This window comes from Patulibacter minatonensis DSM 18081, assembly GCF_000519325.1.
Lineage (GTDB): Bacteria > Actinomycetota > Thermoleophilia > Solirubrobacterales > Solirubrobacteraceae > Patulibacter > Patulibacter minatonensis.
On record NZ_KI912613.1, the window covers coordinates 91,279 to 144,402 of the forward strand.

Annotated in this window: 64 protein-coding genes (1 of these 64 only partly in view); 35 read left to right on the forward strand and 29 right to left on the reverse strand. The window is 74.7% G+C overall.

Going from position 1 to position 53,124, the window contains the following annotated elements; all coding sequences use genetic code 11:
* Positions 1–46 precede the first annotated feature (46 nt).
* On the reverse strand, positions 47–850 hold the full coding sequence (locus PATMI_RS0100460; protein WP_026909428.1) for a 4'-phosphopantetheinyl transferase family protein: 804 nt from the start codon (positions 848–850) through the stop codon (positions 47–49).
* 90 nt (positions 851–940) lie between these two features.
* Here PATMI_RS0100460 and PATMI_RS0100465 point away from each other — a divergent pair, with 90 nt between their 5' ends.
* Positions 941–2,062, forward strand: coding sequence for an AAA family ATPase (locus PATMI_RS0100465; RefSeq protein ID WP_026909429.1), 1,122 nt, complete (start codon positions 941–943; stop codon positions 2,060–2,062).
* 112 nt (positions 2,063–2,174) lie between these two features.
* Here the strand turns inward: PATMI_RS0100465 and PATMI_RS0100470 are convergent, their stop codons facing one another.
* The 3 genes from PATMI_RS0100470 to PATMI_RS0100480 form a co-directional block, all read right to left on the reverse strand.
* Positions 2,175–2,555 (reverse strand): VOC family protein, encoded by a 381-nt coding sequence (locus tag PATMI_RS0100470; protein ID WP_036725043.1) that lies wholly within the window; start codon positions 2,553–2,555, stop codon positions 2,175–2,177.
* Positions 2,556–2,595: 40 nt separating this feature from the next.
* Positions 2,596–4,305, reverse strand: coding sequence for an FAD-binding dehydrogenase (locus PATMI_RS0100475; RefSeq protein ID WP_026909431.1), 1,710 nt, complete (start codon positions 4,303–4,305; stop codon positions 2,596–2,598).
* 121 nt (positions 4,306–4,426) lie between these two features.
* Positions 4,427–5,071: an FMN-dependent NADH-azoreductase gene (locus PATMI_RS0100480; RefSeq protein WP_026909432.1), complete on the reverse strand. Its 645-nt coding sequence runs from the start codon at positions 5,069–5,071 to the stop codon at positions 4,427–4,429.
* Between the two features lie 196 nt (positions 5,072–5,267).
* Between PATMI_RS0100480 and PATMI_RS38745 the strand changes: the two genes are divergently transcribed.
* On the forward strand, positions 5,268–5,843 hold the full coding sequence (locus PATMI_RS38745) for a MarR family winged helix-turn-helix transcriptional regulator (protein ID WP_245604040.1): 576 nt from the start codon (positions 5,268–5,270) through the stop codon (positions 5,841–5,843).
* 184 nt (positions 5,844–6,027) lie between these two features.
* On the opposite strand, the gene ilvB is transcribed toward PATMI_RS38745, so the two are convergent.
* Positions 6,028–7,866, reverse strand: a complete 1,839-nt coding sequence (gene ilvB, locus PATMI_RS0100490) for a biosynthetic-type acetolactate synthase large subunit (protein ID WP_084269418.1) — start codon at positions 7,864–7,866, stop codon at positions 6,028–6,030.
* Entirely contained in the window at positions 7,863–8,108 is a 246-nt protein-coding gene (locus PATMI_RS0100495; protein WP_157260536.1) for a hypothetical protein, read from the reverse strand. Before PATMI_RS0100495 ends, ilvB begins: the two co-directional genes overlap by 4 nt.
* Before the next feature lie 399 nt (positions 8,109–8,507).
* Here PATMI_RS0100495 and PATMI_RS26215 point away from each other — a divergent pair, with 399 nt between their 5' ends.
* Positions 8,508–9,383 carry an alpha/beta fold hydrolase gene (locus tag PATMI_RS26215; RefSeq protein WP_051470888.1) on the forward strand — a complete coding sequence of 292 codons (876 nt, stop codon included), beginning with the start codon at positions 8,508–8,510 and terminating at the stop codon, positions 9,381–9,383.
* 376 nt (positions 9,384–9,759) lie between these two features.
* On the forward strand, positions 9,760–10,200 hold the full coding sequence (locus PATMI_RS0100505) for a hypothetical protein (RefSeq protein ID WP_211241673.1): 441 nt from the start codon (positions 9,760–9,762) through the stop codon (positions 10,198–10,200).
* Between the two features lie 133 nt (positions 10,201–10,333).
* Here the strand turns inward: PATMI_RS0100505 and PATMI_RS26220 are convergent, their stop codons facing one another.
* Positions 10,334–10,648 (reverse strand): putative quinol monooxygenase, encoded by a 315-nt coding sequence (locus PATMI_RS26220; RefSeq protein ID WP_051470889.1) that lies wholly within the window; start codon positions 10,646–10,648, stop codon positions 10,334–10,336.
* An 88-nt stretch (positions 10,649–10,736) separates the two neighbouring features.
* Here PATMI_RS26220 and PATMI_RS0100520 point away from each other — a divergent pair, with 88 nt between their 5' ends.
* Positions 10,737–10,967 carry a hypothetical protein gene (locus PATMI_RS0100520; protein ID WP_026909436.1) on the forward strand — a complete coding sequence of 77 codons (231 nt, stop codon included), beginning with the start codon at positions 10,737–10,739 and terminating at the stop codon, positions 10,965–10,967.
* 2 nt (positions 10,968–10,969) lie between these two features.
* Positions 10,970–11,446 (forward strand): aminoacyl-tRNA deacylase, encoded by a 477-nt coding sequence (locus tag PATMI_RS0100525; RefSeq protein ID WP_026909437.1) that lies wholly within the window; start codon positions 10,970–10,972, stop codon positions 11,444–11,446.
* A 51-nt stretch (positions 11,447–11,497) separates the two neighbouring features.
* Here the strand turns inward: PATMI_RS0100525 and PATMI_RS36285 are convergent, their stop codons facing one another.
* The 3 genes from PATMI_RS36285 to PATMI_RS0100540 form a co-directional block, all read right to left on the reverse strand.
* Positions 11,498–11,644 carry a hypothetical protein gene (locus tag PATMI_RS36285; RefSeq protein WP_157260538.1) on the reverse strand — a complete coding sequence of 49 codons (147 nt, stop codon included), beginning with the start codon at positions 11,642–11,644 and terminating at the stop codon, positions 11,498–11,500.
* Positions 11,645–11,767: 123 nt separating this feature from the next.
* Positions 11,768–12,346, reverse strand: a complete 579-nt coding sequence (locus PATMI_RS33510; RefSeq protein ID WP_051470890.1) for a hypothetical protein — start codon at positions 12,344–12,346, stop codon at positions 11,768–11,770.
* Between the two features lie 54 nt (positions 12,347–12,400).
* On the reverse strand, positions 12,401–13,321 hold the full coding sequence (locus tag PATMI_RS0100540; RefSeq protein WP_026909438.1) for an NADP-dependent oxidoreductase: 921 nt from the start codon (positions 13,319–13,321) through the stop codon (positions 12,401–12,403).
* A 137-nt stretch (positions 13,322–13,458) separates the two neighbouring features.
* Between PATMI_RS0100540 and PATMI_RS26230 the strand changes: the two genes are divergently transcribed.
* From PATMI_RS26230 to PATMI_RS0100555, 3 genes are all read left to right on the forward strand, one after another.
* Complete coding sequence (locus tag PATMI_RS26230) at positions 13,459–14,778, forward strand: LuxR C-terminal-related transcriptional regulator (protein WP_036725047.1); 1,320 nt, start codon at positions 13,459–13,461, stop codon at positions 14,776–14,778.
* Positions 14,779–14,931: 153 nt separating this feature from the next.
* A complete protein-coding gene (locus tag PATMI_RS0100550; RefSeq protein ID WP_026909439.1) occupies positions 14,932–15,558 on the forward strand; it encodes a TetR/AcrR family transcriptional regulator in 627 nt (208 codons plus the stop codon).
* 101 nt (positions 15,559–15,659) lie between these two features.
* Complete coding sequence (locus tag PATMI_RS0100555; RefSeq protein WP_026909440.1) at positions 15,660–16,508, forward strand: aldo/keto reductase; 849 nt, start codon at positions 15,660–15,662, stop codon at positions 16,506–16,508.
* An 18-nt stretch (positions 16,509–16,526) separates the two neighbouring features.
* Here the strand turns inward: PATMI_RS0100555 and PATMI_RS0100560 are convergent, their stop codons facing one another.
* The 4 genes from PATMI_RS0100560 to PATMI_RS0100575 form a co-directional block, all read right to left on the reverse strand.
* Positions 16,527–16,730, reverse strand: a complete 204-nt coding sequence (locus PATMI_RS0100560) for a hypothetical protein (protein ID WP_026909441.1) — start codon at positions 16,728–16,730, stop codon at positions 16,527–16,529.
* 60 nt (positions 16,731–16,790) lie between these two features.
* Complete coding sequence (locus tag PATMI_RS0100565; RefSeq protein ID WP_026909442.1) at positions 16,791–17,969, reverse strand: BaiN/RdsA family NAD(P)/FAD-dependent oxidoreductase; 1,179 nt, start codon at positions 17,967–17,969, stop codon at positions 16,791–16,793.
* A gap of 66 nt (positions 17,970–18,035) precedes the next feature.
* Positions 18,036–18,854: a hypothetical protein gene (locus PATMI_RS0100570; protein WP_026909443.1), complete on the reverse strand. Its 819-nt coding sequence runs from the start codon at positions 18,852–18,854 to the stop codon at positions 18,036–18,038.
* 123 nt (positions 18,855–18,977) lie between these two features.
* Positions 18,978–19,661, reverse strand: a complete 684-nt coding sequence (locus PATMI_RS0100575) for a hypothetical protein (RefSeq protein WP_026909444.1) — start codon at positions 19,659–19,661, stop codon at positions 18,978–18,980.
* 208 nt (positions 19,662–19,869) lie between these two features.
* Here PATMI_RS0100575 and PATMI_RS33515 point away from each other — a divergent pair, with 208 nt between their 5' ends.
* The 3 genes from PATMI_RS33515 to PATMI_RS33525 all read left to right on the forward strand — a co-directional run bounded on the left by PATMI_RS33515 (position 19,870) and on the right by PATMI_RS33525 (position 21,730).
* Positions 19,870–20,286 (forward strand): limonene-1,2-epoxide hydrolase family protein, encoded by a 417-nt coding sequence (locus PATMI_RS33515; RefSeq protein ID WP_051470891.1) that lies wholly within the window; start codon positions 19,870–19,872, stop codon positions 20,284–20,286.
* Positions 20,287–20,375: 89 nt separating this feature from the next.
* The gene (locus tag PATMI_RS33520; RefSeq protein ID WP_157260539.1) at positions 20,376–20,900 is read left to right on the forward strand and encodes a hypothetical protein; all 525 of its coding nucleotides are present in this window, start codon (positions 20,376–20,378) and stop codon (positions 20,898–20,900) included.
* A 113-nt stretch (positions 20,901–21,013) separates the two neighbouring features.
* A complete protein-coding gene (locus PATMI_RS33525; protein ID WP_026909446.1) occupies positions 21,014–21,730 on the forward strand; it encodes a calcium-binding protein in 717 nt (238 codons plus the stop codon).
* A 27-nt stretch (positions 21,731–21,757) separates the two neighbouring features.
* Here PATMI_RS33525 and PATMI_RS0100595 read toward each other — a convergent pair whose 3' ends face one another.
* A complete protein-coding gene (locus PATMI_RS0100595; protein WP_026909447.1) occupies positions 21,758–22,537 on the reverse strand; it encodes an SDR family oxidoreductase in 780 nt (259 codons plus the stop codon).
* Positions 22,538–22,594: 57 nt separating this feature from the next.
* On the opposite strand from PATMI_RS0100595, the gene PATMI_RS0100600 reads away from it, so the two are divergent.
* From PATMI_RS0100600 to PATMI_RS0100625, 6 genes are all read left to right on the forward strand, one after another.
* Positions 22,595–23,185, forward strand: coding sequence for a TetR/AcrR family transcriptional regulator (locus PATMI_RS0100600; protein WP_026909448.1), 591 nt, complete (start codon positions 22,595–22,597; stop codon positions 23,183–23,185).
* A gap of 109 nt (positions 23,186–23,294) precedes the next feature.
* The gene (locus tag PATMI_RS26245; protein WP_051470892.1) at positions 23,295–24,173 is read left to right on the forward strand and encodes a glycoside hydrolase family protein; all 879 of its coding nucleotides are present in this window, start codon (positions 23,295–23,297) and stop codon (positions 24,171–24,173) included.
* Between the two features lie 123 nt (positions 24,174–24,296).
* Positions 24,297–25,154, forward strand: coding sequence for a hypothetical protein (locus tag PATMI_RS0100610; RefSeq protein WP_026909449.1), 858 nt, complete (start codon positions 24,297–24,299; stop codon positions 25,152–25,154).
* 6 nt (positions 25,155–25,160) lie between these two features.
* On the forward strand, positions 25,161–25,742 hold the full coding sequence (locus PATMI_RS0100615) for a hypothetical protein (protein ID WP_026909450.1): 582 nt from the start codon (positions 25,161–25,163) through the stop codon (positions 25,740–25,742).
* A 508-nt stretch (positions 25,743–26,250) separates the two neighbouring features.
* Positions 26,251–26,670, forward strand: a complete 420-nt coding sequence (locus tag PATMI_RS0100620; RefSeq protein WP_026909451.1) for a VOC family protein — start codon at positions 26,251–26,253, stop codon at positions 26,668–26,670.
* Between the two features lie 199 nt (positions 26,671–26,869).
* A complete protein-coding gene (locus tag PATMI_RS0100625) occupies positions 26,870–27,244 on the forward strand; it encodes a VOC family protein (protein WP_026909452.1) in 375 nt (124 codons plus the stop codon).
* A gap of 13 nt (positions 27,245–27,257) precedes the next feature.
* On the opposite strand, the gene PATMI_RS0100630 is transcribed toward PATMI_RS0100625, so the two are convergent.
* Positions 27,258–27,722 (reverse strand): MEKHLA domain-containing protein, encoded by a 465-nt coding sequence (locus PATMI_RS0100630; RefSeq protein ID WP_026909453.1) that lies wholly within the window; start codon positions 27,720–27,722, stop codon positions 27,258–27,260.
* A 143-nt stretch (positions 27,723–27,865) separates the two neighbouring features.
* Here PATMI_RS0100630 and PATMI_RS0100635 point away from each other — a divergent pair, with 143 nt between their 5' ends.
* Entirely contained in the window at positions 27,866–28,315 is a 450-nt protein-coding gene (locus PATMI_RS0100635; protein WP_026909454.1) for a hypothetical protein, read from the forward strand.
* 16 nt (positions 28,316–28,331) lie between these two features.
* Here PATMI_RS0100635 and PATMI_RS0100640 read toward each other — a convergent pair whose 3' ends face one another.
* Together PATMI_RS0100640 and PATMI_RS0100645 are read right to left on the reverse strand one after the other, a co-directional pair.
* Positions 28,332–29,192 carry an ABC transporter permease gene (locus PATMI_RS0100640; protein WP_157260540.1) on the reverse strand — a complete coding sequence of 287 codons (861 nt, stop codon included), beginning with the start codon at positions 29,190–29,192 and terminating at the stop codon, positions 28,332–28,334.
* The gene (locus PATMI_RS0100645; RefSeq protein WP_036725049.1) at positions 29,189–30,094 is read right to left on the reverse strand and encodes an ABC transporter ATP-binding protein; all 906 of its coding nucleotides are present in this window, start codon (positions 30,092–30,094) and stop codon (positions 29,189–29,191) included. The genes PATMI_RS0100640 and PATMI_RS0100645 overlap by 4 nt, the downstream gene beginning before the upstream one ends.
* Before the next feature lie 115 nt (positions 30,095–30,209).
* Between PATMI_RS0100645 and PATMI_RS26250 the strand changes: the two genes are divergently transcribed.
* The 5 genes from PATMI_RS26250 (at position 30,210) to PATMI_RS0100670 (ending at position 35,969) form a co-directional block, all read left to right on the forward strand.
* A complete protein-coding gene (locus PATMI_RS26250) occupies positions 30,210–31,472 on the forward strand; it encodes a sensor histidine kinase (protein ID WP_051470894.1) in 1,263 nt (420 codons plus the stop codon).
* Positions 31,469–32,071 carry a response regulator transcription factor gene (locus PATMI_RS0100655; RefSeq protein WP_026909457.1) on the forward strand — a complete coding sequence of 201 codons (603 nt, stop codon included), beginning with the start codon at positions 31,469–31,471 and terminating at the stop codon, positions 32,069–32,071. The genes PATMI_RS26250 and PATMI_RS0100655 overlap by 4 nt, the downstream gene beginning before the upstream one ends.
* A gap of 104 nt (positions 32,072–32,175) precedes the next feature.
* On the forward strand, positions 32,176–32,652 hold the full coding sequence (locus PATMI_RS0100660) for a hypothetical protein (RefSeq protein ID WP_026909458.1): 477 nt from the start codon (positions 32,176–32,178) through the stop codon (positions 32,650–32,652).
* A gap of 161 nt (positions 32,653–32,813) precedes the next feature.
* Positions 32,814–34,385, forward strand: coding sequence for a glycoside hydrolase family 5 protein (locus PATMI_RS0100665; RefSeq protein ID WP_026909459.1), 1,572 nt, complete (start codon positions 32,814–32,816; stop codon positions 34,383–34,385).
* Between the two features lie 108 nt (positions 34,386–34,493).
* Positions 34,494–35,969 (forward strand): glycoside hydrolase family 1 protein, encoded by a 1,476-nt coding sequence (locus PATMI_RS0100670; protein WP_026909460.1) that lies wholly within the window; start codon positions 34,494–34,496, stop codon positions 35,967–35,969.
* 129 nt (positions 35,970–36,098) lie between these two features.
* Here the strand turns inward: PATMI_RS0100670 and PATMI_RS36290 are convergent, their stop codons facing one another.
* Both PATMI_RS36290 and PATMI_RS0100680 read right to left on the reverse strand, forming a co-directional pair.
* Positions 36,099–36,296 carry a hypothetical protein gene (locus PATMI_RS36290; protein ID WP_157260541.1) on the reverse strand — a complete coding sequence of 66 codons (198 nt, stop codon included), beginning with the start codon at positions 36,294–36,296 and terminating at the stop codon, positions 36,099–36,101.
* Between the two features lie 115 nt (positions 36,297–36,411).
* Complete coding sequence (locus tag PATMI_RS0100680) at positions 36,412–36,735, reverse strand: hypothetical protein (RefSeq protein ID WP_026909461.1); 324 nt, start codon at positions 36,733–36,735, stop codon at positions 36,412–36,414.
* 112 nt (positions 36,736–36,847) lie between these two features.
* On the opposite strand from PATMI_RS0100680, the gene PATMI_RS36295 reads away from it, so the two are divergent.
* Together PATMI_RS36295 and PATMI_RS0100690 are read left to right on the forward strand one after the other, a co-directional pair.
* Positions 36,848–37,024 carry a hypothetical protein gene (locus PATMI_RS36295; protein ID WP_157260542.1) on the forward strand — a complete coding sequence of 59 codons (177 nt, stop codon included), beginning with the start codon at positions 36,848–36,850 and terminating at the stop codon, positions 37,022–37,024.
* A gap of 33 nt (positions 37,025–37,057) precedes the next feature.
* The gene (locus PATMI_RS0100690; protein ID WP_026909462.1) at positions 37,058–37,555 is read left to right on the forward strand and encodes a GNAT family N-acetyltransferase; all 498 of its coding nucleotides are present in this window, start codon (positions 37,058–37,060) and stop codon (positions 37,553–37,555) included.
* Positions 37,556–37,598: 43 nt separating this feature from the next.
* Here PATMI_RS0100690 and PATMI_RS36300 read toward each other — a convergent pair whose 3' ends face one another.
* The 6 genes from PATMI_RS36300 to PATMI_RS0100720 all read right to left on the reverse strand — a co-directional run bounded on the left by PATMI_RS36300 (position 37,599) and on the right by PATMI_RS0100720 (position 41,674).
* Positions 37,599–37,751, reverse strand: coding sequence for a hypothetical protein (locus PATMI_RS36300; RefSeq protein ID WP_157260543.1), 153 nt, complete (start codon positions 37,749–37,751; stop codon positions 37,599–37,601).
* A 241-nt stretch (positions 37,752–37,992) separates the two neighbouring features.
* Complete coding sequence (locus tag PATMI_RS0100700; RefSeq protein WP_157260544.1) at positions 37,993–38,508, reverse strand: hypothetical protein; 516 nt, start codon at positions 38,506–38,508, stop codon at positions 37,993–37,995.
* 146 nt (positions 38,509–38,654) lie between these two features.
* Positions 38,655–38,897 carry a hypothetical protein gene (locus PATMI_RS36305; RefSeq protein WP_157260545.1) on the reverse strand — a complete coding sequence of 81 codons (243 nt, stop codon included), beginning with the start codon at positions 38,895–38,897 and terminating at the stop codon, positions 38,655–38,657.
* Between the two features lie 977 nt (positions 38,898–39,874).
* Positions 39,875–40,408 (reverse strand): PaaI family thioesterase, encoded by a 534-nt coding sequence (locus PATMI_RS0100710; protein WP_026909465.1) that lies wholly within the window; start codon positions 40,406–40,408, stop codon positions 39,875–39,877.
* A 168-nt stretch (positions 40,409–40,576) separates the two neighbouring features.
* The gene (locus tag PATMI_RS26255; protein WP_036725053.1) at positions 40,577–41,074 is read right to left on the reverse strand and encodes a PPOX class F420-dependent oxidoreductase; all 498 of its coding nucleotides are present in this window, start codon (positions 41,072–41,074) and stop codon (positions 40,577–40,579) included.
* Positions 41,075–41,098: 24 nt separating this feature from the next.
* Entirely contained in the window at positions 41,099–41,674 is a 576-nt protein-coding gene (locus PATMI_RS0100720; RefSeq protein ID WP_026909466.1) for a TetR/AcrR family transcriptional regulator, read from the reverse strand.
* Positions 41,675–41,872: 198 nt separating this feature from the next.
* Here PATMI_RS0100720 and PATMI_RS0100725 point away from each other — a divergent pair, with 198 nt between their 5' ends.
* From PATMI_RS0100725 to PATMI_RS0100735, 3 genes are all read left to right on the forward strand, one after another.
* Positions 41,873–42,895: a hypothetical protein gene (locus PATMI_RS0100725; protein ID WP_026909467.1), complete on the forward strand. Its 1,023-nt coding sequence runs from the start codon at positions 41,873–41,875 to the stop codon at positions 42,893–42,895.
* Between the two features lie 118 nt (positions 42,896–43,013).
* Positions 43,014–45,359 carry a molybdopterin-dependent oxidoreductase gene (locus PATMI_RS26260; protein WP_051470895.1) on the forward strand — a complete coding sequence of 782 codons (2,346 nt, stop codon included), beginning with the start codon at positions 43,014–43,016 and terminating at the stop codon, positions 45,357–45,359.
* 151 nt (positions 45,360–45,510) lie between these two features.
* Entirely contained in the window at positions 45,511–46,107 is a 597-nt protein-coding gene (locus PATMI_RS0100735; RefSeq protein WP_026909468.1) for a hypothetical protein, read from the forward strand.
* A gap of 66 nt (positions 46,108–46,173) precedes the next feature.
* On the opposite strand, the gene PATMI_RS0100740 is transcribed toward PATMI_RS0100735, so the two are convergent.
* The gene (locus PATMI_RS0100740) at positions 46,174–47,112 is read right to left on the reverse strand and encodes an NADP-dependent oxidoreductase (RefSeq protein ID WP_026909469.1); all 939 of its coding nucleotides are present in this window, start codon (positions 47,110–47,112) and stop codon (positions 46,174–46,176) included.
* Positions 47,113–47,268: 156 nt separating this feature from the next.
* Here PATMI_RS0100740 and PATMI_RS0100745 point away from each other — a divergent pair, with 156 nt between their 5' ends.
* Together PATMI_RS0100745 and PATMI_RS0100750 are read left to right on the forward strand one after the other, a co-directional pair.
* The gene (locus PATMI_RS0100745; protein ID WP_026909470.1) at positions 47,269–47,643 is read left to right on the forward strand and encodes a DoxX family protein; all 375 of its coding nucleotides are present in this window, start codon (positions 47,269–47,271) and stop codon (positions 47,641–47,643) included.
* A 207-nt stretch (positions 47,644–47,850) separates the two neighbouring features.
* Entirely contained in the window at positions 47,851–48,252 is a 402-nt protein-coding gene (locus PATMI_RS0100750; RefSeq protein WP_026909471.1) for a hypothetical protein, read from the forward strand.
* On the opposite strand, the gene PATMI_RS26265 is transcribed toward PATMI_RS0100750, so the two are convergent.
* The gene (locus PATMI_RS26265) at positions 48,231–49,121 is read right to left on the reverse strand and encodes a helix-turn-helix transcriptional regulator (RefSeq protein ID WP_169738303.1); all 891 of its coding nucleotides are present in this window, start codon (positions 49,119–49,121) and stop codon (positions 48,231–48,233) included. The two genes, PATMI_RS0100750 and PATMI_RS26265, sit on opposite strands and share 22 nt — an antisense overlap.
* Before the next feature lie 49 nt (positions 49,122–49,170).
* On the opposite strand from PATMI_RS26265, the gene PATMI_RS0100760 reads away from it, so the two are divergent.
* The 3 genes from PATMI_RS0100760 (at position 49,171) to PATMI_RS0100770 (ending at position 51,879) form a co-directional block, all read left to right on the forward strand.
* Positions 49,171–50,061, forward strand: coding sequence for an oxidoreductase (locus PATMI_RS0100760; protein ID WP_026909472.1), 891 nt, complete (start codon positions 49,171–49,173; stop codon positions 50,059–50,061).
* Between the two features lie 193 nt (positions 50,062–50,254).
* Positions 50,255–51,184 carry a DMT family transporter gene (locus PATMI_RS26270; protein ID WP_051470897.1) on the forward strand — a complete coding sequence of 310 codons (930 nt, stop codon included), beginning with the start codon at positions 50,255–50,257 and terminating at the stop codon, positions 51,182–51,184.
* Between the two features lie 287 nt (positions 51,185–51,471).
* Positions 51,472–51,879, forward strand: a complete 408-nt coding sequence (locus PATMI_RS0100770) for a VOC family protein (RefSeq protein WP_026909473.1) — start codon at positions 51,472–51,474, stop codon at positions 51,877–51,879.
* Positions 51,880–51,922: 43 nt separating this feature from the next.
* On the opposite strand, the gene PATMI_RS0100775 is transcribed toward PATMI_RS0100770, so the two are convergent.
* Positions 51,923–52,516, reverse strand: coding sequence for a TetR/AcrR family transcriptional regulator (locus PATMI_RS0100775; protein WP_026909474.1), 594 nt, complete (start codon positions 52,514–52,516; stop codon positions 51,923–51,925).
* Between the two features lie 138 nt (positions 52,517–52,654).
* On the opposite strand from PATMI_RS0100775, the gene PATMI_RS26275 reads away from it, so the two are divergent.
* A protein-coding gene (locus tag PATMI_RS26275; protein ID WP_157260546.1) for an MFS transporter crosses the window boundary here: on the forward strand, positions 52,655–53,124 show its start. The gene runs 1,078 nt beyond the window's last position; only the first 470 of its 1,548 coding nucleotides appear in the window; it begins with the start codon at positions 52,655–52,657; the stop codon falls past the right edge of the window.

Genomic DNA, 53,124 nt, shown 5'->3' on the forward strand with positions numbered 1-53,124 from the left:
CCACCGGCGGACAGCCACCGGCGGACGGCGACCTGCACCCGGTCGGTCACCCTCGGGACGCCCGCCCGCCCGACCGCCCGACGACCGTGCCGGTGTCCGCGTCCCGCACCACGAGCGGGCCGTCCGTGACGGCCGCGACGGCGATCCGGAAGCCGTCCGGCGCGTCGACGTCCGCCAGCGCGATGCCGGCGGGCCCCGGCAGCCCCTCCGGGGTCGCCAGCACCTCGGGCGGCGGGCCGTCGCCCACCGCGAGCCCCTCCATGGGGACGACGAGGCCGAGCCGGACGGCCTTCAGCACCGCCTCCTTGCGCACCCAGTGCCGGAGGACCGCGTCGACCGTCGCCGGGGCGGGACGCCCCGCCGACGGCCAGTCGAGCGGCCCGACGGCCGCGCGCTCCTCGGGCGACGTGACGCTCCGCCACAGCTGCTCGTCGATCGTGCGGAGCACCCCCGGTCCGCCCTCGACGTCGACGCCGACCTCGACGCCGTCGGCGAGCACGACCACGACGACGTCCGCGGCGTGGGCGATCGAGACGTCCAGGGTGGTGTCGGGGACGCGCGGCTTCCAGCCCGGCCGCGGGACGGCGAGGTCGACGTCCTCGGGTGCGAGACCCAGCCGCCCTCCGAGCAGCGTCCGGGCCAGGGCGCGCCCGGTGACGAACCGCTCCGCGTCCTGCGGTCGGCGGAAGCGCGCGACCCGCTCACGCTCCGCGCCGTCGAGAACGGCGAGCGCGGCCGGTGAGAGCGGACCGGGAGCGGCACGGGACAGGACGACCTCGACGGGGACCGCTGCGCCCTGGCGGTCCGTCGGGAACCGGGGCGCATAGGTCGCGGGCGGCTCGGCGGACACGCCGCGACCCTATCCGGACGCCCGACCGCACGAGCACCCGCGTACAGCCCGAGGTGGACATGCGTGTATAGCTCGAACTATACTTTCTCGGTGGCCGACTATCCGTTCAAGCACGCCGGACCGGTCCCTTCGGCCCGGATGATCGACCGGGAGGACGAGCTCCGGCTGCTCGGGCGCGCCGCCGGGGAGCGGACCCCGATCCGCCTCGCGGCGCCACGACGGTACGGCAAGACGACGCTCCTGGCCGCCCATGCCGAGGCCGTCGGCCGGTCGGGCTGGCGGGCGGTCCGGGTCGACCTCGGCGGGATCAGCGACCTGGCCGGCCTGACCCGCGCGCTGCTCGTCGCGTGGGCGGGGCACCGCGAGGCCGGGCCCGTCCGGCGGGCCGAGCGCCTGGCCGGGCGCCTCGGGGCGGACGTCTCGCTGACCGGCCCGCGGATCACCCTGGCGCCCGCGCGTGCGGAGCCGTCCGACCACGGGCGTCTGCTGGAGGAGCTGCTCGCCCTGCCGGACGAGGTGGCGAAGAGCACCGGCGATCCCGTGCTCGTCGTGCTGGACGAGTTCCAGGACCTGCTCGTCGCCGGGCCGGGCCTCGACGCCCGCCTGCGCGCCGTGATCCAGCACCACCAGGACGTCGCGTACGTGTTCGCCGGCTCGGAGCCGTCGATGCTGGCCCGCATGTTCGAGCGGCACGAGGCGCCGTTCTTCGGGCAGGCCGAGCCGCTGACCCTGTCGCCGCTGCCGATCGAGTCGACGATCGACGAGGTCGAGCGGCGCTTCGCCGAGCTCGAGCTGTCGCCGGGCGACGCGGCGGCCGCCCTCGTCGAGCTGGGCGAGGGCCATCCGCAGCGCACGATGCTCCTCTGCCACCTGCTCGCGCGGCGGCTGACGGAGCCCGACGGCGGCGCGGGGACCGAGGGCGATGCCGACGCCCTGGTCGACCTGGTGCTGCAGGACGCCCTCGAGCAGACCGCGGAGATCCACGCCGCCGCGCTGGCCCCCCTGACCCGCAACCAGCGGATCGTCCTCGGCGAGGTCGCGCACGGCCGCGCGCCGACGTCCGCCGACCTCGCCGCCCGGCAGGGTGCGACGCGCGGGTCGTTCCACCAGGCGGCCGAGGCGCTGGTCACGGCGGGGCAGCTCCTCGCCCGCGACCCCGGCCCGCGCTGGCGGCTGATCGACCCGCTGCTGCGGCTGCGGCTGCGGCGCTGAGGCGGGCGCGGCGCGCGCCCCGAGGGCGCGATCGGCGGGAGGTCGGTGGTCCGTCGTCGCGTCCCGCGAGACCGATCGACACCCACCCGCGGCCGGCGGGACCGGTCCCCGATCAGTCCGCGGGCGCGTACCGGTGGTGCAGATCCAGCACGTTGCCGGCGGGGTCCCGGAACAGCGCCTGGTGACAGACACCGCTGTCGATCGTGTCGCCGAGGAAGCGCACGCCGCGCTCCTCCAGGGTCGCGCGGGCCTCCGCGACGTCGGGGACCTGGAGCGCCAGCGGCACCGCGTGGGCCCGGAACTCCTGCCCGAACGCGCCGGGCTCCATCAGCGCGATCGTCAGGTTGCCGGCCTGGAACTCGGCGCCGGGCATCGTCCCCCAGCGCTTCACGAACGGCAGCCCGAGGGTCTCGCCGTAGAACTCCATCGACGCGTCGAAGTCCTTCACGGGCAGCGTGACGAAGTCGACGCCGGTGATCTGCAGGGTGCTCATCGCTGCATCCTCTCGTGGATCGTGTCGTCGTCTGCGCGCGCTATCCCAGCGCCCGCGCCGCCGCCCGGCCGGCCGTCCGCCCGGAGAACAGGCAGCCGCCCAGGAACGTGCCCTCGAGCGCGCGGTAGCCGTGCATCCCGCCGCCGCCGAAGCCCGCGACCTCGCCGGCCGCGTAGAGACCCGGGACCGGCTCGCGGCGGCCCGCACCGGCCTCGCCGTGCGCGGTCGACGCGAGGCCGTCGACCTTGCGCAGCACCCGGCCGTCGAGGTCGGTGTGCAGGCCGCCGAGCGTCTTGCGGGTGAGGACGTGGAGCTTCACCGCGATCAGCGGACCGGCCTCGGGGTCGAGCAGGCGGTGCGGCTTCACGACGCGCGTGAGGCGGTCGACGAAGTACTTCCGCGCGCCGTGGATGGCGGTCAGCTGGAGGTCCTTCGTGTAGGGGTTCTCGACCTCGCGGTCGCGCTCGGTGATGATCTTCCGCAGGCCCTCGAGGTCGATCAGCGGCGTGTCGGTCTTCGCGTTCATGCCGCGGACGAGGGCCTCGAGATCCTTCTCGACGACGAAGTCGACGCCCTTGTCCATGAACGCCTGGACCGGGCCGGGAGGACCGGACGACAGCCGGGCCTTCAGGGTCTCGACGACGCTCTTGCCGGTGATGTCGGGGTTCTGCTCCGAGCCCGAGAGCGCGAACTCCTTCTCGATGATCCGCTCGGTCAGCACGAACCACGTGTGCTCGTGCCCCGTCCCCATGATGTGGTCGAGCGTGCCGAGCGTGTCGAAGCCCGGGAAGAGCGGGACGGGCAGGCGCTTGCCGGTCGCGTCGAGCCAGAGCGACGAGGGCCCGGGGATGATCCGGATGCCGTGCGCGGTCCAGATCGGGTCCCAGTTCTGGATCCCCTCGACGTAGTGCCACATGCGGTCGGGGTTGATCGTCTCGCCGCCCGCGTCCTGGGTGATCCGGATCATCCGGCCGTCGACGTGGTCGGGGACCCCGGAGATCATGTGCTTCGGCGCGGTGCCGAGGCGGGCGGGCCAGTTCTCGCGGACGAGGTCGTGGTTGGCGCCGATGCCGCCCGAGGTGACGATCACGGCCTGCGCACGGAGCTCGAACTCGCCGGTCTCCGTCCGCGAGCTCTTCGCGCCGCGCACGACGTCGGAGGGCTCGAGCGTCGCACCCCGCACGCCGACCACGGCGCCGGACTCGACGAGCAGCTCGTCGACGCGGTGGCGGAAGCGAAACCGGACCTTCCCGGTGACGACCGCGCGACGGACGCGCTCCTCGAACGGCGCCATCACGCCGGGGCCCGTCCCCCACGTCAGGTGGAAGCGCGGGACCGAGTTGCCGTGGCCGCCGGCGTCGTAGCCGCCGCGCTCGGCCCAGCCGACCTGCGGCATGAGCTTGATGCCCTGCCCGGTGATCCACTCGTGCTTCTCACCCGCGGCCCAGTCGACGTACGCCTCGGCCCACTTCCGCGGCCACTCGTCCTCGGGCCGGTCGAACGCCGCGGTCCCGAGCCAGTCCTGCCAGGCGAGGTCGCGCGAGTCCTTGATCCGCATCCGCCGCTGCTCGGGCGAGTCCACGAGGAACAGCCCACCGAGCGACCAGAACGCCTGCCCGCCCAGCGACTGCTCGGGCTCCTGGTCCACGAGCAGCACGGTCCGCCCGGCGTCGGCGAGCTCGGCGGTCGCCACCAACCCGGCGAGCCCTCCGCCCACGACGATGACGTCCGCCTGCTCCTGGGTGCTCATGGGACGCATCTTCGCGGGTCCGGGGGTCGGGCGGGGAAGTCCTACCGGCGGTAGGGGTGGTGACGACCGCCAGGCGGGAACGACGCTGCCGACCGCGCCGCGCGCGGGACCACCCCGCCGCTCAGGCGACCGCCGGCTCCCACGCCGCGTCGACCGCGCGCTCGGCCGCCGCGAGGCTCTCCTCGTGCAGCGGGATGAGCTCGGCGAGCGCCGGGTTCTTCGGGGCCATCGTCAGCTCGGCGATGACGATGCGCGGCTCGAGCCCGGTCATGGCGAGGCCGTGGGGCAGCCACGACTCGGCGTGGTCCCAGCCGGCCTTCGGGGTGCCGGGACCGAAGCCGCCGCCGCGGGAGACGACGACGAGCAGGTCGCGCCCGCCGAGCAGGCCGCTCATCGTCGCGTAGTCGACCGACAGCCCGGGCGCGACGAGGTGGTCCACCCAGGACTTCACGGAGCTCGGCGCGCCGAAGTTGTAGAGCGGCACGCCGAGGACGATCGCGTCGGCCTGCTGCACCTCGGCGACGACCTCCTCGGTCAGCGCCCACGACGCGGCCTGTGCCGGGGTCTGCTGGTCGGGCGGCACGAGCCGGGCCATCCCGCCCTCGGCGTCGAGGTGCGGGAGCGGGTGCGCGCCCAGGTCGCGGTAGGTCACCTCGCCGTCGGGGTGGGCGGCCTTCCACGCGTCGACCGCGCGGGCGGTCAGGCGCCGGGAGATCGAGCCCTCGGTCTGGATGCTCGAGTCGATGTGCAGCAGTCGGTGCGTCATGCGTTGCCTCTCGTAGATCGTTTGTTATACGCAAACGAGTTGTAGCACACGACTGATTGGCGTCCGGGCGTAGACTGTGGGCATCGCCTCGACGCCCCGCACCGACGCGGCTGCCCCGCCGACCACCGACGCTCCGCGGTCCGCCGCGCTCCTGTCGCACCTCGCGCGCCGCATGCGCGTGCGCTCGGAGTCGGCGATGGCGCCGCTCGGTCTGCGTCCGCGGCACCTCGTGACGCTCACCGTGCTGCGCGACCACGGCGGCAGCACCCAGCAGGCGCTGGCGGGCACGCTGCGGATCGACCGGACGAACCTCGTGGGCCTCCTGAACGAGCTCGAGGCCCAGGACCTCATCGCCCGCCGGCGCTCCGAGGAGGACCGCCGTCGGCACATCGTCGAGGTCACCGAGGCCGGCCTCGCGCGGCTGGCCGAGGCCGAGGACGCGCTCGGGGCGGCCGAGGACGAGGTCTTGGCCGGACTCGACGCCGAGCAACGCCGGACCCTGGCGGACCTGCTCGCCCGGGCCACGCGGGAGGAGTCGGCCGACTGCGTGAGCGAGGCCGTCGACCCGTGCGTGGCGCCGGGTGCAGGGACGGACGACTGCGTGGAGTCGGGCGGCGCGGCCGCGGACGACTGCGTGGAGGCGGGCGGCGCGGGCGGGGACGACTGCGTGGAGCCGGGCGGCGCGGGCGGGCCGACCGGGTCGGATCACGTCGTCGAGGAGTGCGTCGAGGCCGGCACGTCCCCGCAGCCGGGGACGCCGGCACGGGGTTGAGCCTGGCCGCACCGGCGGCGAGGGCCGGGTGGCGGACAGCCGGCCCGGCCGCTGCGGATTCCTGCCGCCCCGCGGCAGAAACCCGCATCACGCCCGGCTCTCGCCGCGATCGCGACGACGGGCCCGACAGCCGCGGACCCGCGCCTTGCGGCCCGGCTCGCGCCAGCCCTCGAGGCGCGGGGCCTCAGTCCCGCGGCACCGCCACCGTGCCGGCCGCGAACGCCGGGTCGCAGCCCTGGTCGACCGGGAGGCCGATCCGCAGGAGCGCCGGGCCGTCCGTCGCGAGCCACGTGGCCATCGCGTCGTCGAGGTCCGCAGGGTCGTCGACCGACCACGCCGGGACGCCGAAGCCGGCCCCGAGCGCGACCCAGTCCAGCCCGGGCAACGAGGAGGCCGCGCGGCGACCGGCGTAGTGCGTGTCCTGCTGCTGGCGGACCATGCCGAGCGACGCGTTGTCGAACAGGAGGACCTTCACCGGCACGTCCTCGGCGACGGCCGTGGCGAGTTCCTGCAGGTGCATGACCAAGGAGCCGTCGCCGGTGACGCAGACGACCGGCGGACGGTCGGCGGCGTCGGCCCGGGCGGTCCCGTCGCGGTCGTCGCCGCCCGTCCCCCGGGTCCCGTCGTCGCCCGCCGTCGCCAGCGCCGCGCCGATCGCCGCGGGCAGGCCGAAGCCCATCGTGCCCAGGCCGCCCGAGGTGACCCAGTTCCGCGGCGCCGCGAAGCGCAGGCGCTGGGCGGCCCACATCTGGTGCTGGCCGACGTCGGTGGTGACGATCGCCCGGTCGCCCGTCAGCTCGCGCAGGCGGTCGAGGGTCGCCTCGGCGCTGATCGCGTCGTCCGTGTGCTCGAGGCGACGGACCGGGTGCTCGGCGCGCCAGGCGGCGATCCGCTGCCACCAGGGGCGCAGCTCGGCGGCGACCTCGCCCTCCTCGGCGAGCGTCCGCAGCGCGTCGGCGATCCCGGCCAGCGCGGCCTTGGCGTCGCCGACGACCGGGACGTGCGCGGCGACGTTCTTGCCGATCTCGGACGCGTCCGCGTCGACGTGGACGACCCGGGCGCGCGGTGCGAACGCGTCGAGCCGGCCGGTCACGCGGTCGTCGAAGCGGGCGCCGACGGCGACGATCAGGTCGGCCTCGTGCAGCGCGCGGTTCGCCGGGGCCGCCCCGTACATGCCGGGCATCCCGAGCCAGCGGACGTCGCCCTGCGGGTAGGCGCCCAGCGCCATCAGCGTCGTGACGACGGGCAGGTCGTGGCGGCGGGCGAGCGCGGTCAGCTCGGCCTCGGCGCACGCGTGGACGACGCCGCCGCCGGCGTAGAGGACCGGCCGGCGCGCGACGGCGATCGCCTCGGCGGCGCGGCGCAACTGCCGGCCGTTCGGGGTCTCGCGCGGGCGGTAGCCGGGCAGGTCGACCCCGTCGCGGCCGCCGCGGGACTCCCGCGCGGGCGCCTTCAGGAGGTCGGACGGCACGTCGACGAGCACCGGACCCGGCCGGCCGCTGCCCGCGATCGCGAAGGCCTCGTGGATCGCGTCCGCGACGTCGTCGGCGCGTTCGACCGCGATGCCGTGCTTGACCACGGGCGCGGTCATCCCGATGACGTCGCACTCCTGGAACGCGTTGGAGCCCCGGAGCGTCGTCGGGACCTGCGCGGTGATGAAGACCGTCGGCAGCGAGTCGGCGTAGGCGTCGGCGATCGCGGTGACGAGGTTCGTGGCGCCGGGGCCGCTGGTGACGATCGCCACGCCGGTGCGGCCCGACGCGCGCGCCCAGCCCTCGGCGGCGTGGCCGGCGGCGGCCTCGTGGCGGACGAGGACGTGACGGATCGCGGACGCGTCGATCGCGTCGTGAAGCGCCAGCGACGCACCGCCCGGCAGCCCGAAGACCGTGTCGACGCCCTCGGCGACCAGGGCCTCCACCAGGCGGTCGGCGCCGCGGAGGGTCGTGTGGTCCCGGGGCGGCTCGGCGTCACCGGCGGCGGTCGCGGCCGCCGCCGGGTCGGCAGTGCGGTCGGTCGCGCTCATCGTGTGGCCTCGCTCGGGGTCGTCGTGTCGTCGTGGCCCGCCGTCGCACCCGTGGCATCCGCCCACGGGGCGCGGTCGGCCGCGGTGAACGACGCCTCCCCCATCCCGACGGCGACCGCGCGCTCGGCCACGACGCCGCGGTCGACGCCCGCGAGCGCGAGCTGCGGCGAGGCGACGAGGATCGAGCCGAGGCCGGTGGCCGGGATCGAGGTGCGGTGGGAGCGGGTCTGAGTGGGGAGCATGGTCGTGTCGGTCGTGGGAGCGCACACGAGCACGCTCCCGATGTTCGGGGCGGGCGGCGGACTCTGGAGGCTGAGACGCGGGTCCGGCGGGGCGCCGGTCGCGGTCTATGCCTGGGAGAGACCGGCCGTGAGGCCGGCTACTACGAGCACGCCGAGGCGGACGCCGGAGGCGCCCGCGGAGATACGCGGCGTGATGTGACGGGAAGTCACGCCCGACATGATGCACGACCTGCGCGCGGATCGCCACCCGGGGTCGCCCGACAGCCCTCCGTGTCGGGTTCGGTACCCGGGCGGTACACGATCCGACGCGCAGCACCTTCGCCTCCACCACCACGCCACGCCCCGCCCCACCTGCCGGCCGCACGCGCCCGCGGGCCCCGCGCGTGCAACGCTCACCCGGTGACCGCCGCCGCCCCACCCGTCGTCGACCGCACCGTGGACGCCGGGGACGTCGAGCTCGCCCTCGTGGAGCGGGGCGAGGGACCGCTCGTCGTCGTCCTGCACGGATTCCCGGACAGCGTGTGGAGCATGGTGCCGCTCGTCGAGACGCTCGCGGCGGCCGGCTTCCACGCCGTCGCCCCCGCGATGCGCGGCTACGCGCCGTCGTCGCTGCCGGCCGGCCGGCGGACCACCCCGGTCGACCTGGCGCGCGACGTGCTCGCGATCGCCGACGCGCTCGGCGAGGAGGAGCTGATGGTCGTGGGCCACGACTGGGGTGCCGTGACCGCGCACACCGTCGCGACGCTGGCGCCGCACCGGATCCGCCGGATCGTGATGGCCGCCGTGCCGCACACCCACACGGTGATCACGAAGCCGACGCTCCGGCAGCTGTGGCGCTCCCGCTACATGCTGCAGTTCCAGGTCCCCGACGTCCCCGAGCGGATCGTCGGCCGCGACGGGCTGCGGTGGATCGACGACCTCGTCCGCCGCTGGTCGCCCGGCTGGGACCCGACCGACGAGCAGCTCGCGAGGTTCCGCGCCGGGTTCGCGACCCGCGGCAACCTCTCCGCCGCGCTCGGCTACTACCGCGGGATCCCGCTGGCGATCACGCACGGCGACGACCGCCGGATCGTCTTCGGCCGCGTCCCCGTACCGACGCTCGTGATCCGCGGCGAGGGCGACGCCTGCATGGGGCCCGAGAAGTTCGACGACCTCGGCGACCGCTTCACCGGCGGGGTGCGCCTGGCGTCGATCCCGGGCGCCGGCCACCACATGCACGTCGAGGCGCCGGACGTCTTCGCCGACCACGTGCTCGCCCACCTGCAGAGCGCCTGAGGGCCCGGGCCGACGATGGCCCGGGTGGGGCGGGCCGAGGCCGACGTGCCGCGTGTCGGGTTCGGTACCTGGGCGGTACACGATCCGACACGGCCGCCCTCCGGGCGGGCGCCGACCGCCGCGTGTCGGGTTCGGTACCCGGGCGGTACAGGATCCGACACGACCGCCGTCCGGTCGCGGGGCCGACCGCTGCGTGTCGGGTTCGGTACCTCGGCGGTACACGATCCGACGAGGTCGTCCCCGGCCGGACCGTCGTCCACGGCCACCACCGGCCCGACCGCACCGCCCACCCGGATCGGGAACCCGTCACCGCCGTCGCCCCGGGAGGGGTAGTCTGCGCGCGCACGCCGTCCCGCCGATGCCCGGCGACGATCGCGTGCAGGACGGTGTTCCCCGCACCACCGGCGGTTCACGAGGTCACCACGGGAGCGACGTGTCGCAGTACGGCAGCACCACCACGATCGAGGGCGACGGTCCGGGCGGCCGACCATCCGCCTGGGTCCCCCGCCCCGCAGTGACGCAGCTGGTCGTGTCGGACGCCGCGGTCCAACCCGCGCACGCCCCGTCGGTCGCCGTCGCGCACCATGTCCCCGCGTTCGAGTCCGGCGTGGTGGTCCCGCGCCGAGCTCCGGCCTTCGAGCGCGACGCCGCACCGCGCACCGAGCCGGTCCCCGCCGACGCGGCCGACCCCGGAGCGCTCGCCTCCCCCTGGGACCACACCGATCCGCGGGTCTGGTTCCGCGCCCTGCTCGTCCCCGGCGTGCTGCTGCTCGTCGTGGTCGTCGTCGCGGTCGTCGCGATCACGTCGCCGGCGTAGGCGACGCCGCACGACCCCGACGCCGGTGGGCGGAGCGCCGGTCAGGCGGGCCGGCGGCGAGGCGCGGCGCCGGTGGGGCGCGACGCCCGCGGCCGGCGGGCCGATGCCCGTCACCGGCCGCGGGATCCGCCGGTCAGAGCTCGCCCTTGTCCCCGCCGATCGGGATGGCCCCGTAGGTGCGGATGTCCGGCGCCTGGTCGAGGAGCTCCTCCGCGCGGGCGAGGACCGCCTTCAGGTGGTCGGTCTCGAAGTGCCCGCCGAGCGCCTCGGGGCTCGCCCACTTCTCGATCGTCGTGAACTCCTGCGGGTCGTCGACGTTCTTCTGCAGGGAGTAGAAGAGGCAGCCCTCCTCGCCGTGGGTGGCGGCGACGAGCTCCGAGAGGGCGGCCTCGGTCTCGGCCTCCTTGCCCTCGCGGGCGTGGATGTGGGCGACGACGACGACGGTCATGGACCGACGCTATCCGCGGTCGTCGCGGCGCGGGGATCGTGCGGCGTACGCGGCTGCGGGAGGCCACCCCGCCTGCGACGATCGCCCGATGAGCGCGCGCGACCTGGTCCACGTCACCACCGCGCTCGGGCGCCTGGCCGGGGGCCGCGCCGGCGTCGGCGTGTCGGTCGACGCGATCGACGGCGAGATCGGCCGCGGGCACGGCGACATGCGCACGCCGCTGAACCTCGCCGACCTGGCCGCGCGCGGGCACGCCGAGGAGCAGCCGGACGGCACCTGGGCGCTGACCCCCGCGGGCGTCCAGCGCCTGGAGGCCTGAGCGTGGCGGGCCGCGAGACGCCCGCCACGCGGGCCGCCCGGTCCGCGGGCGTGGCGTTCCAGCTGCACGAGTACCCGCACGACCCCGCCGCAGACTCGTACGCGCTGGAGGCGACCGAGGCGCTCGGCCTCGACCCCGCGCGGGTGTTCAAGACCCTGGTGGTCGACCGCGACGGCGCGCTCGCGGTCTGCGTCGTCCCGGCGGACGCGACCCTCGACCTGCGGTCGCTGGGCAAGCGGACGACGATGGCCGACCCGGCGCGGGCGGAGCGCGCGACGGGCTACGTCACCGGCGGCATCAGCCCGCTGGGGCAGCGGCGGGCGCTGCCGACGCTCGTCGACGACAGCGCGACGGGGTCGGGCACGATCTTCGTCAGCGCCGGGCGCCGGGGCCTCGAGATCGAGCTGGCGCCCGAGGACCTCGTGGCACTGACGGGTGCGGAGGTCCGTCGGGTCCGACGGACCCCGTCGTCGACCTGACCGCGGGCCGGCGCTCGCGCCGGTCGACGGAGCCCGGACCTCGTCGTCGGCCTAGTGGTACGGGCGGTTCGCGAAGAACAGGACGATGCCCAGGAGCATCGCGAAGACGCCCATCCCGCAGGCGCCGATGAACATGACCGTCAGCTTGGCGATCAGCTCCTCGGCCTTCCGCACGTCGTTCAGACCGGGGTCGCTCATACCCGGATCGTAGTCCTGGGACGGGGCCACCCGAGCGGGGTGGCGCGCTGCATCGCACCGGGCGGATCGCCGCTCACCACGGAGGATCCGAGCCGTCGGGCGCATTGCCGCCCACGTGGCGCTTCAGCCCTCGAGGCGCTCCCGGAGCGCCGCGATCCGGGCCCCTCGGGAGGACGGCGGACGATCGCCGGGACGGGCCGGGACCTCGCCGCGGGCGACCGACGCCTCGAGCTCCTCGAGCAGCGCCTCGGTGCGGCGCCGGAGCACCCTGCCGCCGAGGTCGGCGACGAGCTCGTCGAGCCGGTGCTCGTTGTCGGGCTCCTCCTCGACCTCCGCCACGACCGCGACGCTGCCGGGCGGCAGGTCGTGGACGGCGGCCACGATCGCGTCCTCGTCCTCGGACGCCTCCTCCGCGTCGAAGCGCTCGCCGAGTCGGGTCCCGACGCCCCAGCCGACGACCGCCCCGAGGGGGCCGCCGAGGATCCCGACCAACCCGCCGAGCGTGCCGGTGTGCCGCATCCCGTCGCCGGCGGCCTCGCGCAGCTCGCCGACCGCGACGGTGCCGTCCGCGGCGACCTCCACCGTGACGAGCGCGTTCAGGACGAGCTTGTCCATCCGCGACGCGTCGCGCAGGGCGTCCACCACCGCCGTCGCCCGGGCGGGGTCCTCCAACCGGATCGAGACGACGTTCTCATGGGTCATGCGGCAGCTCCGTGGCGGACGCGCCCGGGAGCGGACGCGGCGTCCCCGTACCCGTCAGGGCACGAGCACGATCTTGCCGTGGGTCGTGCGGTCGGCCAGGCGCGTGTAGGCCTCCGCCACCCGCTCGAGCGGGTAGGTCGCGGCGATCGGCACCTCGACGGCGCCCGATGCGACGAGCTCGGCGACCTCGGCGAGCGCCTCCGCGCTCGCGGTCTCCGACGTTCCCTGCGTCGTGATGCCGTGCGCGGCGGCGGCCTCGAAGTCGAAGATCGTGTTGATCCGCTCCTTCGCGACGCCGAGACCCAGCGCGAGCTCGACGTACCCGTTCCCGAAGAGGTCGACGAACCCGTCGACCCGACCGCCGGCGGCCTCCCGGATCCGGTCCTCGACCCCGTCGCCGTGCGCGACCGGGACGACGCCGTGGCTCCGGAGCCACTCGTGGTTGCGCTCGCTCGCCAGGCCGATCACCGTCGCCCCGGTCCGGCGGGCGAGCTGCGTCGCGATCGACCCGACGCCGCCCGCGCCGGCCGACACGACGACGACCTCGCCGTCCTGCGGCGCCACCGCCCGGACCGACCCGAGCGCCGCCATCCCGGCGACGAACAGCGACCCCGCGACCTCCCAGGACACCGCCTCCGGCTTCGCCGCCACCTGGTCGGCCGGGACGACGACGAGCTCCGCGTGGCTGGCGCGCTCGTCGGTCCACCCGAGGACCTCGTCGCCGACCGCGACCGCGTCGACACCGGCCCCCAGCTCCTCGACCACGCCGGCGAGGTCGCTGCCCTGGCCGGACGGGAACGTCGTCGGCCAGCGGTCGGCGAAGACGCCCTCCCGGATCGCGCTCTCGCCGGGGTTGATCCCGGCCGCCTTCACCCGGATCAGCACCTGCCCGTCCCCGGGCGTCGGCCGCTCGACCTCCCGCACCTCCAGCACGTCGACCCCGCCGTGCTCGTCGAACCTGATCGCCTTGGACATCCCGTGCTCCTTCGTTCGTTGCGTCTGACCTGCACCCATGGTGCGGTCCGGGCGCCTGCCCGACGACTACCCGCTCGGGCAGTCCTGCTGCCCGGGCGGGCAGGTGGGCGGGGACGGCCGCGAGCTACGATCGCTCCATGACGCAGCCCGCGTGGAGCGACCCGGCCTGGGCCCTGGACGCCGCCGCGCGGCTCGTGGCCGCGCCGCGCCCCGAGGTCCTGAGCACGTTGCAGCCGCTGATGGACGAGGTCCTCCCCGCAGGCGACGACCGGCTCGTCGCGATGCTCACCGGCGACTGCTCGCGCGCGCCGCTGAAGCGCCACGGCGGGTCCGGGCTGGAGGCCGCGCCGACGAGCGCCGAGCTCGCGCAGCTGGCCGGGCGCACCTCCCCCGGCGCTCCGTGGGTCGGTGTCGCGCCGCTGGCCGGCACGGAGCGACCGATCCTGGCCGTCGCCTCCTCGCCGCCGGGGTCCGGCGGCGCGCTGCTGGCGATCGTGCTCCGGGACGACGCCCCCGACCCCGAGGCGGTGCGGGTCGCCCGCGGGCTCTGCGACGTCGTGGTCGCGGCGATGGCCGACCGCGCTGCGGACGTCCCGCCGAGCAGCCTCGTCGACAGCCTGGCCGCGTCGCAGGAGCGGGCGCGGACGATCGCCGAGCTCGGTGACGCGCACGAGGCGACCCTCGCGGCGCTGCTGGGGACGCTGCGGGCCCGCGACGTCGACGACCGCACCGCGCGCGCGGCCGCCGTCGACGTGGCGGTCGCCGCCCTCATCGAGCTGCGCGAGGCCGGGCACCGCGACCGTGCGCTCAGCGAGGAGCCCGCCGACAAGGCGTTCGAGCGCCTCGCCGAGGAGCTCGGGCCCCTCACGCGGTTCGGGTCCGCGACGCTCGAGCTCGTCGGCCCCGAGGACGACCGCGCCCTGCCGGCCGACCTCGCCCACGCGGCGCGCGCGATCTCCCGCGGCGTCGCGCTCGTGCTGCTCGACCAGGACGCCGTCGGCCGGATCCGCCTGGGGTGGCGCGTCCAGGACGACGCGCTCGTGCTCGTCGCGCGGGACGACGGCCCGGGCGCGATCACCCGCGACGCCCTGGCGGTCCACCGCACGGCGGAGCGCGTCGCGGCCCTGGACGCGACGCTCGACGTCGACGCCACGCCCGGTTGGGGGACGACGGTCACCGTCCGGGTCCCGCTGGCGGCCGTCGCCGCACGGGAGGCAGGCCCGCTCGCGGCCCTCGGCGAGCGCGAGCTCCAGGTCCTCGCCGAGCTGACGCGCGGTGCCCGCAACCGCGAGATCGCGGAGACCCTGTCGGTCACCGACCACACGGTGAAGTTCCACGTCGCCAACGTCCTGAGGAAGCTCGACGTGCGCTCCCGCGGGGAGGCCGCCGCCCTCGCGCGCGAGCACGGGCTCGGGGCCGCGGCGCCCCGGCTGCGCGCGGTCGCCGGCGGGCGATGAGGGCCGGCGCGCGGCCGACCCGGCCGTCGCACGGGCCCGGCCGTCGTGGGTGCGTCCACCCACTCGTCGAACCCGTGCAGGTCGACGGCCCGGGGCGTTCTATATTGGGCCGATGCCCGCCTGCCGCCTCACGCGTCGCCCCGCGCCCCGGCGATGAGCCCCGAGCGCGGCGCCAACACCCGTCGCACGCCGGTGCAGGAGCGGTCGGTGGCGACGGTCGACGCGATCGTCGAGGCCGCGGCCCAGGTCTTCGCCCGCCACGGCTACGAGGCCGGCACCACGAACCGCATCGCCGAGCGCGCGGGCGTGTCGATCGGGACCGTCTACCAGTACTTCCCGGACAAGGACGCGATCCTCGTCGCCCTCGTCGAGGAGCACCTCGACGGCGCCCTCGCGGCGCTGACGCCGCTCCTGACCGACCTCGTCGTGCGGTCGCCGCCGGTCGAGGAGGGCATCCCGCGGATGCTGCAGGCGCTCGTCGAGCTGCACCGCCGGCACCCAGCGCTGCACCGCGTGCTCTTCGAGGAGGCGCCGCGCCCCGAGGCCCTGCGCCACCGGCTCGACCGCACCGTCGGTGCCGCGGTCGACGCCGTCACGGGCTACCTCGAATCCCGGCCCGAGGTCCTCCCGCCGGACCGCCGACTGGCCGCGCAGCTCGTCGTGCAGATCGGCGAGACCGTGACCCACAACCTCGTGATCAACCCGCGCGACGGCGCGGACCCCGAGTCGTACGTGCGCGAGACCGAGGTGCTGCTCGTGCGCTACCTCACCGGGCGCTGAGCGGCACGGCGCCACCCCCCGCCGGGACGTGCGTGCCCGGCACGTCGTGCGCCTGCTCCGCAGCGTGCGACGCGCTGCCGTGATGGGTACTCGCCTGACCGATGAGCCCGACCGAGACGACCCCCGCCCCCACCGTCCCCCTGGCCAACGGCGCCGTCATGCCGCGCCTGGGGCTCGGGACGTGGCCGCTGGACGACCGCGAGGCCGAGGCCGCCGTCGCCCAGGCGATCGGGATCGGCTACCGCCTGATCGACACGGCGTTCAACTACGGCAACGAGGTCGGCGTCGGCCGGGGCCTCGCGGCGAGCGGCGTGAAGCGCGAGGAGCTGTTCGTCACGACGAAGCTCAACAAGGAGGACCACGGCGTCGACGAGGTCCAGCGGGCGTTCGAGCGCAGCGCCACGAAGCTGGACGTTGACTACATCGACCTGCTGCTGATCCACTGGCCGAACCCGGCGCAGGACCGCTACGTCGACGCGTACCGCGGGCTCGTGCGGCTGCTGGAGGACGGCCGGGTGAGCGCGATCGGCGTCTCGAACTTCAAGCCCGCCCACGTCGACCGCGTGCTCGACGCGACCGGCGTGACGCCCGACGTCGACCAGATCGAGCTCGACCCGACGAGGACCCGCGTCGCCGAGCGCGCGTACCTGCGCCGGAAGGGGATCGTCTGCGAGTCGTGGAGCCCGCTCGGCGGACAGCACGCCGGACTGCGCGAGCACCCGACCGTCGCCCGGATCGCCGAGAAGCGCGGGAGGACGCCGGGGCAGATCATCCTGCGCTGGCACATGGAGCTCGGCCTCGTCACCGTCCCGAAGTCCGCCGACGCGACGCGGCAGCGCGAGAACCTCGAGGTCTTCGACTTCGCGCTGACCCGCGAGGAGATCGACGAGATCAGCGCCCTGGACCGCGGCGGCGAGGGTGTCACGGACTCCGACGCGTTCGGGCACTGAGGGCGTCGGCCCGCGGGCTCAGCCGCGCCGGCCGCGGAGGTCGCGCCCGGGACTCAGGAGGTCGACCATGCAGAGCACGAACCCGAGGACCGAGAGGATCGCTCCGAGCGGCTGGTCGGCGAGCACGACCACGAACAGGCCGAGCATGACGACGAGCGTCCCCAGCCTGCCCAGGGGTCCGCCGGGCCTGGGCTCGTCCTTGCCGTGCGTCACGTCCGCCATGTACGACGTCTACCCCGGTCCGCCGGGACGCATGTCCCGGAACGCCGCGCGGTCGCGGCCTCAGACGACCTGCGCCGCCGCGTGGCCCGACGCCCAGGCCCACTGGAAGTTGAACCCGCCCAGGTGGCCGGTGACGTCGAGGACCTCGCCGACGAAGTAGAGGCCGGGGCTCCTCAGCGACTCCATCGTCTTCGACGAGACCTCGCGGGTGTCGACGCCGCCCAGGGTGACCTCGGCCGTGCGGTACCCCTCGGTGCCGGCCGGCACGACCCGCCACGCCGACAGCCGGTCCGCGATCGCCCGGAGCTCAGGTGGCGCGTGCTGCTTCATCGGCCGGTTCGTGAACCACCGGTCGGCGAGGAGGCCCGCCATGCGCTTCGTGAAGACCTCGGCCAGGACGGTGCGCAGCTCGGCGTCGGGGCGTGTCGCCCGCCGGTCCTCCAGCCACTCCAGGGCGTCGCGGTCGGGCAGCAGGTCGATCTCGACGACGTCCCCGAGGTTCCAGAACGACGAGATCTGGAGGATCGAGGGGCCGCTCAGCCCGCGGTGGGTGAAGAGGAGGTTCTCGCGGAAGCTCTCGCCGCCGCAGCGGGCGACGCTGTCGACCGACGTCCCGGAGAGCTCCTCGCACAGCGGCTTCAGCTGGTCGGTGATGATGAACGGCACGAGACCGGCGCGGGTCTCCCACACCTCGTGGCCGAACTGCCGCGCGACGTCGTAGCCGAAGCCGGTGGAGCCGAGCGTCGGGATCGACAGCCCGCCGGTGGCGATCACGAGCGACTCGGTGACGACCTGCCCGATGTCGGTCCGCAGGTCGTAGCCGTCGTCGGTGCGCTCGATCCGGTGCACCCCGGTCTTCACGTGGAGCTCGACGCCGTGCTTCCGGCACTCGCCCAGCAGCATCTCGAGGATCGCCTTGGACCGGTCGTCGCAGAACAGCTGGCCGAGCTTCTTCTCGTGGTAGCCGACGCCGTGCTCGGTGACCATCCCGATGAAGTCCCACGGGGTGTACCGCGCCAGCGCCGACTTGCAGAAGTTCGGGTTGTGCGACGCGTAGTTCGCGGGCTCCGCCCACATGTTCGTGAAGTTGCAGCGGCCCCCGCCGGACATGAGGATCTTCTTGCCCGGCTTGTTCGAGCTCTCGATCACCACGACGCGCCGTCCGCGCGCGGCGGCGGTCAGGGCACACATGAGGCCGGCGGCACCGGCGCCGATGATCACCACGTCGGTGGAGCGCACTTCGTCCTCGGGCTCGGGGATCCCGGCCACGCAGGGTACGGCCGTCGGGTCGCGGGCGTGGGGCGCCTACCCGCACTCGTCGCCGGCCGGAGCGGGCAGCTCGGCGAACGCGAACGACGCGACGGGGCGTCCACCGAACGCCGGGACCCGGAGCCGGTGGACGAAGCTGCCGCCGCAACCGTCGTGCTCCCCGCCGACGACGAACCGCAGGCCGCGGGCGACCGTGGCGGCGTCCGTCGGCCCGGCGTCGCCGAGGAAGTACTGCCGCCCGCTGCGGTGGACGTCGGCGGGCGCGCCGTCCGCGTAGAACGAGGTCGCCGGCTCGTCGACGGACTCCACGGCGAGCCCGACGACGCCGCGGGCGGTCACCCACGCGGTCCCCAGGTCGGTGGTCAGCAGCCGGACCACCCGGTCCTCCGCGGCGGCGACGCCCTCACGGGCCACGGCGGCGCGGGACGTCCTGAGCCACCGCCGGCCGGACGCGACGTCCACCGTGTCGATCCTGTCGCTCGGCACCCCGGCGTCCGACCGGGTGGCCGTGGTCCAGGCGACGGTGCCGTCGCCGACGGCGACCTGCGTCGCGGGCGACCACGGGCCGAGCACGCGGACGTGGCGTCGCTCGCCCGACCCGCGGGTGCAGGCCTTCATCGTCGTGCCCTCGCGCCAGACGCGCAGGTTCGGGGCCGTGTCCTTCGCGAGCGTGCGGCCGACCGTCGGGCACGGTGCGGGCCGGACGGCTGCCCCGGCGGGGGTGGCCGACGCTCCGGAGAGGACCGCGACGAGCGCCACGGCGGCGGGGAGGCCGGCGAGGACGAGCCGGGACGACGGTCGTCCGGCCGACGCATGGTCGTGGGTCGTGCGGAGGGACGTCGTGGTGCGGGGCATGGAGGGTTCCGGGGAGCGGCGGGCGGTCCGACGACTCTCGCGGGTCTCCGCCGCACCCGACACGTCAGGCGTCACGCCCGCACCGCTCCGTGGGTCACGCGGGCCGGGAGGGCCCCCGGCGGCTCAGCCCCCGAGCAGCCCGGAGACCAGCGGGAGCCCCGGGAGCAGCGGCGCCGGGGTCGGCGTGGGCGACGGGGCGGGGGTGCTCGGCGTCGGGATCGCGCCCGTCGGCCCCGGAGGGGTCACCGGCCCGGGCACCGTCGGCGACGCGGGCGGGGCGGGGGCGCGCCGGATCAGCTTCTGCCCCCGGTCCCGCCGCGAGTTGCCGCGGCGGAACCGCGGGTTCTGCGCGTTCAGGCCGCGGATCATCCGCCGGTACGCCGTGCGGTAGGTGCGCTCGGACCGGGCGTTCGTCATCCCGCGGATGCCGCGACGGAACGCGACGACCGTCCCGTGCGCCGCGGCGGAGAGGTCCCCGTGGGCCCGGAGGACCAGCGTCCGGCCCCGGGCGGCGTCGGAGGTCTGGGGCGTCTGGGCCCGGTAGCTGCGGCGCAGGCCGTCGACGCTGCGCTCGATCCGCGCGTAGTGGTTCGTGACGCGCCGGAGGAAGCGGATGTACGCCGGGAACGACTTCGAGCTCGGTGCCCGCAGGCGCTTCTCCGCCGCGTTCAACCGGTTGCTGACCGCGACGTCGCGCTTGACGACCTCGCGGAGTCCGTCGTCGCTTGCGGCGGCGACCGCCGGTGGTCCGAGCAGGCCGAGGAGGACCACGAGGACGACGGAGAACCACCGGTGGGACGCACGCATGCGGCGCAGGGTAGCCACCGCGGCGCCACGCGACGGGGCTGCCGGACGACCGTCGTACCGGGTGCGCCGCGGTCCGCGCCGGCGGAGACGGCCGTCGATCCGTGACGCCCGAGCCGGCGCGTCGTCGGCCGGCCGACGGGCCGGTGGATGGCCGGCGTCGCGCGCAAACCTCTCCCCGCCGCCGTGTCCGCCGACCTAGGGTCGGGGCATGAGCACGACGAACAGGACGCCGCTGCAGGTGGTGCAGCACGAGGTCGAGCGCTGGGCGACGAGCTACGACGAGCTCCGCGCGTCGTTCCGCGACCTGCTGGGCGACGAGGGCGAGTACCTCTGCCAGCAGGACATGCCGCTCCTCCGCGGCGCCGACCAGGCGCTCGAGGCCATCACGGGGTTCCACGAGGGCTTCGGCGTGGAGACCATCGAGGTCGACTGGGTCGAGATCGAGCAGGTCGGGAACACCGTCTGGAACGAGCGCGTCGACCACATGGTCGACGCCGCCGGCGAGCGGTTCCTCGCGATCCCGATCGCCGGGTTCTTCCGGTTCGACGACGCCGGCACGCTGACCGCGTGGCGCGACTACTGGGACATGCGCAAGCTCCTGGCGCTCGCGCCGGAGGCGACGTAGGCGGGGCCGGGTCGCCGGACGCGGAGCCGATCGTCGGAGCGCTCCCCGTGGTCGGCCGGATCCTGCTGCGAAGGTCCCGTCGGGCGAAGGTGGCGGCCCTCGTCGGTCTGCTGACCGTGGTCGCCGCGATCGCCCTCGTCGTGGCGACCGCCGGACACTCCCGGCTCGACGAGGTGCGCGAGGCGGTGCGGTTCTCCGGGTGCGACGAGGTCCGGCCGTCCCGGGACCCCGCGGTCGCCCGATGGACGGCCGCGGTCGAGACGGAGACCGACGCCTGCGAGAACCTCGGCCCCTTGTTCACCTACGCACGGTTCCCCGACGAGGCCGCGCTGCGCTCGGACCTGCTGCGGCACCCACCGTCGTCGGCCGTGTGCCTCATCGACGACACCGAGGTCCTCATGACGGACCTCATCCACGGCGGCGACGTCGAGGCGTGCCACCGCCTGCACGGCGTCGTCGTGTCGCGCACCGAGCACGTCGCGCCGGCCAGGGGCCTGTCGCTCGACGCGATCGACCGCAGCGGCGCGCGCTTCGAGCGCCAGGCGTCGGTGGCCATGGGCCACGCGCTGCGCCGCCACTGGGACCGCCATCCCCTCGGGGGACGGCCGAAATAGTCGGCGCCGCGCGTCGAGGAACGGCCGCGGCAGTCGGTGCCGCGTGTCGGGCGCCTTGGCCGCTTGCGCTGTACGCTGATGCCGCACCGCTCCTGCCGGATCGTGGAACCCACATGCTCACGCCCCTCACGCGCACGTCGGTCGCCATCGTGGCGGGCCTCGCGATCTCGACATCGCCCGGCGGCGCGGGAGCCGCCGCCGGAGAGACGATCGCGGTCTCCAGGAGCGGCGGGACGATCACCGTGGTCGGCACGAGCGGGGCGGACTCGATCACGGTCGAGCAGCTCGACCGCTCCGTCACGTTCTCCGTGAACGCGCCCGCGGCGTTCACGATCGGCGCCGGGTGCTCGGGCCGGGAGCAGCAGGTCGTCTGTCCGTCCGCCAAGGCCCTGCGCGTGCGGCTCGGCGGCGGGGCCGACCGCTTCCGCGACTTCAACGACCCGCGGTACCGGCTCACGCTCGACGGCGGAGCGGGGGACGACGACGTCCTGACGACCACGAGCGAGGCGCTCCGCCTGACCGGGGGCGACGGGGACGACCGGCTGCACGTCGACGAGGCCGGGTCCCACGCGCGCACGCTGCTCGGCGGCGCCGGCGACGACGATCTGTTCGGCGGCTACGGCAACGCGCAGAGCACCGCCAGGGGGACCGTCGACGGCGGCGCGGGCGACGACCGGGTCGTCGGCGGCGCCGGGGTCGACCGGATCCGCGGCGGCGCCAGGAACGACGCCGTCACCAGTCGCGACGGCCACCGGGACCGGGTGGACTGCGGGCCGGGCCGCGACACGATCGAGGCCGACCGGCGCGACGTCGTGCGGCGCTGCCCGTAGACGCCGGCGCCCTGCGACCGACCCCCGTCAGACCGCGGGGTGCTCGCCGCCGTCGACGATCAGACTCGTGCCCGTGACCCACTGCGCGCGGTCGGAGAGCAGGTAGGCGACGGCCTCCGCGATGTCGCGCGGGTCGCCCGGGCGGCCGAGAGGGATCGCCCTCGTCGTGTCGGCCAGGGAGATCCCCTGCGCGTCGGCGAAGTCCTGGCGGATCGCGTCGGCGCCGGGCGTGAGCACGTTGCCGGGGGTCACGGTGCTGACGCGGATGCCGGCCGGTGCCAGCTCCGCGGCGAGCGCCTTGCCGTAGGAGATCAGCGCGGCCTTCGCGGCGCCGTAGTGGATGAGCGCCGGCGGTGGCGTGAGCGCCGCGACCGACGAGATGTTCACGATCGCCGCGCCCGCGCCGGAGTCCCGCAGGGCCGGGAGCAGCGCGTTGTTCAGGCGGACGGCCGACAGGTAGTTCAGGTGCAGCGCGTCGAGCCACTCCTCGTCCGGGATCGCGTCGGCCCCGCCGAGGTGCGCCCGGGCCGCACCCGCGTTGTTGACCACGAGGTCGACGCCGCCCAGCGCGTCGAGCGCCGCGGTCGCGAACGCCCGGACGCCGGCGACGGTGCTGCTGTCGCCGGTGATGAACGTGGCGCCCGGGGGCGTCGTGTCGGTGGGGGTGCGCGCGCCGGTGACGACGGTGGCGCCGCCGTCGAGCAGGCGCTGGACGATGGCCGCGCCGATGCCGCGCGAGCCTCCCGTCACGACGGCACGCCGGCCGGCGAACTCGGTGGGGTCGGGCGATGCGATGGTTCTGAACATACGGTCCAATATTGCACATTCTGGACCGTATGTTCAAAACGGCGTAGGATGCGGGGCATGGGACGTCCGCGGAAGTTCGATGAGCGCGAGGTCGTGGTCGCCGCACGGCGGCAGTTCAACGAGACCGGGTTCCACGGCACCTCGGTCGACGAGCTCTCGCGGGCCACCGGCCTGAGCAAGGGCAGCCTGTACGGGGCGTTCGGGGACAAGGAGGGCCTGTTCCGCCGCGTGTTCGACGACTACTGCGCGGGGACCGACGAGGGTGCCGCGTCGCGCCTGGAGGGCCCCGAGGACGAGGCGCTGGACCGCGCGCGCGACTGGCTCCGGACGACCGCCCGCAGCACCGACCCCCGGGGCTGCCTGCTGGCGAAGGGCACCGCGGAGCTCGCGTCGGAGAACCCGGCGGTCGCGGCGCGCGCCAACGCCGCGTACACGACCCTGCTCGCGGGATGCCGCGGCCTGATCGAGCAGGCGCAGCGCGCCGGCCGCGTCGACCCCGGGGCCGACGCTGCGGCGCTCGGCGGCGTGCTCCTCACGACGCAGCGCGGGCTCGAGGCGCTCGGCAGGGCCGGCGTCGACCCGTCCGTGCGGCTCGCGATCGCCGACGCGACGATCGACGGCATCGCGGCGTCCCGGCCCTCGGGGTGAAGCGACCGCCGCGCGGAGGCGCCGCGCGGCGGACCGCGGCTGGACGGACGACGGAGCCCGGACCACGGACCGACTCCCGCCCCTCCGACTGCCCCTATCGTCGGAAGCGATGACCGTCCGCCCAGACGCGCCGCTCCGGCGAGCGCCGATCGTCCTCGTCGCGCTCGCGCTCCTCGTGCTGCTCGGCACGGCCCAGGTCGCGCGGGCCCGTCCGCAGACCGGCGTCGCCAGCGGCGTCTACGCGGACCGCGGCGACGCGAGGCGCCTCTCGGCCGTCGGGGCGTCGTGGACGTACGACTGGTCCGCCGAGAGCGCGCTGCGGAGCTCGCGGGTCGAGTTCGTGCCGATGCTGTGGGGCGCGGGGAGCGTCACCGACACGACGGTCGCCCGGCTCAACGCGGACCACCGCGCCGGACGCGCGCGTCACCTGCTCGGCTTCAACGAGCCCGACCTGGCCGGCCAGGCGAACATGAGCCCCGCCGACGCGATCCGGCTGTGGCCGCGTCTCGAGGCGACCGGCCTCCGGCTCGGCAGCCCGGCGGTGGCGAGCATCCACACGCCGTCGCAGTCCGACCGCGCGAAGACGTGGCTCGACGACTTCATGGAGCGCGCAAAAGCCCAGGGCCGGCGCGTCGACTTCATCGCGCTGCACTTCTACGGCGACCCCACCGACCCGGACAGCGTCCGCTCGATCGAGCGCGACATCCGCCGCGTCCACGAGCGGTGGGGCCTGCCGATCTGGGTGACGGAGACGGGCGCTCTGAAGACCTGGACGTGGCAGGGCGCCCGCCCCCACGCCCGGCCGACCGCGGCCCGGATGCGCTCCCACCTGCGCCGGACGAAGCGGATGCTCGACCGGCTCCCCTACGTCGAGCGCTGGGCGTGGTTCATGGACCGCTGCGCCGGCGACTGCCGCCAGTCGTCGCTCTACGACGCGCGCGGGAAGCGGACGGCGCTCGGGCGCGAGCTCGCACGCGTCGCGCGCTGAGCGGCGGCGCGGGGGCCTGCCGGCGCGCGACGGCTCGACGGGGCGGCGCGCGGGCCGGCCGGCGCGCGGCGGCTCGACGGTCGTCGTCTTGTGCCCCGTCGCCGCCCGCGCGAGGATGGAGCGGTGCGTGTGCGGATCTGGGTCCCGACGACGGCCGTGGCGGCCGCGCTGTCCCTGACGGCGGTGCTCGCGCTGTCGTCCCGCCCCGGTGACGCGCAGGGCAGGGAGACCCCGAACGCCTCCCGGACCGCGACCGAGGACGGCATCCGGTGGCGCTTCGACGGGCGGTCCGTCGTCGTGACCGCGACCGACGAGGCGCCCGCGGCGGTGCGGCGACGCCTGAGCGGCGATCTCAGCATCGGCTGCACCCGGGTGCCGCTCCTGGGGTCGCGCGCGAAGCTGATCACCGGGGCCGGTGCCGCGCGGTTCGCCGACGTCCCGGGAACGGTCCGCGTCCGGCTGGCGCCACGGATCACGCGCGCCGACTCCTGCTTCATCGAGCGGAAGGGCGATGCGGAGGACGTCGCGAGCGTCCGGTTCCCGGCGGACGCCTACGCGTCGACCAGCGGCGGGGCCGTCCCGTCCGGGCCCGAGCGGGCGGCGATCGTCGCCGGTCTCGTCCGGTACTTCGACGCGGTGATCGCGGACGACCGGGAGGCCGAGTGCGCGAGCTACACCGAGGACGTCCGGGACGCCGTCGCCGCCTACCACCGGCGCTTCGTGAAGCACCCGTCCAGGGTGAAGGACTGCGTCAGCGCCTACCGGGAACTCGCCCGCGACCTGCCGTCGGACGCCGTCGGCATCGTGCCCGTCGACGCGCAGGCCGTCCGCAGGAGGCTCCGCGACCCGTCGAAGCTCGACATCCGGGTGAAGCACGGACGAGCCCGGGTCTCGAGGACCGGGACGGTGCTCGACTTCGGGTTCGAGCTGACCAGGTCCCGCGGGCGGTGGCTGATCGACCGCAAACCCGGGATCGGCTGAACGGACGTGTGGCCGTGGATCGAACCGCCCGACGCCGACGACGTCCTCGTGGCCAAGGCCCGCGCGTTCGCCGACGCACCGGAGCCGGTCGGCCCGATCGCGTTCGCGCGCGAGCCGATCGATCCACGAACGGCGCCGCTCGTCGCGCAGCGCCTCTGCGTCCTCGAGATCCCGCTGCCGCCCGGCTGCAACTCCGCGGCCCACGTCGGATGGCTGGGCGAGGACATGGGGCAGACCACGACCGTGGAGGACGCTCGCACGGTCCTTCGTGCCAACGCGTTCCGCGACTGGCTCTGGTTCGGCACCCACCATCCGCTCGACGACGCGCAGCTCGAGGTGTTCACCGCCGTCGTCGGGCACCGGCGCGCACCCACGCGCGCACCCGTCCTCGAGATCCTCGACGCCGTCGCGCACGGACGGCCGACCCGCGAGCACCGCGACCTCGCCCGCCGCCCCTTCCCCGATCTCGGCGGTCGACCGGGCCCGGCACCGACCGAGGAGCTCTGGGCCGCCCGGCTCGCCGATGGCCGGCGCACCGGTCGCGTCGCGGCCGACGGCACCGTCGCCTGGGGGTCGCGCGGGCTCTGACGCTCGTCGGCGGCGACGGGCGCACCGGGCGGGCGGAACGTCACCGGCGCCCCACCGTCCCGGTGCGCGCGGGCGACGATCGCGCCACCGTTCGCCCTTCGCGAGACCTGGTGCGACCCGGCGACGGTCGTTCGCCGGACCACGAGCGATCGTCGAGCTGCAGAATCCGACAACGAACACGGCCGGGTGATCGACTGTCGGCGGATGCACGGTGGGCATGCATCGTCCGACAGTCGATCGGGACCCTGGATTCGTTGACGGATCGTGCAGGTCCGCCCGGCACATCCGAGTGGCCCCGCCGACGGTCTCGCCGACCGGGCCGCCCAGGCCCCGCCGACCGCCCTCCGAGTGACGGGGCGCGTCGCGGGGCCGGCACGCCGCCGCCCGACCCGCGCCGCAGGCTCGCGAGGCCACCGCCGCCCGACCCGCGCCGCAGGCTCGTGACGCCGCGGCCGCCCGAACGCGCAGCGCACCGATGAGTTGCGCCTCGCCGCCGGGTCGGTGGAGCATGACCTCCCCCGCGCTCCACCTCACCGGCGTCGCGACCATGGTCGTGCCCGTCTCCGATCAGGATCGGGCGCTCGCGTTCTACGCGGGCGTCCTCGGATTCCGGGCCACGATCGACTTCACGTACGACACCGGCGAGCGGTGGCTCGAGGTGTCGCCGCCCGACGGCGGGACGCGGCTGACGCTCGCCGCGGCCGAGCCCGCCGGGCTGATCGGTGCCGAGACGGGGGTGATCCTGGCCAGCTCCGACGTGCCCGCCGACCACGCGGCGCTCGAGGCCGCCGGCGCCGACGTCGACCCCGCGCTCCTGATGTCCGGGGAGGTCGTGCGGTGGGCCAGCGCGCCCCTCGCGGGGCACCCGGCGCAGTTCCGGCTCCGCGATCCCGACGGCAACGGCCTGCTCGTCGTGTCCGACCACTGACCCCGGAGACCGGCCGCCCGCCGACCGCGCCGGGACCGTGGTCGGCACCCCGTCCGGCCGCCCGCCGACCGGGCCGGAACCGCGGTCGGCGCGCCGTCCGGCCGGCCCCCGCACGCCGCCGTCGACCGCCCCGTGAACGTCCCGTGACCGCGGCGCAATGCGGTCACGGACTGACCGCATCCGTCCATAGGTTCCACCCATGCCTTCCATCACCCGCATCGACTTCGTCCCGATCCCCACGCAGGACGCCGAGCGCTCGAGGGCGTTCTACCGCGACGTCCTCGGCCTGGAGGAGTCCGAGCACACCGTCGGCAAGCCGTTCTCGGAGTTCGACCTCAACGGGACGACGCTCAGCGTCTGGGACCCGAGCTCCGCCGGTCGCCCGTTCAACGCGAACACCAACGCGATCGCGCTCCACACCGACGACGTGGCCGGCATGCGCGGGCAGCTCGAGGGCAAGGGCGTGAGCTTCCTCGGCGAGACGTTCGACACCGGCGTCTGCCACATGGCGTTCTTCGCGGACCCCGACGGCAACCCGCTGATGCTCCACGGGCGTCACCAGCCGCGCGGCTGACCGGGAGGACGACTCAGCGGTAAACGACGCCGGGCGTGAACCGCGCCGCCTGCCCGATGCGGCGGCCGGCGTCGTCGACGAGGTTCCACATCGTCACGTCCTCGATCCAGAACCGCCGGCCGGTCCGGGAGATCCGGCGGCCGCGGTACCCGGCGAAGAAGCCGTCGCGCTCCACCGCGTCGAGCAGGCGCTGGCGGTCCTCGCGGCGGTCCGGCTCGGCGGAGAGCCGCGAGGGCAGGCCGACGTGCTCGTCCCACGTCCGCTCGAACGCGGCGAGCGCGACGCCGTTGGCGTAGACGAACCGCGGCGTGTCCTCGGCGGTGTGCGCCAGGACGCCGAACGGGGCGTCGGCGAACAGCCACCCCGGTCCGGCACCCTCGGGCGTCAGCGGTCGTCCGACGAAGCGCGCGTGGCTCGCGGCCAGGACGGCGAAGAGCTCGGCGTCGAGCGGGTCGCTGCGGTCGCCGGGGAGGCTCAGGACGACGGCCGGGGACGGGGCATCGCGGGGGAACCTACCGGCGCGCCGGTGGTCGCGCCCGAGGTGCCGCACCGTCCGAGATCGCCGAGGCTCGTAGTGTGCCTGGGGTCCACCTCCTCCCAGCCCCGGACCAGACCATGCTGATGAACCGCGCATTCGCTGCCGCCGCCCTCACCACCCTCACCCTCGGCATCACCGCCTGCGGAGGTGACGGGGACACGCTGAACAAGAAGGACCTGACCTCGAAGGCCGGGTCCATCTGCAAGGACTTCGAGGCGAAGACGAAGGCGATCTCGCAGCCCTCCGGGACCGACGAGAAGGCCCAGATCGACTACTACGGCAAGGTCGCGTCGACGCTCGGCGACTTCGTCGACGAGCTGAAGAAGCTGAAGCCCGCCGACGACGTCAAGGACGACTGGAACACGCTGACCACGAACCTCGAGAAGTCGGCGAACGGCACGAAGACGATCGTCGAGCAGGCGAAAAAGAAGGACACCGCCGGGCTCCAGAAGACCAACCAGGAGCTCACGACGGCGACCGCGGCCGCCGACGGTGCCGCCAAGAAGCTCGGCCTGGACGACTGCAGCAACTGAGATCGCGCCGGGCCGCTCAGCTGCGGGGCTCCCAGCGGAACGTCCGCTTGGCGACCTCGTAGCCCAGGGCGGCCCAGAAGACGAGGGCGGAGGCCGCGGTCAGTACGTCGCCGCCGCCGTCCCACCCGGCCTGGATCAGGTGCATGATCGCGCCGCCGGGGTTGACCAGCATGAGGGTGGTCGCCTCGTCGACGGGCTTCGAGACGATCCAGAAGGCCCCGGCGAGCGCGGCGAAGAAGAACGGCATCGTCGTCACCTGCGCCATCTCCGGCGTCGCGGTGACGCGGGTCGTCGCCAGCGCGAACGCGGCGCACAGGACGGCCCCGCCCGTCGCCGCGGCGAGCACGAGCGCCGGGTTCTCCGGCAGCCCGGCGCCGAACGCGAGGAACATGCCGCCGATCAGGACGGACTGGACGACGGCCAGGCCGACCGTCGGGAGCAGCATCCCGGTGAGGATCGCCCACTCCGGGGTCTCGCCGCTGCGCATGCGCTTGAGCACCAGGCCGCTGCGCCGCGCCGCCACCGCGGTGGTCGCGGCGATGTAGACGGTCAGGAGCAGCATCGTGAGGATCATGAAGGCGACCGTCCCGCCCCAGCCCTCGCCGTAGCGCAGGCCGCTGGCGCCGAAGCCCGCGGCCGTGGCCAGGGGGATCAGGAGCGCGGTCGTGGCGACCAGGCGGTTGCGGACGAGGAGGCGGACCTCGCTGCCGGCCAGCGCGAGGATCGCGCGGGTCGTGGAGGCGCGCGTCCTCGCGCCGCCGGTGGTGGTCGTCGCGTGCGTCATGGTCGGGTCGTCCTTCGTGGTCGGGGTGGTCGTGGTGGCCGGGACGGCGTCCGCGCCCGGGGTCGTCATCGGGGTCCTCGTCGCGGGGCTCATGCCTGCACCCCCGCGAACACGTCGTCCAGCGACCCCTCGGAGGCCTGCAGCCGGTGCAGCGCGACGCCGTGCGCGTCGGCCCACCGCAGCAGGACCGCGAGGTCCCGCTGCAGCTCGGCGGTCGTGACGACCACCACCTCGCCGCGCGCGGTCTCCATCGATCCGGTGAGGCCCGGCAGGTCGTGCGGCGCGGCGACGCCGTCGGGGAGCACGAACGAGATCGTGCCCTGCAGTCCCGTGACGAGCTCGGCCATCGTGCCGCTGCGGGCGATCCGTCCGCCGTCGAGGATGGCGATCCGGTCGGCGAGCTTCTCGGCCTCCTCCATGTAGTGCGTCGTCATCAGGACGGCGGTGCCGCCGGTGACGAGGTCGGCGATGACGTCCCACGTCCGTCGTCGCGACTGCGGGTCCAGTCCGGTCGAGGGCTCGTCGAGGAACAGGACGTCCGGATCGCCGAGCAGCGCGATCGCCATGTCGAGGCGCCGTTGCTCGCCGCCGGAGAGCTGCTTGACCTGGACGTCGCGACGGTGGCCGAGGTCGAGGCGCTCGAGCGCGCCGTCGTAGTCGCGGGCACGGGAGCGCAGGCGCGTCCAGAGCCGCGCGGTCTCGAGCACCGTCAGCTCGCCGGCGAAGCCGCTGCTCTGGAGCATGATCCCGACGCGCGGCCGGATCTCGTCGCGGTCCTTCCACGGGTCGTGGCCGAGCACCGACACCGTCCCGCCGTCGGCCGCCCGGTGGCCCTCGATCGTCTCCATCGTCGTGGTCTTGCCCGCGCCGTTGGTGCCCAGCAGCGCGACCAGCTCGCCGCGGCGGACGGTGAGGTCCACCCCGTCGACCGCCACGTGGCTGCCGTAGGCGCAGCGCAGGCCCTCGACCTCGATCGCCTTCTCGTTCGTGCTCATGCATCGCACCTTCACGACCGGGGCCCGGGCCCACCAGAGCCCGGTCGTCACCCGTTCGTGTGCAGGTGTCATGACGTTCCGGGGCGGCGTCAGAACGCCACTACAGTGACGTCCGATGGCTGCATCCCCCGCATCCGCCACGGACGACGTCCCCGCCGGCCCCGTCGCCCCGGCCGCCGACGACGCCGCGGACCGCGCCGACGCGCCGACCCGCACCGGCGGCGCCGACCGCCCCGACGACATGGCCCGCGTCCGGACGTTCACGCGGTGGTCCCTGATCTTCATCGCCGCGATGACCGTGCTGCTCCCGGTGATCGACCTCGCCGACCGCGACGCGTCGTCCGCCGCGAAGGGCGCCATCGGGGTCGGGCTGCTCGTCGTGGGCGTGGAGCAGATCCGTCTGCTCCTGGGGGCGATGGGCACGGTCGACGCGCGGGCGCTCCGGCGTCCGAGCGTCGCGATCGCCGGGGTCGCGGCGCTCGCGCTCCTCGCGGTGCCGGCCTCCGACGCGGACGCCGGCAGCACGGGCTGGTGGGCGCTGCCCTGGGCCGGCCTGGTCGGGAGCGCGGTGCTCTGGCTGCCGGCGGCGCGCCGCCGGGGGATGATCGCCGGCGGCGCGGTCCTCGCCGCGGTCGTCGGCGGCGCGGCCGCCGCGATCGGGGAGGCGTCGGTCCTCCCGGCAGCGATCTCGCCCGCGATCGTCCTCGTCTGCGTGACCGGCGGCGCCATCCTGCAGCTGTGGATCTGGGACGTCACCGTCCGGCTCGACGAGGCCCGGTCGACCGCCGGCGAGGTCGCGGTGCTGCGCGAGCGCCTGCGGTTCGCGGCCGACCTCCACGACGTGCAGGGCCACCACCTCCAGGCGATCGCCCTGAAGGCCGAGCTCGCCCGGCGCCTGGTCGGGACGGACGACGACGCCGCGCGCCGCAACGCCGCGGAGGTGCAGGAGCTGACGCTGAAGGCGCTCGCCGACACCCGGGCGCTCGTGCACGGCTACCGCCGGGTCGGCCTGGTGACGGAGCTCGAGAACGCCGTTCAGATCCTGCGCGCGGCGGGCGTCGAGACGACGGTGACCGGCACGCCCGAGCGGGTGCCCGAGGCGCTGCAGCCGCTGTTCGGGTCGCTCGTCCGCGAGGGCGCCACGAACCTCCTGCGCCACACCCGCGCGGACCGCTGCACGCTGTCCGTGCGGCTCGAGGGGGCGGAGGTCGTCCTGCGCGTGGAGGACGACGGGACCGCGCGCGCCGCCGCGACCGACGACGACCGGGGCACCGGCATCGTCGCGCTGGGCGAGCGCTTCGCCGCCGTCGGCGGGCGGGTCGACGCCGCACCGCTCCCGGACCGCGGGTTCGCGCTGACCGGCCGGGCGCCGCGATGATCCGCCTGCTGCTCGCCGACGACGAGGACCTCCTGCGCGACGCGCTGGCGTCGCTGCTCGGGCTCGAGGCCGACATGACCGTCGTCGCGCAGGCGGGCGACGGCGCCGAGGCCGTGGCGCTGGCCGCCGAGCACGAGCCCGACCTCGTGGTGCTCGACCTCGAGATGCCGAAGCTCGACGGCGTCGAGGCTGCGAGCCGGATCCTGTCCCACCGCGAGGTGCCGATCGTCCTCGTCACCCGGCACGCCCGGCCCGGCGTGCTGCGCCGCGCGCTGGCGGGCGGGGTCCGGGGCTTCGTCCCGAAGACCACACCGGCCGACCGGCTTGCCCGGATCATCCGCGACGTGCACGCGGGCGGCCGCTACGTCGACTCCGAGATCGCCGCCACCGCCCTGACGGAGGGCGCATGCCCGCTCAGCGACCGCGAGCTCGAGGTCCTGCGCCTCGTCCGCGAGGGCCTGAGCGCCTCTTCCATCGCCGCCGCCGCGCACCTCGCGCCCGGCACCGTCCGCAACTACCTGTCGGCGGCGATGGCGAAGCTCGGGGCACCGACGCGGGCCGAGGCCGCGCGGATCGCGTGGGAGGAGGGCTGGATCTAGAGGGTGGTCCACGCGGGACGCCGGAGCGGCCGCGCGCCCCCGGGATACGCACGCGGCCGGTCGGGTAGACGCCGTACGTCCCACCCCCGTCCCTGGACCCGAGCATGCCTCTCCCCCGCATCTCCGCCGCGGTCGCCCTGACCACCCTCGCCCTCGCCGTCACCGCCTGCGGAGGCGACGACAAGCTCGACAAGGGCGAGCTGAACACGAAGTCCGGTGCGATCTGCAAGGAGTTCGAGGCGAAGATCAAGAAGATCCCGCAGCCGGCGGAGAGCTCGAACCCCGGCGAGGGCGGCACGGAGAGCGAGCAGCTCGCGTACTTCGAGAAGCTCGCGGCGGTCTACGGCGACTTCGGCGATCGCCTCGACGACCTGGAGCCCGCCGACGACGTGCAGGACGACTGGAACGCCCTCACGAAGAACGTCGCGGATTCCGCGGACGCCACCGAGCAGCTCGTCGACCAGGGGAAGAAGAAGGACAAGGCGGGCACGGAAGAGACGACGAAGGAGCTCGACCGGCTCAGCAAGGAGGGCGACGCCCTCTCCAAGAAGCTCGGGCTCACCGCCTGCGACGACATCTGACCTCACCCCGAACCTGAAGCCGTCCTAAGACCTCGCGGCGTGGCGCCGCGGCGCCACAACTTCCCGCGCCGCGCCGGGTTCCAACCGCTGAACACCACGACCGTCCGGCCCGTCCCCGCGCCCGGCGGTCGTCCTCCGCCCCCCTTCGAGGAGCCCGATCCGTGTCATCCCTCCGCCGGCACCGCCGGTCGGCGCCCCGCGTCCTGCGCGTCCGCGTCGCCTCTCCCGTCGCGTCCGGACGCGCGTCGTCCCGTGGCCGATCGACCGCGGGGCTCCGCCTCGCGCTCGTGACGTTCCTGCTCGCCGCCGTCCCGACCGCCGGCCTGGCCGTCGCCGCCGCCCCCGCGTCCGCCGCCAAGGGCATGGTCACGACGATGGCCGACGACGGCGTGCTGAACGGCGCGCACGGCGACCCGGCGCCGATCGTGGCCAGGTGGAAGGCCGCCGGGGTCCAGAACGTGCGGATGTTCGCCCAGTGGTCGCACATCGCCCCGGACCCCGAGGCGACGAAGCCGCCCGCCGGGTTCGACGGGAAGGCAGAGGGCGCGTACTCCTTCGCGGACCTCGACCGCAAGATCGACCTGATCCGGCAGAACGGCATGACCGTGACGCTCGTCGTCACCGGCCCCGGTCCCGTGTGGGGCTCGCTCGAGCCCGCCCGCCGGAACCCGCGCTGGCGGCCGAGCCCCACGATGTTCGGGGACTTCGCCACCGCCGTCGCGAAGCACGTGAAGGACCGGGTCGACGACTACATCGTCTGGAACGAGCCGAACGTCGCCACCTGGCTGCAGCCGCAGAACATGTGCACCGGCTCGAAGTGCCGCGTGTACTCGCCGCACCTCTACCGCAAGCTCGCGGCCGCCGGGTACGACGCGATCCACGGTGCGGATCCGGGCTCCACGATCGCGATCGGCGCCACCTCGTCGAAGGGCGACAGGTTCGTCAGACGCATGAACGGCACGACGCAGCCGATGGTCTTCCTCCGCGAGCTCGCCTGCGTGGATTCGAAGTACCGCCGGAGGTCGACGGGGGACTGCAGGGGCTTCGTCGCGCCGAAGGGGAACGTCCTCGCCTACCACCCGCACTCGTCGAAGTACTCGCCCGGGTACACCTCGCCGAGCAGCGGCGACGCGCGGATGGGCGACCTCTCGCGCCTGACCACGGTCGTCGACCGGCTCACGAAGGCGAAGCGGCTGAAGGTCGTCGGCGCGTCGCGGTTCCCGCTCTGGCTCGACGAGTACGCGTACGAGACGAACCCGCCGGACACGACGCTCGGGATCTCCCCCGCCGCCCAGGCCGCATGGTCGCAGTGGGGCTGGTGGACCGCATGGCGCAACTCGCGCGTCCAGATGCTCGCCCAGTACGAGTGGATGGACGAGGGGTCGGAGAACACCGACGACGACCCGAAGGGCTGGCAGTCCGGCCTGTACTTCGACGACGGGCGCGCGAAGCCGCTGGCGCAGGTGTTCCCCAACCCGATCTTCGGCTACCGCACCACGAAGAGCGCGACGGTCTGGGGCCAGGTCCGCACCGCGACCGGCGCGACGAAGGTGACGCTGCAACGCGCGTCGGGCGGCAGCTGGAGGGACTACGCCACGGTCACGACCGACGCGCACGGCGCGTTCACCCGCACGGTCCCGCGGTCGACCACCGCGAAGTACCGCTACACGTACGTCTCGCCGGTCGACGGGACCACGAGGACGAGCGGGAGCACCGCGCTGCGCAAGCGGTGAGGCGTGGCGGCGCCGGCGATTCGGCGCCGCCGCCCGACCGGATCCGTAACCTGACGCCCGCGTCGTCCGTGTCCGCCCGTCCCGGAGCTGCTCGTGCCATCACCCCGCATGCTCCGCCGCCCTGGCCTCGCCGTCGCCCTCCTCCTCGCCGCGGCGGCCGGTCCCGCCGCCCTCGCGCCGCCGGCGTCCGCCTCGCACGCCGTCGTCACCACGATCGCCGACGACGCGGTCCTGAACGGCGCGCACGGCGACCCGGAGCCGATCGTCGCGCAGTGGCCCGCGGCCGGGATCCGCAACGTGCGGATGTTCGCCCAGTGGTCGCACATCGCCCCGGACCCGCACGCGCGCCGGCCGCCCTCGGGCTTCGACGGGAAGGCCGACGGGGCGTACTCGTTCCTCGACCTCGACCGCAAGATCGACCTCGTGCGCCGGCACGGGATGACCGTGACGCTCGTGATCACCGGGCCGGGGCCGGTCTGGGGATCGCTCGAGCCGAGCCGGAACAACGGGCGCTGGCGGCCGAGTCCCGCGAGGTTCGGCGATTTCGCCCGCGCGGTGGCGAAGCACACCGCCGACCGCGTCGACGACTGGATCGTCTGGAACGAGCCGAACGTCTCCACCTGGCTGCAGCCGCAGAACACGTGCCGCGGGCGGGTCTGTCGCGCCGTGTCGCCGGACGCGTACCGCAAGCTCGCCGAGGTCGGCTACGCGTCGATCCGCGCGTTCGACCCGACGGGCCGGATCGCGATCGGCGCGACGTCCCCGAAGGGTGACCTCCGTCCGGTCAGGCCCAACGGGACGACGCCGCCGCTGACGTTCCTCCGCGCGCTCTCGTGCGTCGACGACCGGTACCGCCGCCTCACGACCGGCGGGTGCCGCGGGTTCCGGGCGCCGAAGGGCAACGTGCTGGCCTACCACCCGCACTCCAACGGGTTCTCCCCCGGCTACCGGTCGCCGCGCGCCGCCGACGCGCGGATGGGCGACCTGGGCCGCTTGACCTCCGTCGTGGACCGCCTGACGCGGATGGGGCGCCTGAAGGTGATCGGCGCCAGGCGGTTCCCGCTGTGGCTCACCGAGTACGGGTACGAGACGAACCCGCCGGAGCGCAAGCGGGGCGTCAGCGTCGGCACGCAGTCGCTCTACTCGCAGTGGGGCTGGTGGGTCGCCTGGAACACCCCGCGCGTCCAGATGCTCGCTCAGTACGAGTGGATGGACGAGGGACCGGTGCAGCAGCAGGTGAACCCGAGCGGCTGGCAGTCGGGGCTGTCCTTCTCCGACGGCCGTCCGAAGCCGATCTCGCTCGCGTTCCCGAACCCGATCTTCGGCTACCGGACCTCCCGCGCGGGCACGATCTGGGGGCAGGTCCGCACCGCCACCGAACCGCTGACCGTCCAGCTGGAGCGCGCGTCGGTCGACGGCTGGGTGCCCGTGAAGACAGCGACGACCGACATCCACGGCGCGTTCGTCGCCCGGGTGCCGAAGGGCTCGAAGGCCCGGTACCGCTACACGTACGTCTCGCCGGTCGACGGGACGACGGCGAACAGCACCACGGTGGCGCTGCGGTCGCTGACGTCGGCGCGCTGAGGCGCGGGCACCGGCACGCCGGCGTCGCCGGAGATCACGTCGGATCCGTGGGGGCGCGTCATGCGAGCACGCGTCCGAGGCGCGCTCGCGCGACGTCGGGAACCCGGCCCGAGGAGGAGACGCACCGCGTCATCGGCCCCGATCGCGGAGCTCGACGCTCTGCTGCTCGAGCAGCAGCACGCCGAGGGTCACCTCGGCGGACGTCGACCCGGCGGCGAGCGCGAGCGCCGTCGCGACGAGGTGCTCCGCGCGCGCTCTCGACAGCGGGACGTTCCGCTCCTCCGCGATCGCCTCGACGAAGGCCACCAGGGGGTCGTCGCTGGGCACGCGCGCCGGCGTCCTGGTTCGTCTCCACACGCACCGACCGTAGGACCGCGGCGCCGCACCGCTCCACGTCATCCGTCACGTTCGCCGAGCCGCGGTGCCGGGAGCTGGGGGACCGCTACAGCTGGGTGACGACCAGCAGGACGAGGACCAGGAGCGCGAGGGCCCCGACGACCATCCAGTCGAACCGCGTGCTGGTCCTCCCGCGGATGCCCGGGACGTTCCCCCACCCGAAGGCGGGCGAGGCCGGAGGGCTGCCGATCTCGGGCTCCTCGTGCTCTTCATCGTCGCCGCGACGGCTGTCGCGGATCCTGAGCGCGAACCCGAGTGCCGCGGGGATGCCCACGAGCAGCAGCAGGATCGCCAGGACGATCACGCCGCCGCCGGGTCCGGCGTCGGAGTCTCCCCCGCTCCCGAACGTGAGCGCCAGAACGCCGACCATCGACCAACCGTATCCGCCGGCTCGAGGACGTCGACTGCGCGCCGCGCCGACGAGCATGGGGCCCCACCGGTCCTCACCGATCTCGTTCGGGGGACCGGGTAGCTTGAGTCGCATGTTCCGATTCAGACGGCGACGCGAGCCCGTCGTGGTGGACGTCCGGGTGCCGGCGCGTGTCGAGCGTCTGCGGTTCGATCCGCCCGTCCCCTTCGACGACGCAGCCGTGCGCGCCGAGGTGGTCCGGCATCTCCCCGAGCTCGAGGACGCGGTGCGGCCCCAGGACGGCGCGTAGACCGCGTCCCGGGTGACGCGTGGAGGTCGTGGGGTGACGGGGGCCCTCAGAACCCTCCGGGGTGAGCACGTCGTCCTCGAGCCGTTGGGGATCGCGCACGCGCGGCCGCTCGCAGCGGCGCTCAGCGACCTGTCGCTGCACCGGTTCATCGGTGGCGCGCCGTTGTCGCCGATCGAGATGGAGGACCGGGTGCGCCGGCTCGAGGCCGGGCGGTCTCCTGACGGGTCGGAGGACTGGTGCAACTGGGCTGTTCGGTGCCAGGGCGCAGTCGTGGGGACCGTCCAGGCCACGGTCGACGGCGACGGCTCCGCGGCGGTGGCGTGGGTCGTCGCCGCGGACCGCCAGGGCCGGGGATACGCACGAGAGGCTGCTGCGCTGATGGTGGGCGAGCTCCGCAGGCGCGGTGTCGTCCGACTCCACGCCCTCATCCACCCGCAGAACATCGCGTCGGGTGCGGTCGCTCGTTCCGTCGGACTTCGACCCGGCCCCGAACTCATCGACGGAGAGGTCCGGTGGACGTCCCCTGGCTGAGGCGCGAGACCGAGCTGCGGGACCTTCACGGCGACCCGGTCCGTCAGGCGGCTCCTCGCCGCTTCCGGTCGGCGCTGCGGGCCGCGAAGACCGCGCCGAGCACGAGGCCCAGGACGAAGAGCGGAAACCATCCGCTTGCAGATCCGCCCTTCATCCAGCCGGAGACGATGAGCAGGATCAGCGCGACGGCTCCCACGACCCGGTACCACTACCGACCCAAGCCCATCGCCACATCACCCACCCGCTCGCCGACCCATCCGGTGCGAGCGTACCGGCGCCGACCGCCGTCGACGGCATCGCCGCTCCGGGACATCCACCTCGAGCAGCTCCGCGTGGTCGAGGCGCCCGGGGTCACGCACCTCAAGTACCGGGTGAGGCGTTGAGCCGGACCTGCAACGCCGGCGGGGGCCCGTCGCACCGCGAACCCGTGCGAGGGATCAGTCGGCGGCGTCGCGCTCGGCCAGACGTTTCGTGAGGTCCTCGAGCTGCGGGAGCCGGACGCGCCACGCGCCGTCCTGCCGCACGAGCCTGTAGCGCTCGTCCGTGGTCGGATCCCTGACCGAGGCCTTCGCGCCCTTCCGGCGGAGCTTCCAGTCCGCGTAGCGGGCGAGGCCCGGGTCCCACGGCCGCGCGCGCCTCGAGTTGATCGCGAAGGCGTGCTCCTGCACGGACTCGCACGACGCACCGACCTTCGGGGGCCCGGGGCGGGAGCGGACGTTGATGACGACGACCGCCGTCCGGCTCGCCGGGGTCAGCGCCCTGCAGAACGCGCGGCCGTCCTTCTCGCTCAACGCCCCGAGGTACCGGTCGAGGGCGGTCAGGACGTCGGCGTCGCGCACGGTCGGGGCTGGTGCGGCGACCGTCGTGGGAGACCCGGGTGACGACCCGTCCGACGAGCCGCACGCAGCCAGCGCCGACGCCAGGAGGACGAGGGCTGGAGCGGAACGACGCACCAGACTAGCGTACACCGTCGATTCGCATGGCTCGCCATCGTCGTCGAGCCGCCGCACCAGCTCGCCGACGGGCCGCTCTTCCCGGACCGTCGGACCCGACGGTGGCCGGCGCGACGCGCGCGCCGGTCGCGTTCCCGGGACCCCGATCACCGCAGGGTGGCGGTCTCGGCTGCCTCGTCGATCCCCCACAGGCCGCCCTCCAGACGCAGCTCGATCGGGTAGGACGGCTCGCCCCTCAGCTTGATCCGCACCCGCGCGGTGCGCTCGCCGGTGAGCGCGATGCGCAGGTTGTCCCGGCCGGCTGCCGCGTCGGCCAGACCGTCGAGGAACCGCTGGTAGGACCGCGCGCCCTCACCGTGCCCGCTCGCGAACGCATGGCGTTCCCGCACCGTCTCAGGGCAGCTCGACCCGTCGGAGAACGACCTGCGGGCGTCGGCGGTCAGGAGCGAACAGAACCGCTCAGCCTCCCCGGAGGCATCGGCAGCGGTGTACGCACGGACGACTCGCGGGATGGGACCTGCAGGCTCGCCCCCTCCCCCGACGCCGCACCCCGACGCCGCGAGAGCGGCGAGCGCCAGAGCGACCGGGAGGCACCGTCGGGTCGCGAGCACCGGCGCAGCGTACAGGCCACGCAGCCGGCCCCCGGGCCTACGCCGCCGCGCGGGCACCGAGCGCCTATCGCCGCACGTCAGCGGCGCGCCCTTCCCCCGCCGGCGGGGATCCACCGGATACGGTGCGGTCATGCACTTCCGGGTCGCCGCCGCGTGTGGCGTGCTGCTATGGCGGGTTGTGGCGCTGACGACCCGACGCCGACCAGCACCCGATCCGCGTCCGACGACCGGACGGCGGCCTACTTCCAGACGTTCCGGGAAGCGTGCGACGCGCTGTTGGCCGACGAGCGTCGGTTCAAACGTGACGCGGTCGCTGCCGCCCGGAGGTACGTGGATGACGACGACAGGCGGGCCGCAGCGGTCTCGGCCATCGCAGCCACGCGGTTCGACGGACAGGCCCGACAGGCCCGACAGGTCGCAGCTGCCGTGGCGCCGCGCCGGTTCGCCGACTTCCAACGCGCGCTGCGCTCCGACACCCCCCGGTGCGGTGCAATACCTGCGGGACCTCGGTCGGGCCTATCGCGCCGTCGCGTCGAGCACCGACTTCGAGCGCCTCGGCCCCCCGCCTCCGCTGACGGGGGTGCAGAACCCCCGGACGCCCGACGGCCTGATCGAAGCCGCCCCGAGATGCACCCGGTACTTCATCGGCCCTACTCCGAGCGGCTGACCGGACCTCGGCGCCGGCCCAACGCCTTCGTCAGCGAACACCGGCCACGACTGGTCTGCACCGGCCATCGCATCACCGGAACCGCCCCTCACCCGCCCATGATCAGCAGCGTCGACGTCGCGTTGGCGACGAGCTTGCCGTCAGGGTCGCGGATCTCGGCCTCCGCGAAGGCGATGCGTCGGCCCGGCTTCGTGACCCAGCCGCGGATGCGGAGCTCGGTGCCGCCCGTGACGGGGCGCATGTAGTTGACCTTGATCTCGGTCGACGTGTAGCCCACGCCGGCGGGCAGCGTGGTGTGGACCGCGCACCCGGCCGCCGAGTCCAGGGCGGTGCAGATCAGTCCGCCGTGGACGATGCCCAGCGGGTTGTAGGTCGACTCGTCCGGGACGCAGCGGAACGTGATCTCCCCCGGCTGGACGTCGACGCCCTCGAGGTTGATGAGCTTCGCGATCGGTGACGACGGCAGACCGCCGTCGCCCATGGCCCGCAGGTAGGCGAGGCCGCTGAGCTGCAGCCCGACGGCGGCGGTCGGACCGGGGTCGTGCCACGTGATGGTCTTGGACCGCTCGGGCCCCCAGGTCGACGGGTCGCCCACCTGCGGCGGTGTGGCTTCAGCACTCATGACGAACCTCGTTCGGTCGGCGACGGGCGGCTATGACGCTCCTCATAGCCCGAACGCGGGACTCTACTATGTCGTCCGTCATATGCCGGGCCGTCGCGACGGACCGGGCGGCCCCGCCTCCGGCACCGACGACACGGTCCGCTGCCGACCTGACCTGACCGGCGGACCTCAGGCGTCGTCGTCGGCGACCTCGAACGCGAGGTAGTGGACGTCGGTGACCGTCCGCGAGACCAGCTCGAACAGCCGGCGCCCGAAGCCCCACTGCGACCGGACGACGGTCGCCGCGCGCTCCCGTTCCTGCGGGTCCTCCAGCACGCGCCCGCGCGCCGCCACCGCCGGGCCCTGCGGCGCGCCGGTCGGACCGCACGGGGCGAGGAGCGCCCGGGGGTCGCGACGCAGGCGCTTGGCCTTGAAGGCGTTGATCTCGGTCCAGACGTAGACGCGGTCGTCGTCGCGTGCGAACCAGACCGGCGTCGGGACCCCGGTGCCGTCGCGCTTGTACGTGACGAGCAGCGCGTGGGTGTGCCCGGCGAGGACGTCGAACCCCTCGGCGCGCGCGTCGTCGGCGAGGACGCCGGACGCGCGCTTCGACCGGGCGCCGTCCATCAGCCTCTTGCCGATCCGGATCACCGGACGGAACCTCTGACCTGCGGTGTTCGGGGACATGCTCGGACCTCGGTGCTCGGTGGGCTACGCGGCGACGTCGACGGTGGACATCAGGTGCCGCAGCTCGGTGGCGACGCGGATCAACGGGGCGCTCGACCGCTGCGCCCGTCCGAGGACGACCGCGCCCTCGATCGCCGCGATCGAGATCGTCGCGAGCGACGCGGCGCGCACCGGATCGACGCCGCGGCGCTCCAGCCCGTCGGCGATCAGGCGCTCCCACGCCGCGAATGCCGCGCCGGCGACGTCGACCGCGTCGGCCATCCGGGCACCCTCGAGCGTCGCGGCGACGACCGGGCAGCCGGCGGCGAAGTCGCTCTGCTCGAGGATCGACCGCCACGTGGCGACGAACGTCTCGAGCGCGGTGGTCAGGTCGCCCTGCTCCAGGGCGGCGACGAGGCCGGCGGCGATGAAGTCCCCGGCGTAGCGCGTGGCCTCGGTGACGAGCTGCGCCTTGCCGTCGGGGAAGTGGAAGTAGATCGAGCCGCGGGGCGCACCCGAGTGCTCGAGGACCCGACGGAACGACGTCGCCTCGACGCCGTGCTGCTGCATCAGGACCGCGGCGCTCTGGATCATCTTCGAACGCGATCCCGACACGGCCATGGTTGGAGTATGACGCACGTCATGCTGATCGTGCGGATCGCCCGGCCCGGCGACCTGCTCCCCGGGACGTCCTAGACGGGGCTTCGCGCCGCGGGTCATCCGTCCCATGCGGCGCGCGGCGCCGCGCCACAAGGCATGATCGCCGCGGGTCCCCCGCCCGACGTCGCACCCCAGCCCACCCGAGCCCCGAGGACCCGCATGACCCTCCGCCGATCATCCCTGCGCACCGGCCGCCTGCTCGCCGCATCCGGCCTCGCGCTGCTGTCCACCGCCGCCCTGGCCGCGCCCGCCGGCGCGACCACGTGGGGGATCGCGGACCAGAAGCCGCAGACGTTCACGAACAGCTCGTTCCTGGAGCTGCGCGACGCGGGGATGACCTCCGCGCGGTACGTCATGCGCTTCGACGCGCTGAAGTACAAGAACGACGCCTCGCGGAAGTTCTACGCCGAGCAGGCCGACACCTGGCTGAAGGCCGCGCAGGCCGCGAACGTCCGCCCGCTCGTGACGTTCTGGGTGACCGCGTCGAACAGCTCGTCGCTGAAGCGCACGATCTCGACGTCGGCGTACATGACGGAGTTCAAGCGCTTCCGCAAGGCGTACCCGTTCGTGAAGGACTTCTCGATCTTCAACGAGCCGAACCTCACCGGTGCGTTCAAGACGAAGCCCGAGGCGCTCGGCCGGATCTACAAGGAGGTCGTCAAGAACTGCAGCGGCTGCCGCGTGCTCGGCGGCGACCTGCACCTGACCTCGGGGTCGGAGGCCGGGAACTACGCCGCGCGGGTGCGCAAGGGTGCGGGCTCCGCCGTGAAGCTCTGGGGCCTGAACAACTACAACGACGTCAACGACGGCCGGTCGACCGACACCGCCCGCTTCCTGCGCTCCAGCGCGGTGAAGGGCTCGAAGGTCTGGATCACGGAGTCCGGCGGCGTCTACGCCCGCAAGGCGTCGTCGGAGAAGTCGAACCCGTTCCTCGCCCAGAAGAAGAAGGCGACGAGCGACGCCGCCCGCAGCAAGTACCAGCTGTCCGGCACGAAGTACCTGAAGACGATCGCGTCGAAGTACAAGTCGCAGATCCAGCGGGTCTACGTCTACCAGCTGCAGTCGGAGCCCAACGCGTCCTGGACGCCGGGCTCCCGCAACGGTTCCTGGGACTCGGGCCTGCTCGACCCGCGCGGCCAGAAGCGCGCCACGTTCGACTACGTGCTGGGCAGCATCCTCTAGCGGCGCGGGCGCGGGGGGCCGGACCTTCGGCCGTCCCCGTGGACGGCCCGCGCTACCCGGAGTAGGCTGGCGCGCGCCGCGGACCGCACCCTCACCCCCGCGGCGCCGGAGGACCACCATGAGCACCCGCACCGCGTTCCGGACCTGCCCGCTCTGCGAGGCCACCTGCGGGCTCGAGGTCACGGTGCAGGACGACCGGCCGACGAAGGTGCGCGGCGACCGGCGCGACGTGTTCTCCCACGGGTTCCTGTGCCCCAAGGGCGTGGCGCTCGGCGAGCTCCACGAGGACCCCGACCGGCTGCGCGCGCCGCTGGTGCGCCGCGGCGACCGGCTCGTCGAGTGCACGTGGGACGAGGCGTTCGCCGAGGTGCAGCGACTGCTCGTGCCGCTCCTCGACGACCACGGCCGCGACGCATGCGCGCTGTACCTCGGCAACCCGGTCGCGCACTCGCCGGGGGCGACGCTCTACGCGCCGCTGCTCGCCAAGGCCCTGCGGTCCAGGAACGTCTTCTCCGCCTCGACCCTCGACCAGATGCCGAAGCACGTGAGCGTCGGGAAGATGTTCGGGACGGCCCTGTCGGTGCCGATCCCCGACCTCGACCGGACCGACCACCTGCTCGTCCTCGGCGCGAACCCGCTGGCGTCCAACGGCAGCCTGATGACCGCCCCGAACGCCCGCGGACGGCTGCGCGCGATCCGCGCCCGCGGTGGTCGTGTCGTCGTCGTCGACCCCCGACGCTCGCGGACGGCGGAGGAGGCCGACGAGCACGTGCGGATCCGTCCCGGCGGCGACGCGCTGCTGCTGCTCGCGATGGTCCACGTGCTGTTCGCCGAGGAGCGCGTGGCGCTCGGCCGGCTGGGCGCGTTCACCGCCGGCGTCGAGGAGGTCCGCGCCGCGGCCGAGCCGTTCTCGCCCGAGCGCGTCGCGGAGCACTGCGGCGTGGCGGCCCCCGACATCCGGCGCCTCGCCCGCGAGCTCTCCGACGCCCCGACCGCCGCGGTCTACGGCCGGCTCGGGACGTGCACGGTCCCGTTCGGCACGGTCACCTCGTGGCTCGTCGACGTGCTGAACGTCCTGACCGGCAACCTCGACCGCGAGGGCGGCGCGCTCCTGACGACGCCGGCGATCGGCACCCAGCACACGCGGGGCGCGCCCGGCCACGGCCGCGGGATGCGGACCGGCCGCTGGACCAGCCGCGTGCGCGGGCTGCCCGAGGCCATGGGCGAGCTGCCGACGGCCGCGCTGACGGAGGAGATCGAGACCCCCGGGGACGGACAGGTCCGCGCGCTGATCACCGTCGGCGGGAACCCCGCCCGCTCCGCCCCGGACTCCGGCCGCCTCGAGGCCGCGCTCGCCGGGCTCGACGCGCTGATCTGCGTCGACATCTACCGGAACGAGACGACCCGCCACGCGCACGTCGTCCTGCCCCCGCCGTCGGCGCTGGAGCGCGACCACTTCGACGTCGTCTTCACCCGCCTGGCGGTGCGGAACGTCGCCAACTGGTCGCCCGCCGTCCTGCCCCGCGACGAGGACGCCCCGGACGAGTGGGAGATCTTGCTGCGCCTGCTCGGCGTCGTCACCGGCCAAGGGCCGAATGTCGACACCGCCATGATCGACCGGTACGTCGCCGTCGAGGCCGCGCGCCGCGAGTCCGGCGACGAGCACTCCCCGCTCGCCGGCGCCGATCCGGAGGACGTCGTCGCGCGCCTCGTCGACGCCCACGGCGCGCCGCGGGTCGGGCCGGCCCGGCTCGTCGACCTGATGCTGCGCGCCGGTCCCTACGGTCGTGGGGTCGCCGACGGCTGGGTGCCGGGGACGGACGCCGCGCCGGGCGACGTCGACTCGGTCCTCGCCGCGATCCGGGCGCACGGGCTCACGCTCGCCGCGCTCGAGGCCGCGCCGCACGGCGTCGACCTGGGACCGCTCCGGCCGTCGCTGCCCGACGCGCTGCGCACGCCGAGCGGGTCCATCGAGCTGGCGCCCGAGGAATTCCTCGCGGATCTCCCGCGCCTCGAGGCGACGCTCGCGGACCCGGTCGACCCCGATGCCCTGGTCCTCGTCGGCCGCCGCCACCTGCGGTCGAACAACTCGTGGCTGCACAACCTCCCGGTCCTCACCGGCGGGCCGGAGCGCTGCACGCTGCAGCTCCACCCCGACGACGCCACGCGGCTCGGGATCGCCGACGGGTCGACGGTCCGCGTGACCTCCCGCGCCGGCGCGGTCGACGCGCCCGCGGAGGTCACCGACGCCCTGCGCCCGGGGGTCGTCTCCCTCCCCCACGGCTGGGGTCACGACGCCGACGGCGCCCGGCTGGGCGTGGCGGGCCTGCGCCCCGGCACGAACTCCAACGTCCTCACCGACGACCGCGAGGTCGACCCGCTGTCGGGCACCGTCGTGCTCAACGGCATCCCGGTGACGGTGCGGGCCGCGGACCGTGCGGCGGTGTCGGCGCCGGCAGGGTGACCGGGACGGCCCGGTCGTCGGGGTGACCGAGGCCGTCGGGTGGCCCTGACCGCAGCACGCCGGCGTCGCCGAGCGACGCGAACGTCCCCCGTGCCCCGCCCGATTCCCCCGTCGTGATCCGGTTCCGGGCCGCCGGTCGTACTCTCGCCCGATGGGGTTCTTCCCGACCGAACCGCCCGAGCCGCAGGCCGACGACACCGACGAGGACTGGCTCGCCTACGCACGGTTCGAGGGCCACACCGTCCCCGGTGCGGTACCCGAGCCGGTCGTCGTGGCGTCGACCGCGCTGGTCACCGTGATCGCCACCCTGACCGTCAGCGAGCGCGCGCTCGGGATCACGTGGCACACGATCGCCCGGCGCATCCCGCCCGGCGCGGCGCGCGACCAGCTCGGACTCCGCGACGCAGCGCGCCGTGGCCCGCTGCCCGACGAGTTCCTGCGCCTGGGCGTCGTCTACGAGGACGGCCGCTCGGTCACGAACCTGCCGTGGGAGGACGAGGACGTCGAGCCCGACGAGACCGACGACGGGCCCGCGGCGCTGGCCTGGCGGATGCGCGGCGGCAGCGGCACCCCGACGGTGACGACCACGAGCGTCGTGATCGTCCCCGGGCCCGACGCCGGGCCGGTGACCCTGGTCTGCGAGTGGCCCGCGATGCAGGTCCGCGAGAGCCGCGCGACCGTCCCGCACGACGTCCTCGACCGCGCGCGGCTGCTCGCGATCTCCGTGGAGCCGATCGAGGGCGAGTGACCGCGGGTCCGGCGGTCGCCCACCCTCCGCGCCGGCGGGCGCCCGGTCCTCCGGGGTGCTCGCCGTTCAGGGCACCAGGACGATCTTGCCGTGCCGGCCCGGCTCCTCGACGACGGCGTGTGCCTGCGCCGCGTCGGCCAGCGGCATCGTGCGCGAGACGCGCGTCCGGAGGCCCCCGGTCGCCACGCCCTCGACCAGGCGCTCGAGGCCCGCGGTGTCCTCCTCGATCAGCATCGGGCGCTGGACGATCCCGCGCCCGGCCTCCGCACGGACGACCCGCGTCGTCACCACGGTGCCGCCGTCGGCGATCGCCGGGAACGCGTGCCTACCGAGCGGGACCATGTCGAGGACCCACCGGAAGGTGCCCGCCGACGCGAGGTCCGCGTCCCGGGAGAGCACGCGTGCGGCCCCGAGGTCCTCCACCCACGCGTCGTCGCCCGTCCCCGCCTGCGCGACCACGCGGAACCCCTGCGCGACGGCGAGCTGCACGGCGAACGAGCCGACCGCGCCGGACGCGCCGGTGATCAGGAGCTCCGCGCCCTCGGGCGCCCCGAGCACGCCGATCGCCTGCTCGGCGGTGAGCGCGTTCAACGGGATCGTCGCGGCGTCGACGGCCGAGAGCGCCTCAGGTCGGCGGACGAGCCAGCGGGCCTCGAGCAGGACGAGCTCCTGGTAGGCGCCGTAGGCCGCGCCGGCGGCGTACCAGGGGATCATCCCGACCACCTCGTCGCCCGGCCCGAACGGCCCGATCCCGGCCGGGCCGTCGGCGACGCCCTCCCCGACGGCGACCACGGTCCCCGCGAGGTCCCAGCCGAGCACGTACGGCGGGCCCTCGATGCCGAAGCCCGGCGGGTACAGGCCCTGCCGGGCACCGACGTCGGTCGGGTTGATGTTCGCGGCCGCCATCCGCACCACGACCTGCCCCGGTCCGGGCTCGGGGTCCGGCCGGTCCTGCGGGACGAGGACCTCGGGTCCTCCGGCCTCGGTGACGACGATCGCCTGCATCTGGGTCCTCTCGGTTCGGGGTGCTGCACCCAACGGATACCCGTCGGCGCAGGCCGGACCAGGGACCCTGTCACACCGTCCGCGGAGCCTCGTGTGCGTGCGCGGTCCACCGGCGCCGGCCCACGATCCCGCCCGCCGACCCGTCACAGTGGACGGATGACCGTCCAGAACGCCGTCACCGTCGTCGCCCGACCGATGCTCGCCTACGGGTTCGTGACCGGCGGGTTGCAGGCGCTGAAGAGCCCGAAGGGCCTGATCGGGATGTCCGAGAAGGCCGGCATCCCCGCCGCCGACCGCGTCGTCCCGGCGACGTCCGTGGTGATGATGGCCGCGGGCACCTCGATGGCGCTGGGCGTCGCTCCGCGGACCAGCGCCGTGGCACTCGCCGGGTGCCTGACGGGCCTGACGTACACGCTCCACGGCTTCTGGCGGGACACCGAGGAGAAGCCGCGCCGCATGAAGCGCCAGGCGTTCGTCACGAACGTCGGGACACTCGGCGGCCTGCTCGCCGTCGCCGCGTCCGGACGCTGAACGCGGGGAGCGCTCCGCCGTCCGCCCCGGGTGCCGGGACGGACGAGCGACGGTCGTACCGAGGCGGTGCCCGTGCACGCGGCGGGCCGCCGGACACCGCCGGGGTCGGACGCCGCGAAATTTCGCAACCATGCTGCGTACGCTCGGGCACGGACGCCCCCGCCGGCGCTACTGTCGATCCCACGTTCCTCCTGGAACGGCCGTCCCATGCCCCGCGCCGAACGCCACGTGAACCTCCCCGATGCCGATGCGGCGCCCGAGGCCGATGCCGCCGCGCTCGCCGACTGGATCGACGCCGAGCCGCTCCCCGCGCTCGAGCAGTACCGGCAGGAGCTCGCCGACCTGGCCGCCCAGGGCCAGCCGGACACCGAGCCGGTCGCCGACCGCCTGCTCGACGTGATCGCGGCGCTGAACGAGACCGGCGAGGCGCTGCGCGACTCCGAGCCGGGTGCGCTGCCGTCCGCGCTCGCCGCGGTCCTGGCGCGCTGCACGACGGACATCCAGGAGGCGCAGGACGCGGTCCTCGAGAGCCGCCGCCGGGTCGAGGACGCCGGGCGCCGCGCGGGCTGGCGTCCGCAGGACGACCGTCAGCGTCCGGCCGGCGCCTGAGCCGACGCGGCCTCCGCGGACAGCCGCGCGAACGTCGCCCGCGTCGCGTCGTCGGCGGGGACGAACTGCGTCAGCCGCAGGTCGGGGTCGCTCGTCGGCACCGACTGCAGGTGGTAGATCTCGAGGCGGCCCAGGTCGTCGCGCTCGATGACCTTCGTCCCGACCTGGTCGGCGAGGACCTCGTGCCGCGGCCACAGCTCGCGGAACGCGGGGCTCACGTCGAGCAGCGCGTCGAGGAGCTCCCGGAAGCGCGGATCGTCGTACCGGCGCGCGTGCTGGGCGCGGAAGCGGGCGACGTTGCTGCGGGCCGTCGCGTGCCACTGCGGGCCGCGATCGTCCGCGCCGTCGGCGGTGAACATCCACCAGAGCAGGTTCGTGGTCCCGTCCGGCGCCGCGGTCGGCGTGCCGAGCAGCCGGGTCGCGGCGGCGTTCCAGGCGAGGACGTCCATCCGCGGGCCGAGCAGGTAGGCCGGGTACGGCTCGAGCCCCTCGACGATCGCCGCCAGGTGCACGGGCGCCTCGGTCGGGTACGCGCCGTCGGCCGTCGGCACCGCGACGCCGGAGAGGTGGAAGAGGTGCGCGCGCTCGGCGACCCGCAGGTCGAGGACGCGGGCGAGCGCGTCGAGGACGCCGGCCGACGGCGTGACGTCGCGGCCCTGCTCGAGCCACGTGTACCAGGAGAGGCCGACCCCGGCGAGCTGCGAGACCTCCTCGCGGCGCAGGCCGGGCGTGCGGCGCCGGCCGACGACCTCGAGACCGACGCTCGCGGGCGTCGTGGCCTCGCGGTGCAGCCGCAGGAACTCGCCGAGCTCGGCGTGGCGGGACGGCGCCTCGGCGCGCGTCTCCGTGGGTGGTGGTGGCACTCCCATGATGCGCCCGCTCATTGTCGCAGCCGCTCCCGGGGCGCACGCTGTCTCCATGACCCAGCACAGCTTCCTCGGCGACAAGCGCGTGAACCGGATGGGCTTCGGCGCGATGCAGCTCGCCGGCCCCGGCGTCCTCGGCCCGCCCCGCGACCCCGACGCCGCCCGCGCCGTCCTCCGCCGCGCGGTCGAGCTCGGCGTCGACCACGTCGACACCGCCCAGTTCTACGGCCCCGACGTCGTCAACGACCTGATCCGCGAGACCCTCCACCCCTACCCCGACGGCCTGCGGCTCGTCACGAAGGTCGGCGCGCGCCGCGACGACGTAGGCGCCTGGCTGCCCGCCCAGACCCCGGCCGAGCTGCGCGCCGGCGTCGAGGACAACCTGCGCTCGCTCGGCGTCGAGCGGATGGACCTCGTCAACCTGCGGCTCCACGGCGACGACGGCGCCGACACCCCGCAGGTGCCGATCGCCGAGCAGCTCGGCGAGCTCGCGGACCTGCGGCAGGAGGGCAAGCTCGACCTGATCGGCGTCAGCACCGTCACCCTGGACGAGCTCGACCAGGCGCTCGCGCTCACCGACGTCGCGTGCGTCCAGAACGCGTACTCGATCCTCGACCGCACCGGCGAGGACGTCCTCCAGCGCTGCATCGAGGCCGGGATCGCGTTCGTCCCGTACTTCCCGCTCGGCTCCGCCTTCAACGGGGGCCCGACGAAGCTCGCCGCCGACCCGCGGATCAGCGCCGTCGCCGAGAAGCACGGCGCGACCGCCACCCAGGTCGCCCTCGCGTGGCTCCTGGCGCGCGACGAGCGCGTGCTGCTCATCGCGGGCACGAGCTCCGTCGCGCACCTCGAGGAGAACCTGGCGGCCGCCGACCTCGTCCTCGACGCCGACGACCTCGAGGCGCTCGGGCAGGTGCAGGAGGTCGGGAACCCGATGGGGTGAGGAGCCGTCCCGCGGCGGGCGCGCTGCAGGAACCTGCGGCCCCACGGCAGGGACCTGCAGCCGGCGGCCCCGCCGGCGGCAGCGCTGCGGGAACCTGCCGCCCCACGGCAGGAACCCGCAGCGGCAGCTCCCGTCGTCACCTGCCGACGCCGTCCACACCCCTCCGGCGCCCTGCGCCCGCGATCATCGACCGGTGGCCCCGGACACCGCAGCGCGCGACCGCGCCATGAGCCCCCGCGTGTGGGCGCTCTTCGTGACGGTCGCCGTGCTGTGGGGGATCCCGTACGCGTTCATCAAGATCGCGGTCGACGACGGCCTGTCGCCCGGGTTCCTCGCGTGGTCGCGGGTGCTCGTCGCCGCCGTCGTCCTCGCCCTGATCTCGCGGGCGTCGGGCGTGCTCGGGCAGGTCCGCGGGCGGTCGCGGTGGATCGCGGTCTACGCGATGCTCGAAATCTGCGTCCCGTTCCCGCTGATCGGGTTCGGCGAGCAGCGCGTCAGCTCGTCGCTGACCGCGATCCTGATCGCCGCCGCACCGAGCTTCGTGGCGATCATCGCGCTGAAGCTCGTCCCCGGCGAGCGGATGACCGGCTCGCGCCTCGTCGGCCTGGTCGTCGGGCTCGGCGGCGTGGTCGCGCTCGTCGGCCTGGACGTCGCGGGCAGCGGCCGCGAGCTCGTCGGCGCCGGCGCCATCCTCGTGGCGACGCTCGGCTACGCGCTCGGCCCGATGGTGCTCACGCTGAAGCTCGCCGATGTCGACACCCGCGCGACGATGGCCGGCGCGACGATGCTCGGCTCGGTCGTCCTCCTCCCCCTCGCGATCGCCCACCCACCGGACGGCGTCCCCTCGGGCGACGGCCTCGTCGCGATCGTCGTGCTCGGCCTGTTCTGCACCGCCGCCGCGTTCGTCGCCTACGGGCGGCTCGTGGCCGGGGTCGGCCCGGGACGCGCCAGCATCGTCACGTACGTCGCCCCGGTGTTCGCCACCGGCCTCGGCGTGATCGCGCTAGACGAGGCGGTCGGCGTCGGCGCGGGCGTCGGGCTCGTGCTGATCCTCGTCGGCTCGTGGCTGTCGACGGGCGGGCGCCTGCGGCGGCGGACCGGGACGGGCGTCGGCGGGGGGTGATGCGCGGATAGCCCGTCCTCCCGTCCATCGGCGCATCGGTCGGACGTCGGCACGGGGTGATGCGCGAATCGCCCGTCCGACGGTCCTTCGGCGCATCGGTCGGGCGGCCGACACGGGGTGATGCGCGCACGGCCCGTCCCACCGTCCATCGGCGCATCGGTCGGGCGGCCGGCACTGCACCACGCGCGCACGGCCCGGGGTGGCCTGCTGGTGGTCGCCACCGATGAGTTCGTGGGCCCTCGGCGGTCCGAGCCCCCGAACCCGCCCCCGACCCGGAGGTCTCCCCCATGTCCGCGCTGCACAACGCCCGCGCCGTGACCAAGCTGCCCGCCCAGGACCTGGAACGCGCCCGGGCCTTCTACCGCGACCGCCTCGGACTGGAGCCGGTCGAGGAGCGGGAGGGCGGCCTCCGGTACGTCTGCGGCGCGACGGAGTTCCACCTCTTCGCGTCCTCGGGTTCCGCGTCCGGCGCGTCGACCCAGATGGGGTTCGAGGTCGACGACCTGCGCGCTGCGGTCGCCGAGCTCCGGGGCCGCGGCCTGGAGCTCGCGACGTTCGAGCTCGGCGACCTCGACGTCACCGACCAGGTCGTGACCGTGCCCGGCAACTACCCGAGCAAGGGCACGGGCGAGCTCGGCGCGTTCTTCTTCGACAGCGAGGGCAACCTGCTCGCGCTCGGGCAGCCGACGCGCTGAGGCGACGACCGGCCCTCGCGGCCGAACCACGACCACGTCGGGCTCAGCCCGCGCCGAGCACCGCCAGCGCACCCGTGATCCGCCGGGCGACGTCGTCGGCCGTCGCCCCCGGCTCGTCGACGGCGAGGACGCCGTCGCGGGCCAGGGAGGCGAGGCCGTGGACCATCGAGATGCAGAGCAGCATCATCGTGCGGCGGTCGACGCCCGCCGCCCAGCCGGTGTCCTGCGCGCCGGCGACGGAGCGCTCGAGCACCGCCCACGCGCGCGCCCGGGCGGCGGCGAGGCCCGGGTCGTCGGCGTTCCAGAGCTCGGGGCGGACGATCACCGAGAAGACCGCGCCGCGCTCCTGGGCGAACGCCACGTACGCGACGCCGCACGCCGCGAGGGCCGCCGCCGCGTCGTCGCCAGCCCCCGCCCTCGCTGCCTCGAGGGCGTCGGCCAGCTCGCCATAGACCCGCTCCGCCAGCGCCGTGAAGAGCCCCGCACGATCCCGGAAGACGTGGCCCGGCGCCTGGTGGGACACGCCGGCCCGCCGCGCGATCGCCCGCAGGCTGACCTCGCCGATCCCGGCCTCGGCGACCTCGGCCTCGGCGGCGTCGACGAGCACGTGCCGCAGCTCGCGGGGCGGGGAGGACATGACCCCATCATGGCGGCCCCCGCGGACCGGCTCCGCGGATCGCCCGGTGCCCGTGACGCGCGCCCGCAGGGTCCCGCGCTCGAGTTTCGTGACCATACGCACTTGACACTGTCACATCGTCGGCGTAGAACCTCTCCGATGACACGCACCGCGACGACGTCCCCCACCGGGTTCACGGGTCGCGAGCGGGTAGCGTTGGCGATCCTCTGCGCCGCGGTCTTCGTGATCAACGTCTCGACGACGATCGTGAACATCACGCTGCCGCGACTCACGGAGGACCTCGGCGCGTCGACCGAGGACCTGCTGTGGATCGTCGACGCGTTCAACCTCGTGTTCGCCGCGCTCGTCCTCGCCGGCGGCAGCCTGTCGGACCGCTACGGCCGGAAGCGCGCGCTGGTCGTCGGCCTGGCGCTGTTCGCGGTCGCGTCCTTCGGCGGGGCGACCGCCGGATCGCCGGACGCCCTGATCGCCTGGCGTGCCGCGGCGGGCGTCGGTGCCGCGCTGATCTTCCCGGTGACGCTGTCGATCCTCTCGAACCTCTTCACCGACCGCCGGCGCCGGGCCAAGGCCATCGGCATCTGGGGCGCGACGACCGGCCTGGCGATCGC

Coding starts and splice junctions, on each gene's coding strand:
- PATMI_RS0100625 (WP_026909452.1), top strand. CDS start 26,870: ATGCCTTCCATCACCCGCATCGACTTCGTCCCGATCCCCACGCAGGAC.
- PATMI_RS0100550 (WP_026909439.1), top strand. CDS start 14,932: ATGAGCCCCGAGCGCGGCGCCAACACCCGTCGCACGCCGGTGCAGGAG.
- PATMI_RS0100620 (WP_026909451.1), top strand. CDS start 26,251: ATGACCTCCCCCGCGCTCCACCTCACCGGCGTCGCGACCATGGTCGTG.
- PATMI_RS0100740 (WP_026909469.1), bottom strand. CDS start 47,112: ATGCAGGCGATCGTCGTCACCGAGGCCGGAGGACCCGAGGTCCTCGTC.
- PATMI_RS26260 (WP_051470895.1), top strand. CDS start 43,014: ATGAGCACCCGCACCGCGTTCCGGACCTGCCCGCTCTGCGAGGCCACC.
- PATMI_RS0100475 (WP_026909431.1), bottom strand. CDS start 4,305: ATGAGCACCCAGGAGCAGGCGGACGTCATCGTCGTGGGCGGAGGGCTC.
- PATMI_RS0100645 (WP_036725049.1), bottom strand. CDS start 30,094: ATGAGCACGAACGAGAAGGCGATCGAGGTCGAGGGCCTGCGCTGCGCC.
- PATMI_RS0100520 (WP_026909436.1), top strand. CDS start 10,737: ATGAGCGCGCGCGACCTGGTCCACGTCACCACCGCGCTCGGGCGCCTG.
- PATMI_RS26255 (WP_036725053.1), bottom strand. CDS start 41,074: ATGTCCCCGAACACCGCAGGTCAGAGGTTCCGTCCGGTGATCCGGATC.
- PATMI_RS38745 (WP_245604040.1), top strand. CDS start 5,268: ATGGCGCCGCTCGGTCTGCGTCCGCGGCACCTCGTGACGCTCACCGTG.
- PATMI_RS36285 (WP_157260538.1), bottom strand. CDS start 11,644: ATGAGCGACCCCGGTCTGAACGACGTGCGGAAGGCCGAGGAGCTGATC.
- PATMI_RS0100470 (WP_036725043.1), bottom strand. CDS start 2,555: ATGAGCACCCTGCAGATCACCGGCGTCGACTTCGTCACGCTGCCCGTG.
- PATMI_RS33525 (WP_026909446.1), top strand. CDS start 21,014: ATGCTCACGCCCCTCACGCGCACGTCGGTCGCCATCGTGGCGGGCCTC.
- PATMI_RS0100595 (WP_026909447.1), bottom strand. CDS start 22,537: ATGTTCAGAACCATCGCATCGCCCGACCCCACCGAGTTCGCCGGCCGG.
- PATMI_RS0100710 (WP_026909465.1), bottom strand. CDS start 40,408: ATGAGTGCTGAAGCCACACCGCCGCAGGTGGGCGACCCGTCGACCTGG.
- PATMI_RS26245 (WP_051470892.1), top strand. CDS start 23,295: ATGACCGTCCGCCCAGACGCGCCGCTCCGGCGAGCGCCGATCGTCCTC.
- PATMI_RS33515 (WP_051470891.1), top strand. CDS start 19,870: ATGAGCACGACGAACAGGACGCCGCTGCAGGTGGTGCAGCACGAGGTC.
- PATMI_RS0100670 (WP_026909460.1), top strand. CDS start 34,494: ATGCTCCGCCGCCCTGGCCTCGCCGTCGCCCTCCTCCTCGCCGCGGCG.
- PATMI_RS26265 (WP_169738303.1), bottom strand. CDS start 49,121: ATGGGAGTGCCACCACCACCCACGGAGACGCGCGCCGAGGCGCCGTCC.
- PATMI_RS0100480 (WP_026909432.1), bottom strand. CDS start 5,071: ATGACGCACCGACTGCTGCACATCGACTCGAGCATCCAGACCGAGGGC.
- PATMI_RS0100655 (WP_026909457.1), top strand. CDS start 31,469: ATGATCCGCCTGCTGCTCGCCGACGACGAGGACCTCCTGCGCGACGCG.
- PATMI_RS0100680 (WP_026909461.1), bottom strand. CDS start 36,735: ATGGTCGGCGTTCTGGCGCTCACGTTCGGGAGCGGGGGAGACTCCGAC.
- PATMI_RS0100495 (WP_157260536.1), bottom strand. CDS start 8,108: ATGCTCCCCACTCAGACCCGCTCCCACCGCACCTCGATCCCGGCCACC.
- PATMI_RS0100540 (WP_026909438.1), bottom strand. CDS start 13,321: ATGTCCAAGGCGATCAGGTTCGACGAGCACGGCGGGGTCGACGTGCTG.
- PATMI_RS0100775 (WP_026909474.1), bottom strand. CDS start 52,516: ATGTCCTCCCCGCCCCGCGAGCTGCGGCACGTGCTCGTCGACGCCGCC.
- PATMI_RS0100640 (WP_157260540.1), bottom strand. CDS start 29,192: ATGAGCCCCGCGACGAGGACCCCGATGACGACCCCGGGCGCGGACGCC.
- PATMI_RS26220 (WP_051470889.1), bottom strand. CDS start 10,648: ATGACCGTCGTCGTCGTCGCCCACATCCACGCCCGCGAGGGCAAGGAG.
- PATMI_RS0100660 (WP_026909458.1), top strand. CDS start 32,176: ATGCCTCTCCCCCGCATCTCCGCCGCGGTCGCCCTGACCACCCTCGCC.
- PATMI_RS26230 (WP_036725047.1), top strand. CDS start 13,459: ATGACGCAGCCCGCGTGGAGCGACCCGGCCTGGGCCCTGGACGCCGCC.
- PATMI_RS36295 (WP_157260542.1), top strand. CDS start 36,848: ATGTTCCGATTCAGACGGCGACGCGAGCCCGTCGTGGTGGACGTCCGG.
- PATMI_RS33510 (WP_051470890.1), bottom strand. CDS start 12,346: ATGACCCATGAGAACGTCGTCTCGATCCGGTTGGAGGACCCCGCCCGG.
- PATMI_RS0100570 (WP_026909443.1), bottom strand. CDS start 18,854: ATGCCCCGCACCACGACGTCCCTCCGCACGACCCACGACCATGCGTCG.
- PATMI_RS0100745 (WP_026909470.1), top strand. CDS start 47,269: ATGACCGTCCAGAACGCCGTCACCGTCGTCGCCCGACCGATGCTCGCC.
- PATMI_RS0100555 (WP_026909440.1), top strand. CDS start 15,660: ATGAGCCCGACCGAGACGACCCCCGCCCCCACCGTCCCCCTGGCCAAC.
- PATMI_RS0100725 (WP_026909467.1), top strand. CDS start 41,873: ATGACCCTCCGCCGATCATCCCTGCGCACCGGCCGCCTGCTCGCCGCA.
- PATMI_RS0100720 (WP_026909466.1), bottom strand. CDS start 41,674: ATGGCCGTGTCGGGATCGCGTTCGAAGATGATCCAGAGCGCCGCGGTC.
- PATMI_RS0100575 (WP_026909444.1), bottom strand. CDS start 19,661: ATGCGTGCGTCCCACCGGTGGTTCTCCGTCGTCCTCGTGGTCCTCCTC.
- PATMI_RS0100600 (WP_026909448.1), top strand. CDS start 22,595: ATGGGACGTCCGCGGAAGTTCGATGAGCGCGAGGTCGTGGTCGCCGCA.
- PATMI_RS0100770 (WP_026909473.1), top strand. CDS start 51,472: ATGTCCGCGCTGCACAACGCCCGCGCCGTGACCAAGCTGCCCGCCCAG.
- PATMI_RS0100760 (WP_026909472.1), top strand. CDS start 49,171: ATGACCCAGCACAGCTTCCTCGGCGACAAGCGCGTGAACCGGATGGGC.
- PATMI_RS0100635 (WP_026909454.1), top strand. CDS start 27,866: ATGAACCGCGCATTCGCTGCCGCCGCCCTCACCACCCTCACCCTCGGC.
- PATMI_RS0100750 (WP_026909471.1), top strand. CDS start 47,851: ATGCCCCGCGCCGAACGCCACGTGAACCTCCCCGATGCCGATGCGGCG.
- PATMI_RS0100735 (WP_026909468.1), top strand. CDS start 45,511: ATGGGGTTCTTCCCGACCGAACCGCCCGAGCCGCAGGCCGACGACACC.
- ilvB (WP_084269418.1), bottom strand. CDS start 7,866: ATGAGCGCGACCGACCGCACTGCCGACCCGGCGGCGGCCGCGACCGCC.
- PATMI_RS26250 (WP_051470894.1), top strand. CDS start 30,210: ATGGCTGCATCCCCCGCATCCGCCACGGACGACGTCCCCGCCGGCCCC.
- PATMI_RS0100560 (WP_026909441.1), bottom strand. CDS start 16,730: ATGGCGGACGTGACGCACGGCAAGGACGAGCCCAGGCCCGGCGGACCC.